Raw genomic sequence first — 57671 nt, forward strand, 5'->3', positions numbered from 1 at the left:
ATGGAAAATATTTTGGATCTGTGGAATAAAGCACTTCAAAAAATAGAGACAAAGTTGAGCAAGCCCAGTTTTGAGACATGGATGAAATCGACAAAAGCCCATTCTCTTCAAGGTGATACGCTTACAATTACCGCACCAAATGAATTTGCTAGAGACTGGCTGGAATCAAGATATCTTCACTTAATTGCTGATACCATCTACGAACTGACAGGTGAAGAGCTCAGTATTAAATTTATTATTCCTCAAAATCAGGATGAAGTGGAAGCTATGCCAAAGTCTCCAATTAAAAAAATGTCTAAAGAAGATCCCGTCGATATTCCACAAAATATGCTGAATCCAAAATATACATTTGATACTTTTGTTATTGGTTCAGGCAACCGATTTGCGCATGCCGCTTCACTTGCAGTTGCGGAAGCACCAGCAAAAGCATATAATCCGCTCTTTATTTATGGGGGCGTTGGTTTAGGAAAGACTCACTTGATGCATGCGATTGGTCATTATGTCATCGACCATAATCCATCAGCCAAAGTGGTCTATCTATCATCTGAAAAATTTACAAATGAATTTATCAACTCAATCCGAGACAACAAAGCTGTCGATTTCCGTAATCGCTATCGGAATGTCGATGTGCTTTTGATAGATGATATTCAATTTTTAGCAGGAAAAGAACAAACACAAGAAGAATTTTTCCATACATTCAACACACTTCACGAAGAAAGTAAGCAAATCGTCATTTCTAGTGATCGGCCGCCGAAAGAAATTCCGACACTTGAAGACAGATTACGCTCTCGATTCGAATGGGGCTTAATCACAGACATTACCCCGCCAGATTTAGAAACGCGTATTGCGATTTTACGAAAAAAGGCAAAAGCAGAGGGATTAGACATTCCGAATGAAGTCATGCTTTATATTGCCAATCAAATCGACAGCAACATTCGTGAACTGGAGGGTGCTTTGATTCGTGTCGTTGCTTATTCTTCTTTAATTAATAAAGATATCAATGCGGATCTAGCAGCTGAGGCGCTAAAGGACATCATTCCTTCATCGAAGCCAAGGATCATTACAATTAAAGATATTCAAAGAATTGTAGGGCAGCAATTTAATATTCGCTTAGAGGATTTCAAAGCGAAGAAACGTACGAAGTCAGTTGCTTATCCAAGACAAATTGCCATGTATCTCTCTAGAGAAATGACTGATTCCTCTCTGCCTAAAATAGGAGAAGAATTTGGAGGTCGTGATCATACGACTGTCATTCATGCTCATGAGAAGATTTCGAAATTAATCGTTGAAGATGAACAGCTTCAGCAGCATGTGAAAGAAATCAAAGAACAATTAAAATAACCTAGCTGATATAATAAGTACGGGAAAATGTGAATAACTAGAGCATAGTCATACACAGTCTGTCCACATGTGGATAGGCTGTCTTTCCTTTCTTATTACCGACTTATCCACATATTCACAAGCCCTACTATTACTTCTACGATTTTTATTAATAAAATATATATACATGTCATTAAGAAAATTTAGGAGGACCACTATGAAATTCACGATTCAAAAAGATCGTCTTGTCGAAAGTGTCCAAGATGTATTAAAGGCCGTATCCTCTAGAACAACGATACCTATTTTGACAGGGATAAAAATTGTTGCATCTGATGAGGGGGTTTCTCTCACAGGAAGCGACTCTGATATCTCAATTGAATCCTTTATTTCTCAAAGAGATGGAGATTTAGAAGTGATCACGATTGATCGTCCAGGGAGTATTGTGCTTCAGGCCCGCTTCTTTAGTGAAATTGTGAAGAAACTGCCAATGACTACTGTCGAAATTGAAGTAGAACAAAATCACCTCACCATCATCCGTTCTGGTTCAGCGGAATTTAACTTAAACGGCTTAGATGCTGAGGAATATCCGCATCTTCCGCAAATTGAAGAGCATCATGCATTTCAAATTCCGACAGACCTGCTTAAAAACTTAATTCGTCAAACTGTTTTTGCAGTGTCCACCTCAGAAACACGACCTATCTTGACAGGTGTAAACTGGAGGGTAGAAAAAGGTGAATTAATATGCACAGCGACGGATAGCCACCGTCTTGCTTTAAGAAAAGCGAAGTTGGATATTGACGAGGAAAGCTCATACAATGTCGTGATTCCAGGGAAAAGTTTAACAGAGCTAAGTAGAATCCTTGATGATGGACAAGATCTTGTGAGCATCGTAATTACAGAAACACAAGTTCTCTTTAAAGCACAAAACGTGTTGTTCTTCTCAAGATTGCTGGATGGTAATTATCCAGATACAGCTCGTCTGATCCCGCAGGAAAGTAAAACGGATGTCGTGGTCAACACGAAGGAATTCCTTCAAGCTATTGATCGTGCATCACTTTTGGCAAGAGAAGGACGCAATAACGTCGTAAAGCTGTCAGCTGATCCTGAACAAAGCCTTGAGATTTCTTCTAATTCACCTGAGATCGGTAAAGTAGTCGAAACGGTTCAAGCAGATGACATTAAAGGGGAGGACCTTAAAATCTCCTTCAGTCCAAAATATATGCTGGATGCGTTAAAAGTATTAGAGGGAACTGAAATTCATGTAAGCTTTACTGGCGCCATGAGACCTTTCCTGTTGCGCACACCAAATGATGATTCAATATTGCAGTTGATTCTTCCAGTCAGAACATATTAATTCAACTAAAATAGCTGCTGTGAGAGTGCACAGCAGCTTTTCTTCTCGTTTACCATGCTTTCTTTCATCCCAGTTCGCTTTCCCCCTTTCCTTCTTGTCTTGTTTTTTAGTACAATTAGATATTAGTGATATTGAAAGAGGTCGATACAATGCCTAATCTTATAACCATTGAGAAAGAAATGATTACATTAGGGCAGTTTTTGAAATTAGCCGAAGTCATCCAATCTGGCGGAATGGCGAAATGGTTTTTAAGTGAACATGAGGTGTTCATTAATCAAGAGCCAGATAATAGACGGGGACGCAAACTATACCCAGGAGATGTTGTCGAGATAGAAGGTTATGGCACATTTCAAGTTGTGAATTAGAAACGGGTGACAATACATGTACATTCAAAGTCTGGCGTTAACTTCATACCGAAACTATGAACACACCGAGCTTCAATTCGACAACAAGGTGAATGTCATGATCGGTGAGAATGCCCAAGGTAAAACGAACTTGATGGAAGCGATCTATGTATTGTCGATGGCAAAGTCGCATCGTACGTCAAATGATAAAGAACTTATCCGATGGGACCAAGACTATGCTAAAATAGAAGGTAGAGTCATCAAAAAAAATGGTCCACTCCCAATGCAGCTCGTGATCTCAAAAAAAGGGAAAAAGGGCAAGGTCAATCACATTGAACAACAGAAGCTCAGTCATTATGTTGGTGCGTTAAACACCATCATGTTTGCACCAGAGGACTTAAGTCTTGTGAAGGGCAGCCCGCAAATCCGCAGAAGATTTCTCGATATGGAGATTGGACAAGTTTCTGCTGTCTACTTGCATGATTTATCGCTCTATCAAAAAATTCTCTCTCAGCGGAATCATTACTTGAAACAATTGCAGACAAGAAAGCAAAAGGATCAAGCGATGCTGGAGGTTTTAACAGAGCAGTTGATTGATGCGGCAGCGAAAGTTGTCAAAAGACGACTGACTTTTACGAAACAGCTCGAGAAATGGGCGCAGCCGTTGCATTTTGGCATTTCTAGAGAGCTAGAAACACTCACGCTCCAATACCACACGGCGATAGAGGTATCAGAAGCGTCAGACTTGTCGAAAATAAAGAATAGCTATGAAGAATCGTTTCAGAAACTAAGAGACAGAGAAATAGACCGAGGAGTGACGCTGTGGGGACCTCACAGAGATGACCTTCTTTTCTTTGTGAATGGTCGGGATGTTCAGACATATGGCTCTCAAGGGCAGCAAAGAACAACAGCTCTTTCACTAAAGCTGGCAGAAATCGACTTGATACACGAAGAGATTGGAGAATATCCCATTCTTCTACTCGATGATGTTTTATCTGAACTTGATGATTACAGACAGTCTCATTTGCTCCATACCATTCAGGGACGTGTACAGACCTTCGTCACCACAACAAGTGTTGAAGGCATCGATCACGCCACCTTGAAAGAAGCGGAAATTTTCAGAGTAGCCAGTGGAAAAGTAATTGACTGATAAATGAGGTGTGGGTCTTGTATATTCATTTAGGTGATGATTGTGTTGTTTCTACACGAGAGATTGTCGCAATTGTTGATTACAAAATGAGGTCGTCTTCTGTTGTGGAAGAGTTTCTCCTAAAACACGAAAGACAAATCATTTCGTTATCACAAGGGACACCCAAATCCATCGTCGTCACAACTAAATCTGTTTATTACTCTCCTCTTTCCTCAAGCACGCTCAAAAAACGTGCTTCATTTGTGATTGAAATTGAAGTCTAAAAGCTCAATTCATATAAATATATCGTTTAAGAAAAGTGTAGGTGAATGTACGTGGCAATGGAACAGCAACATAATAGTTATGATGAAAATCAGATACAGGTGCTTGAAGGACTAGAAGCTGTTAGAAAACGTCCAGGAATGTACATTGGGTCAACCAGTGCAAAAGGACTTCACCATCTTGTATGGGAAATTGTCGACAACAGTATTGATGAGGCTTTAGCTGGATATTGCACAGATATTACGGTGCAAATTGAAAAGGATAATAGCATTACAGTGAAAGATAATGGCCGCGGAATTCCTGTTGGGATTCATGAGAAAATGGGACGTCCTGCTGTAGAGGTTATTATGACTGTTCTTCACGCTGGCGGTAAATTTGACGGCAGCGGTTATAAAGTATCTGGCGGTCTGCATGGCGTAGGGGCATCTGTTGTTAATGCGTTATCTACGACCTTAGACGTGACCGTATATCGTGATGGGAAAATTCATTATCAACAATTCAAACGTGGTGTTCCAGTTGGAGATTTAGAGATCATTGGTGAAACAGATGTTACAGGGACAACCACTCATTTTGTGCCAGATACAGAAATTTTTACTGAAACCATTGAATTTGATTACGACACACTTGCCAACCGTGTACGTGAGTTAGCTTTCTTAACAAAAGGTGTCAACATCGTTATTGAAGATTTACGCGAGGGGAAAGAACGACGAAATGAATACTGCTATGAAGGCGGTATTAAGAGCTATGTAGAACATTTAAATCGCTCAAAAGAAGTCGTTCATGAAGAACCCGTTTACATCGAAGGTGAAAAAGATGGAATCACGGTTGAAGTGGCATTACAATATAACGATTCCTATACAAGCAACATCTATTCCTTCGCCAACAATATCAACACGTATGAAGGCGGAACACACGAAGCAGGCTTTAAAACAGGTCTGACGCGTGTCATCAATGATTATGCTCGTAAAAATGGCGTATTCAAAGATGGAGACTCGAATTTGAGCGGTGAAGATGTGCGAGAAGGCTTAACAGCCATTATTTCCATCAAACATCCAGATCCTCAATTCGAAGGACAAACGAAGACAAAGCTCGGTAACTCAGAAGCAAGAACCATTACCGACTCCCTTTTCTCTGAAGCACTTGAGAAATTCCTCTTAGAGAACCCTGATGCTGCAAAGAAAATTGTGGAGAAAGGCGTGATGGCAGCTCGTGCAAGAATGGCTGCCAAAAAGGCACGTGAGCTGACAAGACGTAAAAGTGCACTGGAAGTCTCCAGCTTACCGGGGAAACTGGCGGATTGTTCTTCTAAAGACCCTTCCATCTCTGAACTTTATATCGTAGAGGGAGATTCTGCGGGTGGATCTGCTAAGCAAGGTCGTGATCGTCACTTCCAAGCAATCTTACCGTTAAGAGGGAAGATCCTAAACGTAGAAAAAGCGCGACTAGATAAAATTCTATCGAACAACGAGGTTCGGTCAATGATTACAGCGTTAGGGACTGGAATCGGAGAAGACTTTAATTTAGAGAAAGCTCGCTATCACAAAGTTGTGATCATGACGGATGCGGATGTCGATGGAGCGCACATTCGAACGCTGCTTTTAACATTCTTCTATCGCTACATGCGTGAAATCATTGAAAACGGTTATGTGTATATTGCGCAGCCACCTTTATTTAAAGTGCAGCAAGGTAAACGTGTTGAGTATGTGTATAACGATAAACAGCTAGATGAGCTGCTAAAGACATTGCCTCAAACACCAAAACCTGGACTTCAGCGCTATAAAGGTCTTGGAGAAATGAACGCAACTCAGCTTTGGGAAACAACAATGGACCCTGATGCGAGAACACTTCTTCAAGTCACACTTGAGGATGCGATCGATGCTGATGAGACATTTGAAATGCTCATGGGAGATAAAGTAGAGCCGAGAAGAAACTTTATCGAAGAAAATGCGCAATACGTGAAAAACCTCGATATTTAGATAGATCCCTACTGAGAACAACCTTATTTCTTGTTTGGAATAAGGTTGTTTTTCAAGAAATAGGGGCGTGTAACCAATGTCCTGTTTTTCCGTGTTTTCGCTGATTTTCTAGTAAATAAATGTGTATAAAGACGAGATTATTGATATAATGGAGAATAGTCTTGTGAAGATAAATACATATTTTACTCCCACATAATTTATTTCATGTGATACGTAAAGGGAGGTTCTTATAGTGAGTGAACAACATACACCAAATGTACGCGAAGTGAATATTAGTCAGGAAATGCGTACGTCTTTTTTAGATTATGCAATGAGTGTGATTGTGTCGCGTGCATTACCAGATGTGCGTGACGGATTAAAGCCCGTGCATCGAAGAATTTTGTATGCGATGAATGACCTAGGTATGACAAGTGATAAACCATTTAAGAAATCTGCACGTATCGTCGGGGAAGTTATCGGTAAGTATCACCCTCATGGTGACAGTGCTGTATACGAAGCGATGGTTCGTATGGCGCAAGACTTCAACTATCGTTATATGTTAGTAGATGGTCATGGAAACTTTGGTTCAGTCGATGGAGACGGAGCAGCGGCGATGCGTTACACCGAGGCACGTCTATCGAAGATTTCTATGGAAATCCTCCGTGATATCACTAAGGATACCATTGATTATCAGGATAACTATGACGGCAGTGAAAGAGAGCCAATGGTGATGCCTGCAAGGTTCCCGAACTTATTGGTCAACGGAGCGACAGGAATTGCTGTAGGAATGGCGACCAATATTCCGCCACACCAATTAGGTGAAGTGATTGATGGAGTATTGGCTATCAGTCAAAACCCTGAAATGACCACACAGGAACTTATGGACATCATCCCAGGCCCAGATTTCCCAACAGCAGGTCAAATCATTGGCCGAAGTGGTATTCGGAAGGCGTATGAGACAGGGCGCGGCTCTATTACATTAAGAGCAAAATCGGATATTGAGGAAACATCTAGTGGTAAACAGCGCATTGTTATCAATGAGATCCCTTACCAAGTCAACAAAGCCCGTTTAATTGAAAAAATTGCTGATCTTGTGCGTGATAAAAAGATTGATGGCATTACAGACTTGCGTGATGAATCAGATCGTAATGGTATGCGTATTGTCATTGAACTGCGTAGAGATGCAAACGTTCATGTTCTATTAAACAATCTTTATAAACAAACGACACTTCAAACGTCTTTTGGTATCAACTTATTAGCACTTGTTGATGGACAGCCGAAAGTCTTGTCCCTCAAACAATGTCTAGAGTACTATCTAGAGCATCAAAAAGTGATCATTCGCAGAAGAACAGCGTATGAGCTACGTAAAGCAGAAGCAAGAGCACACATTTTAGAAGGTCTGAGAATTGCACTTGATCACTTAGATGAAGTCATTGCTTTAATTAGAGGCTCTCAAACTGCGGAAATTGCGAGAAATGGTTTGATGGAGAACTATAGCTTGTCTGAAAAACAGGCACAGGCCATTCTTGATATGCGACTTCAGCGTTTGACTGGTCTAGAACGAGAAAAGATAGAAGATGAATATAAAGGACTTGTTGATTTGATTGCTGAATTAAAAGCCATTTTAGCAGACAATGAGAAAGTACTTGAAATCATTAGAGAAGAATTAATAGAAATTAAAGAACGCTTCAATGATACGCGCCGTACTGAAATTGTGACAGCGGGTATTGAAACAATTGAAGACGAAGATTTGATTCCTGTTGAGAACATCGTGATTACGCTGACGCATAATGGTTATATCAAGCGTCTCCCTGCATCAACATACCGCAGTCAAAAAAGAGGCGGTAAAGGTGTCCAAGGAATGGGAACCAACGAAGATGATTTCGTTGAACAGTTGATTTCAACATCGACCCACGATACGATTCTTTTCTTCTCTAATAAAGGGAAGGTATATCGTGCGAAAGGGTATGAGATTCCTGAATTCGGACGGACAGCGAAAGGGATTCCGATCATTAACCTTCTTGAAGTAGAAAAGGGAGAATGGATTAACGCCATTATTCCAGTAAGCGAATTTGATGAAAATTCGTACCTCTTCTTTACAACAAGACACGGTGTATCAAAACGGACGACATTGTCTCAGTTCGCTAACATTCGAAACAACGGTCTTATTGCACTTAGCCTTCGTGACGAAGATGAACTGATGGCTGTTCGTTTAACCAATGGAGAAAAACAAATCATCATTGGAACGAAAAAGGGGATGCTGATTCGTTTCGCCGAGACAGATGTTCGTGAAATGGGACGTACGGCAGCTGGGGTCAAAGGGATTACACTTTCTGAGGATGACATCGTCGTTGGAATGGAAATCCTTGAGCCAGATGCAAACGTATTGATCGTAACCGAAAGAGGTTATGGTAAATTAACGCCTGAAAAAGAATACCGTGTTCAAACTCGAGGCGGTAAAGGTCTTAAAACATGCAAGATCACTGACAACAATGGTCCGCTTGTCACAGTGAAGGCGACCAATGCTGAAGCTGAAGAAGACTTGATGATTATTACAGGGAGCGGTGTCATCATTCGTATGGCCGTTTCAGACATTTCGACAACAGGCCGTGTCACTCAAGGTGTCCGCCTAATCCGTCTTGGTGATGAGGAACATGTCGCAACAGTGGCATTAGTTGAACAATCACAAGAAGACGATGAAGATAATGAAGAGAACGTAGAGAATATAGAGTCAGATCAAGAGCAATCTGAGTAAAAATAAAGCCGGTTTTTCACCGGCTTTATTTTTTTTAAAAAACATCACTTTTTTTGAAATTTATAATGCTTTTTTCATAGATATGTGTTAATCTTTCAAAGGAGCAAAAAGAGGCTCTATTTTTTATCTCATTCCCCAGTAAAAACTTCTTAGAAAAACAAAATGTTTTTTAAGAAAAATGTTGACTGTTGATAGAGATATATGATATATTTAAGTGGTCGCTTTAAGAGAGTGACACACAAGTTCTTTGAAAACTAAACAAGACAAAACGTACCTGATAATTCGAGTTTTTATAAAAAAATCCTATGTTATATCATAGGTAGTCAGTCAAACGCTGACGAAAAACAAAACTTCGGTTTTGTACTTTTTCGGAGAGTTTGATCCTGGCTCAGGACGAACGCTGGCGGCGTGCCTAATACATGCAAGTCGAGCGAACAGAAGGGAGCTTGCTCCCGGATGTTAGCGGCGGACGGGTGAGTAACACGTGGGTAACCTGCCTGTAAGACTGGGATAACTCCGGGAAACCGGAGCTAATACCGGATAGTTCCTTGAACCGCATGGTTCAAGGATGAAAGACGGTTTCGGCTGTCACTTACAGATGGACCCGCGGCGCATTAGCTAGTTGGTGGGGTAATGGCTCACCAAGGCGACGATGCGTAGCCGACCTGAGAGGGTGATCGGCCACACTGGGACTGAGACACGGCCCAGACTCCTACGGGAGGCAGCAGTAGGGAATCTTCCGCAATGGACGAAAGTCTGACGGAGCAACGCCGCGTGAGTGATGAAGGTTTTCGGATCGTAAAGCTCTGTTGTTAGGGAAGAACAAGTGCGAGAGTAACTGCTCGCACCTTGACGGTACCTAACCAGAAAGCCACGGCTAACTACGTGCCAGCAGCCGCGGTAATACGTAGGTGGCAAGCGTTGTCCGGAATTATTGGGCGTAAAGGGCTCGCAGGCGGTTTCTTAAGTCTGATGTGAAAGCCCCCGGCTCAACCGGGGAGGGTCATTGGAAACTGGGAAACTTGAGTGCAGAAGAGGAGAGTGGAATTCCACGTGTAGCGGTGAAATGCGTAGAGATGTGGAGGAACACCAGTGGCGAAGGCGACTCTCTGGTCTGTAACTGACGCTGAGGAGCGAAAGCGTGGGGAGCGAACAGGATTAGATACCCTGGTAGTCCACGCCGTAAACGATGAGTGCTAAGTGTTAGGGGGTTTCCGCCCCTTAGTGCTGCAGCTAACGCATTAAGCACTCCGCCTGGGGAGTACGGTCGCAAGACTGAAACTCAAAGGAATTGACGGGGGCCCGCACAAGCGGTGGAGCATGTGGTTTAATTCGAAGCAACGCGAAGAACCTTACCAGGTCTTGACATCCTCTGACAACCCTAGAGATAGGGCTTTCCCTTCGGGGACAGAGTGACAGGTGGTGCATGGTTGTCGTCAGCTCGTGTCGTGAGATGTTGGGTTAAGTCCCGCAACGAGCGCAACCCTTGATCTTAGTTGCCAGCATTTAGTTGGGCACTCTAAGGTGACTGCCGGTGACAAACCGGAGGAAGGTGGGGATGACGTCAAATCATCATGCCCCTTATGACCTGGGCTACACACGTGCTACAATGGACAGAACAAAGGGCTGCGAGACCGCAAGGTTTAGCCAATCCCATAAATCTGTTCTCAGTTCGGATCGCAGTCTGCAACTCGACTGCGTGAAGCTGGAATCGCTAGTAATCGCGGATCAGCATGCCGCGGTGAATACGTTCCCGGGCCTTGTACACACCGCCCGTCACACCACGAGAGTTTGCAACACCCGAAGTCGGTGAGGTAACCTTTATGGAGCCAGCCGCCGAAGGTGGGGCAGATGATTGGGGTGAAGTCGTAACAAGGTAGCCGTATCGGAAGGTGCGGCTGGATCACCTCCTTTCTAAGGATATATGGAGCAGTGTGCGTTTTCGTCTTGTTTAGTTTTGAAGGAACTTGCAAAAGATCCTACAACATCATATCTTCGATATGAAAGATGGGCCTGTAGCTCAGCTGGTTAGAGCGCACGCCTGATAAGCGTGAGGTCGGTGGTTCGAGTCCACTCAGGCCCACCATCTTCTATTAAATCGGGGCCTTAGCTCAGCTGGGAGAGCGCCTGCCTTGCACGCAGGAGGTCAGCGGTTCGATCCCGCTAGGCTCCACCAACGTGTTCTTTGAAAACTAGATAACAATAAGTAATACATTCACATTGAATGCAATGCAAAGTTCATCACACATAGTGATTCTTTCTAAAGTAAGAAATGGTTAAGTTAGAAAGGGCGCACGGTGGATGCCTTGGCACTAGGAGCCGATGAAGGACGGGACGAACACCGATATGCTTCGGGGAGCTGTAAGCAAGCTTTGATCCGGAGATTTCCGAATGGGGAAACCCACTGCTCGTAATGGAGTAGTATCCATACTTGAATACATAGAGTATGAGAAGGCATACCCGGGGAACTGAAACATCTAAGTACCCGGAGGAAGAGAAAGCAAATGCGATTCCCTGAGTAGCGGCGAGCGAAACGGGAACAGCCCAAACCAAGAGGCTTGCCTCTTGGGGTTGTAGGACACTCTATACGGAGTTACAAAGGAACGATATAAGCGAAGAGGTCTGGAAAGGCCCGCCAAAGAAGGTAACAGCCCTGTAACTGAAATGTTGTTCTCTCCAGAGTGGATCCTGAGTACGGCGGAACACGTGAAATTCCGTCGGAATCCGGGAGGACCATCTCCCAAGGCTAAATACTCCCTAGTGACCGATAGTGAACCAGTACCGTGAGGGAAAGGTGAAAAGCACCCCGGAAGGGGAGTGAAATAGATCCTGAAACCGTGTGCCTACAAGTAGTCAGAGCCCGTTAAAGGGTGATGGCGTGCCTTTTGTAGAATGAACCGGCGAGTTACGATCCCGTGCAAGGTTAAGCAGAAGATGCGGAGCCGCAGCGAAAGCGAGTCTGAATAGGGCGCATGAGTACGTGGTCGTAGACCCGAAACCAGGTGATCTACCCATGTCCAGGGTGAAGTTCAGGTAACACTGAATGGAGGCCCGAACCCACGCACGTTGAAAAGTGCGGGGATGAGGTGTGGGTAGGGGTGAAATGCCAATCGAACCTGGAGATAGCTGGTTCTCTCCGAAATAGCTTTAGGGCTAGCCTCAAGGTAAGAGTCTCGGAGGTAGAGCACTGATTGGACTAGGGGCCCCTACCGGGTTACCGAATTCAGTCAAACTCCGAATGCCGATGACTTATCCTTGGGAGTCAGACTGCGAGTGATAAGATCCGTAGTCGAAAGGGAAACAGCCCAGACCGCCAGCTAAGGTCCCAAAGTATACGTTAAGTGGAAAAGGATGTGGAGTTGCTTAGACAACCAGGATGTTGGCTTAGAAGCAGCCACCATTTAAAGAGTGCGTAATAGCTCACTGGTCGAGTGACTCTGCGCCGAAAATGTACCGGGGCTAAACGTATCACCGAAGCTGCGGACTGTTCTTACGAACAGTGGTAGGAGAGCGTTCTAAGTGCTGTGAAGTCAGACCGGAAGGACTGGTGGAGCGCTTAGAAGTGAGAATGCCGGTATGAGTAGCGAAAGACGGGTGAGAATCCCGTCCACCGAATGCCTAAGGTTTCCTGAGGAAGGCTCGTCCGCTCAGGGTTAGTCGGGACCTAAGCCGAGGCCGAAAGGCGTAGGCGATGGACAACAGGTTGATATTCCTGTACCACCTCCTCACCATTTGAGCAATGGGGGGACGCAGGAGGATAGGGTAAGCGCGGTATTGGATATCCGCGTCCAAGCAGTTAGGCTGGGAAATAGGCAAATCCGTTTCCCGTAAAGGCTGAGCTGTGATGGCGAGCGAAATTTAGTAGCGAAGTTCCTGATTCCACACTGCCAAGAAAAGCCTCTAGCGAGGTGAGAGGTGCCCGTACCGCAAACCGACACAGGTAGGCGAGGAGAGAATCCTAAGGTGATCGAGAGAACTCTCGTTAAGGAACTCGGCAAAATGACCCCGTAACTTCGGGAGAAGGGGTGCTTCTTAGGGTGTTAAAGCCCCGAGAAGCCGCAGTGAATAGGCCCAGGCGACTGTTTAGCAAAAACACAGGTCTCTGCGAAGCCGTAAGGCGAAGTATAGGGGCTGACGCCTGCCCGGTGCTGGAAGGTTAAGAGGAGCGCTTAGCGTAAGCGAAGGTGCGAATTGAAGCCCCAGTAAACGGCGGCCGTAACTATAACGGTCCTAAGGTAGCGAAATTCCTTGTCGGGTAAGTTCCGACCCGCACGAAAGGCGCAACGATCTGGGCACTGTCTCAACGAGAGACTCGGTGAAATTATAGTACCTGTGAAGATGCAGGTTACCCGCGACAGGACGGAAAGACCCCGTGGAGCTTTACTGCAGCCTGATATTGAATGTTGGTACAGCTTGTACAGGATAGGTAGGAGCCTTGGAAACCGGAGCGCTAGCTTCGGTGGAGGCATCGGTGGGATACTACCCTGGCTGTATTGACCTTCTAACCCGCTGCCCTTATCGGGCAGGGAGACAGTGTCAGGTGGGCAGTTTGACTGGGGCGGTCGCCTCCTAAAATGTAACGGAGGCGCCCAAAGGTTCCCTCAGAATGGTTGGAAATCATTCGCAGAGTGTAAAGGCACAAGGGAGCTTGACTGCGAGACCTACAAGTCGAGCAGGGACGAAAGTCGGGCTTAGTGATCCGGTGGTTCCGCATGGAAGGGCCATCGCTCAACGGATAAAAGCTACCCCGGGGATAACAGGCTTATCTCCCCCAAGAGTCCACATCGACGGGGAGGTTTGGCACCTCGATGTCGGCTCATCGCATCCTGGGGCTGTAGTCGGTCCCAAGGGTTGGGCTGTTCGCCCATTAAAGCGGTACGCGAGCTGGGTTCAGAACGTCGTGAGACAGTTCGGTCCCTATCCGTCGCGGGCGCAGGAAATTTGAGAGGAGCTGTCCTTAGTACGAGAGGACCGGGATGGACGCACCGCTGGTGTACCAGTTGTTCTGCCAAGGGCATCGCTGGGTAGCTATGTGCGGACGGGATAAGTGCTGAAAGCATCTAAGCATGAAGCCCCCCTCAAGATGAGATTTCCCATTCCGCAAGGAAGTAAGATCCCTGAAAGATGATCAGGTTGATAGGTCTGAGGTGGAAGCGTGGTGACACGTGGAGCTGACAGATACTAATAGATCGAGGACTTAACCTATATTCTAATGTGAAGTTTGAACATTGTTATCTAGTTTTGAGAGAACATTCTCTCCATCAGGTTTGGTGGCGATAGCGAAGAGGTCACACCCGTTCCCATACCGAACACGGAAGTTAAGCTCTTCAGCGCCGATGGTAGTTGGGGGTCTCCCCCTGTGAGAGTAGGACGCCGCCAAGCTTGTATAAGGATCAGTTCCATACGGAACTGGTCTTTTTTGTTTTTTCTTCTAATAGCATCATGATATAAGCTGGGAACTTCTCTTCGGCAATCTCCATGTAGCGTTCAATCATGACGTAATCATCACTAATGTATTGAGACAGCAGCTCGTACCACCATTCAGTTTCGTAGCGGGCAATCATACTGAGGTTATACATTAATAAGTAATGACTGATGATCTCAGGAATCCCTAAAAAGGAATCACGCGTTGACGGAATATACCATTGATCCATTTCTAAATCATAATGAAGATGAGTAGCCAGCGCTGGGTTTTCTTCTAGAGATACATCAAACGTCAGCTTTTTCGCTGCTCTCTGTCTGAGTTTCCAACTTGTATGAAACTCAAAGTATTCAATAAAGCGTTCAGCAGACATGTTATAAAGCAATGGAATATGATCTTGAATCATCATCCCATTGGCCTTTTCCACTTTCACTAATGCTGAGGGCTGTTTTTGAAAATCTAGAATATGACTCATTTCCGGTATCTTTGAAAGGAGATGAATCATCGTAAATCGCTCATCTTCAAGTCCATTTAAATGAAATAGATGCTTTAACACATGCATGCATAGTCCATTTCGTTGAATTTTCACCTCATCTTCACTAAAACGGTAGTGCTGCTTCTTTCTCTTTCTCGATGTTACGCCATGGGCCAAAACAGAGGTTTGAGAAGGATAGTGAGGATCAACTGTCAGTAAACAGGCCTTTAGTAACTGAGCCATTCCATAAAACAATAAAATGGGCTTCAGTTCGAGTGGAGCGATAGCTGCCTGTTCATAGAACGTATGGCCATGCTTTAAAAAATAAATAAACCGTTCACAGTTTTTAAAGGCTTGCTGGTTTGCATCTTGAATGTTCCGTTTCTCATATTGTTGATATAGAAACTTTTGGGAAGTTTCGAGTGAGTAAAAACGTTTTAAATCCTTCCATCCTGAACTTTTCATCTTCTTCCTCAACTCTCTTTATATTTTCTAAAAATTGCAACTGTTTGTTGCTTCCTTGACATGCTGTTTGCTAGTTGATAATCTACATATAATATTTTGCCGAAAAGAGGGGGATTTACTAATGTGGGAAAGTAAATTTTCAAAAGAAGGTTTGACGTTTGACGATGTTTTGCTTGTTCCAGCTAAGTCTGAAGTACTTCCGCGAGATGTCGATTTATCAGTTGAGTTAACAAGCACATTAAAACTAAACATTCCAATTATCAGTGCAGGAATGGACACGGTGACTGAATCACAAATGGCGATTGCAATGGCACGTCAAGGTGGTCTTGGTATCATTCATAAGAACATGTCTATTGAGCAACAAGCAGAGCAAGTGGATAAAGTAAAACGTTCAGAGCGCGGCGTTATTACAAATCCATTCTTCTTAACACCTGAGCATCAAGTCTTTGATGCAGAGCACTTAATGGGTAAATACCGTATTTCAGGTGTACCGATTGTAAATAACATAGAAGATCAAAAGCTTGTCGGTATTATTACGAACCGTGACCTTCGATTTATTTCGGATTATTCAATGAAGATTAGCGATGTGATGACAAAAGAGGAACTTGTGACAGCTTCTGTCGGTACGACGTTAGAAGAAGCTGAAAAAATCCTACAGCAATACAAAATTGAAAAATTACCTCTTTTAGATGACGAAGGAACGTTAAAAGGTCTCATCACCATCAAAGATATTGAAAAAGTGATCGAATTCCCTAACTCCTCTAAAGATGCACATGGTCGTTTAATTGTTGGTGCCGCTGTTGGTGTCACTGGCGATACAATGACTCGTGTAAGAAAATTAGTCGAAGCCAATGTGGATGTCGTTGTCATTGATACGGCACATGGTCATTCACAAGGTGTTCTAAACACTGTATCGAAAATCCGCGAAACATATCCTTCTCTTAATATCATTGCTGGTAATGTTGCAACAGCCGAAGCAACTAAAGCATTGTTTGAAGCAGGAGCCGATATTGTGAAAGTCGGTATCGGACCAGGATCTATTTGTACAACACGTGTTGTTGCAGGCGTTGGTGTACCACAAATCACAGCGATCTATGATTGTGCAACAGAAGCAAGAAAACATGGTAAAGCTATTATTGCAGATGGTGGAATTAAATATTCAGGTGATATCGTAAAAGCTCTAGCATCTGGTGGACATGCTGTAATGCTTGGAAGCCTTCTAGCTGGTACATCTGAAAGCCCAGGAGACACAGAAATTTTCCAAGGTAGACGCTTCAAAGTTTATCGCGGTATGGGTTCAGTCGCTGCAATGGAAAAAGGAAGTAAAGATCGTTACTTCCAAGAAGATAATAAAAAATTCGTTCCAGAAGGTATTGAAGGCCGTACACCATACAAAGGACCAGTCGTTGATACAGTGTATCAACTCGTTGGCGGTATCCGTTCTGGTATGGGCTATTGTGGAACACAGGACTTACGCTCTCTTAGAGAAGATGCACAGTTCATTCGCATGACTGGTGCAGGACTTCGTGAGAGTCATCCACATGATGTACAAATTACAAAAGAATCACCAAACTACACAATTTCTTGATAAATTGTGACAGTTAAATTACATTTGACAGGGTCTATGACTCTGTCTATTTTTTTTGTCTTTATTGTGATAAAATTTATACTGTTGTGTTGAAATAAGCCCTTGTGGATTAAATATATATGAAATATGTCGAAAAAAGATGATAACGGAGGTATGACGATTGAACAGCAAGATATTGAAACAGCTTATGGTCTCTATCCTTGCACTGGCATTGATTGTGACAGCATTTACACCAATGTCCAAAGCAAAAGCAGCTGAAGAGCCATTCAATGTGAATGCGAAAGCAGCGATCCTAATTGAAGCTTCTACAGGTAAGATCCTTTATAGTAAAAACGCAGAGCAAAGACTGCCTATTGCAAGTATGGCAAAGATGATGACAGAGTATCTTTTACTAGAAGCGATTGCTGAAGGCAAAGTGAAATGGGATCAAACGTATACGCCAGATGATTATGTATACGAAATTTCTCAGGACCGCAGTTTATCAAACGTTCCTTTGAGAAAAGATGGATCGTATACAGTGAAAGAACTTTATCAAGCAACGGCTATTTATTCGGCAAATGCAGCAGCAATTGGCTTAGCAGAAGTGATTGCTGGATCAGAATCGAAGTTCGTTGAAAAAATGAACGCAAAAGCAAAAGAATTAGGTTTAACAAACTACAAATTCGTGAATGCAACTGGACTAGAAAATAAAGACTTACATGGCAAACAGCCAAAAGGTACAGGTCCTGATGAAGAAAGTGAAGTATCTGCGAAAGATATGGCATTGCTTGCACAGCATCTCATCAAAGACCACCCAGAAATTCTTGAAACATCAAGTATTGCGAAAACAAAGTTCAGAGAAGGCACAGACGATGAAATGGACATGCCTAACTGGAACTTCATGCTTAAAGGACTTGTGAAGGAATACAAAGGTGTAGACGGTCTGAAAACAGGTTCTACAGATTCAGCTGGTTCTAGCTTCACAGGTACCGCTAAGCAAGGTGACATGCGTGTCATCGCAGTGATCTTGAATGCAAAAGGTAATCTTCATACAGCACGTTTTGACGTGGCGAAAAAACTGTTCGATTATGCGTTTAAAAACTTCACGATGAAAGAAATGTACAAAAAAGGTCAACAGATCAAAGGACATGAAAACATCGAAGTCGACAAAGGCAAAGACAAAGAAGTACCTGTCGTTACGAAAGAAGCTTTCTCTGTGCCGGTAAAAAATGGCGACGAAAAGAGCTTTAAAGCAAAAGTAAATATCGAGAAAACAAAACTCGAAGCTCCTATTAAAAAAGGAACGAAGGTAGGCATGCTGACGACTTCTTATTCTGGTGATGAGAAGGATTACGGCTATTTGAATAAAGATCAATCAGGTGTTGAGCTTATAACGAAAACAGGCGATGAAAAAGCAAACTGGTTCATCCTTGCAATGCGTGGTGTAGGTGGATTCTTCGCTGGCATTTGGGGCGGAATCGTTGACACAGTAAAAGGTTGGTTCTAATAAAAAACTGCTCTCTATGCATGAGAGCAGTTTTTTTATCGTTAAAAGAAAAGCGATTGTTTGTGATTTTGAGGAGTGGACAAGGCTTGCTGAAAAATACCACATAACTTTTCCACTCCCTCGGTCAGTGCCTTTTCATTCACATAAGAAAAGCTGAGGCGGATATAGTTTTGTTTCGGCTCTCCAGGATAGCACACAGAGCCAGGCAGAAAGGTGATTTGCTGTTTACGTGCCTCATGCAGCAGTGCACGTGTATCAACCCAGGAAGGAAAGCTAAGCCACAAATTGAGCCCACCCTGAGGAATTTGCCACGTCACATCTTTTGGTGCGTGCTTCGTTAACACATCTATCATTAAATCACGTCTGACCTTCAAGGCGGTTCTCAGCTTTTTCGTATGATCAATCATTTTCTTTGAAGTCAGAAACGGCAGAATGGCTTTTTGTGTGAGAAGAGGGCTGCCTAAATCATTATTGGCCTTTGCAGCTAATAAACGATTAAATATCGAGCCTGAAGCAGTGATAATCCCAATTCTGCATCCAGGAGCAAGTGTTTTACTTAAACCTCGTAAATAAATGACGTGTCCATCATGATCCAGACTTTTGATAGGTGCAGGCGGCTTCTTTTCGAAATATAGCTCACGATAAGGATCATCCTCTACAATCAGACAATCAATACTTTGAGCCAGTAAGAGAAGTTGTTTTCTGCGTTTCATTGACATACTGGCGCCTGTCGGACTGTGAAAAGTAGGAATCGTGTAGATGAGCTTTGGTTTATATTTATCACAAATGCTTTGAAGCTGCTTCATGTTCATTCCTTCATGATCAACAGGGACTGTAATAATTCTTGCCCCTCTGCCCATAAAGACATCAATGGCGCCTGGATAGGTTGGTGCTTCCATGACAACTACATCATCAGGACCGATAAACGCACGTGCGACCAGATCAAGCCCTTGCTGAGAACCACTAGTTACTAGGATATTCTCAGGAGTTGAAGGCACATCCAGTTTTTCTAAAAAAGACTGAATGACCTGCCGAAGCTGAAGATCCCCTTGAATTTCCCCATACTTTGACATGATTTGAGGATGTCTGGCTAGGACATGCTGCATTTCTTTTTCTAAATAACGGTTTGGCAAAAGCCCAGGATCGATCATAGAGGAAGAAAGGTTGATCGCTTCTTCGACATAGTGATACTGAGCAAATTGAGATCGTGGTAAATAATCCGGAATGGATAACTGCCAATCAAAAGTGGTAGATGACGGAACCGGAATCTCTGACTGCTTTTGAAGCTCATCCACAAACGTTCCTTTTCCTTGCACAGTCGTTAAATATCCGTCGTCCTTCAGCCGAGTGTATGCCTTTGCTGCCGTGACAAGACTCACATTCAACTGCTTTGCCAAATCACGTACAGTTGGCAGCTTATCTCCCTGTTGAAGCAAACCCGATTGGATATGATCAATGATTGAAAAGTAAATCTGATTTGAAAGCGATGTATCAGAATGTCGATGGATATCAATATGCATGAGAAACCTCCATTGAGTGCAAAATTGTTATACATGAATTTGAATTGTTATAGTTGCATTATAGCATGTAAATGACACTTCAAAGAAAGAATGACATATTTTTAGCAGGTAATCGTTTATATACAAGGGTTTAAGCTATTTTTTCGGCTGATTGAATTGTTATACTATTCTCTTTATTGTTATACTGTCTCGCTTGTATGATAAAGGGGTAAATCAATCGAATTGACAAATGGGAGGAAACTATTGTGAGCAATAAGGGAACTGAACGAGTGAAACGTGGAATGGCAGAAATGCAAAAGGGTGGCGTCATTATGGATGTCGTCAATGCTGAACAGGCGAAGATCGCAGAAGAAGCAGGTGCGGTGGCAGTTATGGCACTAGAACGAGTACCAGCTGATATCCGTGCAGCCGGCGGTGTTGCCCGTATGGCAGACCCAAGAATCGTAGAAGAAGTACAAAATGCAGTAACGATTCCAGTCATGGCAAAAGCACGTATCGGCCATATCGTCGAGGCTCGTGTTCTTGAAGCACTTGGTGTTGATTATATCGATGAGAGTGAAGTGCTGACGCCCGCAGATGAGGAATTCCATTTAAATAAAAATGAATACACAGTACCTTTTGTCTGTGGTTGCCGTGATTTAGGTGAAGCAACCCGTCGTATCGCAGAAGGCGCTTCTATGCTTCGTACAAAAGGGGAGCCTGGAACAGGCAACATTGTAGAAGCTGTCCGTCATATGAGAAAGGTCAATGCTCAGATTCGTAAAGTAGCATCAATGAATGAAGATGAACTGATGACAGAAGCGAAGAACCTAGGAGCACCGTATGAATTATTGCTTCAAATCAAAAAAGATGGCAAGCTCCCAGTTGTTAACTTTGCAGCGGGAGGCGTTGCGACACCAGCAGATGCTGCGTTAATGATGCAGCTTGGAGCAGACGGTGTATTTGTTGGATCGGGTATTTTTAAATCAGACAATCCAGCGAAATTTGCAAAAGCAATTGTTGAAGCAACGACTCACTTCACAGATTACCGTCTCATTGCAGAGCTTTCAAAAGAGCTTGGAACAGCCATGAAAGGAATTGAAATCTCAAATCTACTGCCAGAAGAGCGTATGCAAGAGCGTGGCTGGTAATTAAGGGAGCGCAAACGAACATGCTAACAATTGGTGTACTAGGGCTTCAAGGAGCCGTGAGAGAGCATATTCAATCGATTGAAGCTTGCGCTGCAGAAGGGAAGATCATCAAACGAGCAGAAGAGCTAGCATCTGTGGACGGTCTTATTATCCCTGGTGGAGAAAGCACGACGATGAGAAGACTCATGGATACGTACCAATTCATTGAACCGATCAAAGCGTTCGCTGCAGAAGGGAAACCGATTTTCGGAACATGTGCCGGTTTGATTATGCTGGCAAAGCATATAGAAGATCGAGACGATGCTCATCTTGGACTGTTAAATGTATCTGTTGCACGGAATTCATTTGGCAGACAGGTAGACAGCTTTGAAGCAGATTTAGAAGTAAAAGGACTGGATGCGCCGTTTACAGGAGTGTTCATCCGTGCGCCTCATATCATCAGCGCAGATGAGAGCGTAGACATCATGGCTGAATATGATGGCAGGATTGTGATGGCGAAGGAAAACAATATCTTAGGCTGTTCTTTTCATCCGGAGCTGACAGACGATCACCGGTTAACACAGCTGTTTGTTGAAATGGTGAAGTCCTATAAAACGAAGCTCGCTGTATAAAACGGTTGAAAAGAGATAAAACTTATAGTACATTAAAATCACAATCAAAGATCGAAAAAGCGTTGACGGGAAATAGTAAGAAGCCCCTCTTTCTCAGAGAGCCGATGGTTGGTGCGAATCGGTGAAAGATGCAGTCTGAATCCATCCTTGAGCGAAATGCTGAAACACGTGAAGTAAGCATTTACGGTGATACCGTTACAGAGGAAAGAGGAAAGCATGCTTCTGCATGTTTTCAATCAGGGTGGCAACGCGAGAGCTCTCGTCCCTTTCATGGGATGAGGGCTCTTTTTATTTTTCGATAAAAAAAGGAGTGTTATACATGCTGGATATTAAACAACTGCGCACGGACTTTGATCAAATCAAAGAAAAATTAGCACACCGAGGCGAAGATTTAGCGGATTTTGATAAGTTTGGTGAGCTGGATCAAAAAAGAAGAGAACTAATCGGAAAAACAGAAGAATTAAAGAGCCGAAGAAATGAAGTATCACAGCAAGTGGCTGTTCTAAAAAGAGAAAAGAAAGACGCCGATCACATTATTCAAGAAATGCGTGAGGTAGGAGATGAGATTAAGAAGCTGGATGATGAGCTACGAACAGTAGAAGAAAGCTTGCAGCACATCCTATTCTCTATTCCGAATATCCCTCATGACACTGTACCAGTTGGGGAAACAGAAGATGACAACGTGGAAGTGAGAAAATGGGGCGAACAGCCGGCATTCTCATTTGAGCCAAAGCCACATTGGGACGTAGCGGATGAACTAAACATTCTCGATTTTGAACGTGCAGGAAAAGTCACAGGAAGCCGTTTCGTTTTTTATAAAGGGCTTGGCGCACGCTTAGAGCGCGCACTATATAACTTTATGCTCGATTTGCACGTAGATGAGTTTGGTTTTACTGAAGTGCTTCCACCTTACATGGTCAATAGAGCGAGCATGACAGGAACTGGACAGCTTCCAAAATTCGAAGAGGATGCTTTTAAAATCCGTGAAGAAGATTATTTCCTCATTCCAACAGCTGAAGTACCTATTACCAACATGCACCGTGATGAAATAATTGAAGGGGAACAGCTGCCAATCAATTATGCAGCGTTCAGTGCTTGCTTTAGATCAGAGGCTGGATCTGCCGGCAGAGATACACGCGGACTCATCCGTCAGCATCAATTTAATAAGGTAGAGCTTGTGAAATTTGTAAGACCTGAAGATTCTTATGAAGAATTAGAGAAACTAACAAATCAAGCAGAAAAAGTCCTACAGCTATTAAACCTGCCATACCGTGTCATGAGCATGTGTACGGGAGATTTAGGATTCACGGCTGCGAAGAAATACGACATCGAAGTATGGATTCCGAGCCAAGATACGTATCGTGAAATTTCTTCTTGCAGTAACTTTGAAGCATTCCAAGCAAGACGTGCAAACATTCGATTCCGTCCAGAGCCTAAAGCCAAGCTAGAGCATGTGCACACATTAAATGGATCTGGTTTAGCAGTAGGAAGAACCGTGGCGGCCATTTTAGAAAACTATCAACAAGAGGACGGCACTGTGATCATCCCTGAAGTACTGCGTCCTTATATGGGAAATAAAGAAGTCATGAAATAAGATGCCGCTATGGCATCTTATTTCTTTTTCCCAAAAGTCCTACAGTTTTCCTAAATTTAGCCGATAGAAATACTAAAAGCTTCTAGGAAAGAAGGAATAACCTTGAATAGGCTTGACTATTATGTTGAAATGGCTCAATTAATTAGAAAAGTTCTAGATGAAAGTATCCTTTTCGGCATCACTGATACAGAGAAGGTGCTTTGTTACTATCCGTCTAAAACAATAGATTTTGGCATGAAGGTTGGGGATCCATTGAACCCAGAAGACCAAAACGTGGCGACGACATTAAGAGGACAAGAATATGACGGTCATTTACCAGAGTCTTTATATGGTTATGAAATTGCAGTAAAAGGTTACCCGATTTTTGATGAAAATAGAAAAGTAATTGGCTCTTTTTTAGTGGCATTTTCACATCATCGTGAAAAGAAATTAAGTGGTTACATGGAGCATATCAATGATGTAGCGAAAGAACTTCAAAGTGGAATTGAGCAAATTGCTGCGCATTCACAAGAGCTGGCTGCCACAAGTTTAGAAATAAGCGAACAGGCAGGAAGAGCGGAAGAGAAATCTGCAAATATTGAAGAAGTCGTCAAAACCATTGGCGGGATTGCTAGACAAACCAATTTGCTAGGCCTAAATGCTGCAATTGAAGCAGCAAGAGCAGGAGAGAATGGAAAAGGGTTTGCTGTAGTAGCTGATGAAGTTCGTAAATTATCAGATGGCTCAAAGGAAGCGGCTGAAACCATTAATACCTTCTTAAAAGAGATCCAAGACAGCATTGGCACTTTGTCTGAAAACATCTCACAAATCAGCAGTTCAACAAATGAACAAGCAAAACAAGTGACAGACTTTACGAAAATTATTGAATCATTAAATGAGTTTAAAGAAGAGATGAATCATTTTATTGAAGAGATTAGACAGGATACAAAATAGATCAAGAGCAGCCGTCGATGGCTGCTTTTTTATGGGCAGATTCTCATGCCAAAATAACTTATTGAAATTTTTTTCGAAAAGATGTTGACTTGAAATAAATCGATATGGTATATTAATTCTTGTCGATACGGAGGAATACCCAAGTCCGGCTGAAGGGATCGGTCTTGAAAACCGACAGGGGTGTCAAAGCCCGCGGGGGTTCGAATCCCTCTTCCTCCGCCATATTGATTTTTTACCTTAGTTGAATTGAAACGCAAGCATAAAAATTGGAATTGTCAAACCGCTGCATTCGCGAAATGCAGCGGTTTTTTTTATTTTGTTTTAGAGCGATTTTTTTGAATAACAGAAGCAATTTCATGAAGAATTGGATCAAGTGAGCTTTCATCATGAAGTAAGTCGTAATCTTCAATGTTAATTTTAATCACTGGACATAAATCGAATTGTTCGATCCATTGCGTGTATCGAGTGTACATTTCTTCCCAATAGGCTCGATCTGTTTGAGTTTCCATCTCTCTGCCGCGTTCCTCAATACGATGTAAAATATGATTTAAATCCCCGTGCAAATAGATGAGAACATCAGGGTGAGGGAAGTAAGGTGTCATCACCATTGCCTCGAATAGACTCGTATACGTTTCATAATCTACTTCAGACATCGTACCTTTGTCCGCATGCATTTTTGCGAAAATGCCAGTGTCCTCATAAATTGAACGATCTTGCACATACCCTCCACCAGATTCAAAAATCCGCTTTTGCTCCTTAAAACGCTCAGCTAGGAAATAGACCTGTAAATGGAAGCTCCATCTTTGGAAATCTGAATAAAAGGGCTCTAAGTATGGGTTATCATCTACTTTTTCAAGAGAGGTTTGAAAGCCTAGCTTGTCCGCTATTGTTTTAGTCATAGTTGATTTTCCGACACCAACAGTCCCGGCGATTGTGATCACTGCATCCCTTGGTATTTCGATATTGTTCATAGCACTTGCTCCTTTATGTTCTGTACAATTTGCTGGTAATCTTGCTGTGAGGAAACGAAGTCTGTATGATCTCCTTCAATTGTAATGATAGGAAGCCCTGGGTCAGTCTGTTTTAAATGTTCAATGGCCAGCTCATAATCTTCAATGAGTGTTTTTAAATAAGCCGGTTCAATGTCTTCTTCAAAAGAGCGTCCTCTCATCTGTATTCTTTCAAGTAAGGTAGGAAGGCTGGCTTTTATATAGATGATGGCATTTGGTTTAGGAAGATCATCTGTTAGCAGGTGATAGATCTTTCTATATTTGTCCATGTGCTTTTTTGATAATGTTCTTTCTGCAAATATCATATTTTTATAGACATGATAATCAGTGACAATCGGCTGCTGTTGATTCACATAGTTTTCTTGAATAGATTCTAATTGTTTGAACCGATTGCATAAAAAGAACATCTCAAGCTGAAAGCTCCATTGTTCCATATCTTCATAAAATTTATCTAAGAATGGATTTTCTTCTACAATCTCTTTTACTAAAGGAAATTGAAATTCCTTCGCAAGCATTGTAGCCAAAGTTGTTTTTCCGGCTCCAATTGGGCCTTCCACTGCAATAAAAGGGGCAGGATACATAGGCGTTCTCCTCTATCTATAAAGTTGTCAAACCAATGTATATTGTACCATACCCCTGCCGAGAGATAGAGCGAACGGATTACGATGTCGTTCTTTTTTCAATATTGAATTGATCTGATAATAAGAGCCAATTTTGAGGGAAGGATAGACCTAATTTCCAATAAGCAATTCCGTTCAAGTTTAACTCTTTGATGAGGTTGAACTTTGCTTGAATTGATCTAGCGTCTTCGAACCATACCTCATGCTCTTTATTATTGGCATCTGTATAACGAAAATAAGGTGCTTGTGCTGTTTCGTCATATAGAATGGAGGCATTATTATTTCTAGCAATTGCAATCGCTTGTTGGGGACTGACAGCTTTAGCAATAGGGCCGCCTTGAACGTAAGGAAGCGTCCAATCATAGCCGTATAAGTTCTGGCCCATAACAATTTTATTTGCTGGAATAACGGTCAGTGCATATTCAATGACTTGGCGGACAGGTCCAATGGGAGAGACTGCTTGCGCAGGGCCGCCGCTGTATCCCCATTCGTAGGTCATTAATACAACATGATCGACGATCTTCCCAATGGCTTCATAGTCATGAGCTTCATACCATTTTCCCTTTTGCTGACTACTTGTTTTAGGGGCAAGTGCAACAGATATTGTCCATCCTTCTTGATGGAAGCGGGTTGTTGCCTCTCTTAAAAATTGAATGTAGGCATCTTTATCAGCGGGACGTAAATATTCAAAATCAAAATGGATTTCTTTTAATTGATACTTTTTTGCAACACGAACGATTTCATTTAAAAATGTGGCTTTGACAGATTGGTTATTCAAAAGAATTTGCCCAAGTTCATCACTGAATTTATCATTCTCTAGGTTAGTCACCACCATGGATAAAACGGTTCTGCTCTGAGCGGCTATTTGAGGTAGCTGATCTAACGGTGGTTCTTTCAGTGTTCCATCTCTTTGCGCTTGAAAACTAAAGGCGCCTAAATGCGTTAAATATGGAGAGGCCTCTCTAGCTGCTTGTTTTAAGTTTTCACTGACTTGATTTCCCCGTGGTTCAATGTAAGCATTCGAGTTAATGTTCCTTTTCGGTCTTTGAGGAATATAGAGCAAGAAGCGAATAGGAAGTATCGCTTCAGGCCGTATTCTATTCACACGTGCCAACTCTTCCACTGAAATTCGAAATCGTCTTCCAATTTGATAAAGTGTGTCATTCTGTTTGACCTCATAAAATTGACCTCTAATTGGAATGACAATTGTTTGTCCAATGACGAGTTGATTTGGTGTTTCAATATCGTTGGTACGGATGATTTCATTGACTGTTGTTTTAAAACGCATGGCAATTTCGTTTAAAGTATCTCCTCTTTTGACAACATAAATTTGAATAGTCAACGCCCCCTTTGTTATTGCTAACAATTTATGAGGGTTATGGATAAATCATGTTTGATTTTCATTCGTGATCTCTTTAGCAGTGGTGATTTTTGCTAGTAGAACGTTCTCCATCATCGTTAAAGCATATTCGTTGTCTCTGTCGTCATTTGATGCGATACAATCTTCAGGTACAATTAAGTTGTATTCTCGCATGTATGCGTCATTTGCAGTGAACAGAACGCAAATGTTTCCTGCAATTCCGGTCAAAATGATGTCTTGTACACCTAATTCATTTAAGAGTGTCTCTAATGCAGTTCCATAGAAGGCAGAATGCTTCGGTTTAATTAAGAAGTAATCATCTTTAGATGGTGCCATTTTCTCTAAAATAGGGGCGCTTCTTTCATTTTTGCATGTTTCCATCACAGCTTGAATATCAGCCTTCCAGAGACCATAGTGGTCGTTGATATAGATGATCGGCCAATTTACCTTGAAAGCATGATCTTTAAGAGCTAAAATCTTATTGGTCATTTGCTCTGTTTTATCAGCGAGCACATGTCCCATTTCAAAATCAAAATTATTAATCATGTCGATAATAAGCAGTGCCTTTTGGTGCTTTGACAAAGTAAGCCCCCCTTTAAAAGATTGTGCTAATATGTTAACCTCAATATCCTTTTAAAAAACATGAAAAGAGAGCCGTGCTATGACGAGAGATGAACAGTTTATGCAAGAAGCTATTTCTGAAGCCTTAAAAGCAGAACAAATAGGAGAAGTACCAATCGGTGCCATCATCGTTGTTGATGACCAAATTGTGAGCCGAGCTCATAATTTAAGGGAAACAGAGCAGCGTTCAATTGCACATGCAGAATTACTTGCCATTGATGAAGCGTGTAAAACGACTGGAAGCTGGCGTTTAGAGGATGCTGTACTTTATGTGACGCTTGAACCATGTCCTATGTGTGCGGGAGCGATTGTCCTTTCTAGAGTGAAAAAGGTCGTTTTTGGTGCGTACGATCCAAAAGGTGGATGTGCAGGTACTTTAATGAATTTACTGGATGATGAACGGTTCAATCATCAGTCTGAAGTCATTGGTGGTGTACTTGAAAATGAGTGTGGTGAGCTGTTAAGTCAGTTCTTCCGAAATCTCCGTCAGCGAAAGAAACAAGCCAAAAGTAAATGAATGGATGTCGTTTGCAATTTCGGCTATAAGAAGGTATACTTATGTCTGCGTCACTAACAATTTAATATTCATTTTGCCGTGCTAAGCGGGGAGGTAGCGGTGCCCTGTACTCGCAATCCGCTCTAGCGAGGCCGAATCCCTTCTCAAGGTTCGTTTACTTCAAGGTCTGCCTTAAATAAGTGGTGTTGACGTCTGGGTCCTGCGCAATGGGAATTCATGAACCATGTCAGGTCCGGAAGGAAGCAGCATTAAGTGAAACCTCTCATGTGCCGCAGGGTTGCCTGGGCCGAGCTAACTGTTTAAGTAACGCTTGGGGTAGCGAATCGACAGAAGGTGCACGGTAAATCAATATTAAATGTAACTCATCTAGTTAATCTAGGTGAGTTTTTTGTTGCTGTTTAAAGAATAGTTCAGCTGCTTTGTTTATACAAATAGCCAAAAAATCTTTTTAGAGTTTTTTTGTTTTTTATTAATCGCAGCGGGAACTAGTGTTCCTCGTGGTGTGGCAGATCAATTCGAAAATCTAGAAAACAGGTTTTTGGTTCATAGAAGTAGAAAAACTATAGTTGAAATCATCATTTTCGTTTATTAGAAAATAAAGGTGTGCTTTTGAATTGATCGGTGCATCATGTATAATAAAAAAGATGATAAATGGAGGAGGGCGTATTTGTGAGTTATCAAGCTTTGTATCGAGTGTTCAGACCTCAAGTTTTTGAGGATGTTGTTGGACAAGAACACATCACAAAAACGTTGCAAAATGCCCTTTTGCAGAAGAAGTTTTCTCATGCTTACTTATTTTCAGGTCCTAGAGGAACAGGTAAAACAAGCGCTGCTAAAATCTTTGCGAAGGCAGTGAACTGTGAAAAGTCACCTGTGAGTGAACCTTGTAATGAATGTGATGCCTGTAAAGGGATTACAAACGGCTCGATTTCAGATGTGATCGAAATAGATGCTGCCTCAAACAACGGAGTAGATGAAATCCGTGATATACGTGATAAAGTGAAATTTGCTCCTTCGGCGGTTACATATAAGGTTTATATTATAGATGAAGTACATATGCTCTCTATCGGGGCGTTTAATGCCCTCCTTAAAACGTTAGAGGAGCCGCCCGCTCATTGTATCTTTATTTTGGCTACCACAGAGCCTCATAAGATTCCTCTTACCATCATATCTCGTTGTCAGAGATTTGATTTTAAACGGATCACGACAAAAGATATTGTTGGAAGAATGCAGAAAATTGTAGATGCAGAAAGCCTAAATGTCCAAGAGGGCTCGCTCGAGATTATCGCTAGTGCAGCTGATGGTGGTATGCGTGATGCACTAAGCCTCTTAGATCAAGCAATTTCATTTAGTGGTGAGCAACTGACAATTGATGATGCGCTGCTCATTACAGGAGCTGTTTCTCAGCAATTCATTAGTCAGCTAGCCGAAGCAATTTTTGATCAAAATATTGCCGTGGCGTTAGATACCTTAAATGAATTACTTCAGCAGGGGAAAGATGCTGCTAAATTAATAGAGGACATGATTTTTTACTTTAGAGATATGCTGCTTTATAAAACAGCACCAGATCTGGAAGGGGTCCTTGAAAAGGTAAAGGTCGATGAAAATTTCGTGACGCTTTCGGATCGTGTGACACCTCAATTTCTATATGAAACAATTGAAGTGCTGAATAAAAGTCACCAAGAAATGAAATGGACGAATCATCCAAGGATTTTCTTTGAGGTAGCTGTTGTTAAGCTATGTCAGTCAACGGCTGGAATACCACAAGCTCATGCTAACGCTGATTTAACGACGCTAACGGATAAAATAGACAGGTTGGAACAGGAGCTATCTAGGATAAGAGCTGAGGGTGTGCCAATGTCTCATTCTCATCATCCTCAAGAAAAAAAGGAAGCACCTCGACCACAAACAAGTAACAAAAATGGATACCGTGCACCTGTCGGTCGAATTCACGAAATTCTAAAAGAGGCAAAACGTCCAGAGCTAGAAAAAATTAAAGGTAAGTGGGGAGAACTCCTTGCCCACTTGAAACAGCAGAATAAGGTGTCTCACGCTGCACTATTAACGGATAGTGAACCAGTTGCTGCTGCTACTCATGCCTTTGTTTTAAAATTCAAGTTTGAAATACACTGTAAAATGGTTGCTGAAGATAAAAGTGGTGTTCGAACCAACCTTGAGCAGCTATTAGAGTCTATGTTAGGGAAAAGAGTGGAATTAGTTGGCGTTCCTGACGCTCAATGGGGTAAAATAAGAGAAGAATTTTTAAGAGATCATCAGCCGGATGAACAGGCAGATGGTCAGGGGACTTCTGCTGAAGAGGATCCATTGATTGCAGAAGCAAAGAAGTTAGTAGGAACCGATTTAATAGAAATTAAAGATTAATAAAAATGAAAGAGAGTGGTGTTCATATGCGCGGTGGAATGGGAAATATGCAAAAAATGATGAAACAAATGCAAAAAATGCAAAAGGATATGGCTAAGGCTCAAGAAGAGCTTGCAGAAAAAGTCCTTGAAGGTACAGCAGGTGGCGGTATGGTCACTGTAAAAGTAAATGGACAAAAAGAAGTTGTTGATGTAGCAATCAATGAAGAAGTTGTTGATCCAGAAGATATCGATATGCTTCAAGATCTTGTACTTGCAGCGACAAACGATGCATTGAAAAAAGTTGATGAGCTAACAAATGAAACAATGGGTCAATTCACAAAAGGAATGAACATGCCAGGTTTATTCTAGGAGGAATAACTGAAGATGCAATATCCTGAACCAATATCAAAGCTGATAGACAGCTTTATGAAATTGCCAGGAATCGGACCGAAAACCGCGGTCCGTCTGGCTTTTTTTGTTCTTAGTATGCAGGAAGATGTCGTACTAGATTTCGCGAAGGCGCTTGTTAACGCAAAGCGTAATTTAACTAATTGCTCGGTATGCGGCCATATCACAGATCAAGATCCTTGCTATATTTGTGAAGATACAAGAAGAGATCAATCTGTTATCTGTGTAGTACAAGATCCAAAAGATGTGATCGCAATGGAAAAGATGAAAGAATACAACGGCTTATATCATGTGCTTCATGGTGCCATTTCGCCAATGGATGGCATTGGCCCAGAGGACATTAAAATTCCTGACCTGTTAAAAAGATTGCAAGACGATCAAGTGACAGAGGTAATCCTTGCAACGAATCCAAACATTGAAGGAGAGGCTACAGCCATGTATATCTCTAGATTGTTGAAACCATCAGGAATTAAACTCTCTCGTATTGCTCACGGACTACCAGTAGGTGGAGACTTAGAGTATGCGGATGAAGTCACACTGTCTAAAGCTCTAGAGGGCAGACGTGAGATGTAGGAAGGAGAAGTACGGTACATGGGTTTTCTTCGCAGAAAATCAATTCGAAAAGAATTCGATGAGAAATTAATTCAACAGCTTTTTAAGCAAAAGGAAGAATGGAACAGACAAAAAAAGCTTGTCGCAAATAGCGTTGATCCTTCACCGGACATTCTATTCGAATTAAAGCTTGCTCAAGCGAAGTACTTTTTCTATCTAAGAGAAGCGAAAAAGAGGAATTTACGTTTAAACAACTGGAGATAGCAGGTCTATTTTACATAGTCCTCTCATATGCTTGTACTATTCATATGAAGAGGAGATGAGAGGATTATGGAACCTGTTATTGTGATCGGGTCAATTTTGCTTGCTGTATTATTGTTGTTTATGTCAGGTGTTCAAGCGAACCCCATCAAATGGTTAGGGCTGATCGGAATAAAGTTTGTGGCAGGTGCTCTTTTTTTATTTTGCCTCAATCTATTTGGTGAGAGTCTAGGATTACATGTCTCTATTAACCCTGTAACAAGTGGAATCAGTGGTCTATTGGGCATCCCAGGCGTAGCAGCTTTAGTCGTAATTGAAAAATTTATTATTTAATGAGAAATATTGTTGACTTTGATCCCTTATGGTGGTAAATTAATATACGTCGCTGATGACGAAGAAACGAAATAACATGATAACAAAAAAGTTGTTGACATCAACAATTTAAATATGGTATGATGTTCTAGTCGCTTCTGAAGCGGTAAACAAGTTCTTTGAAAACTAAACAAGACAAAACGTACCTGTTAATTCGAGTTTTTATAAAAAATCCTATGTTATATCATAGGTAGTCAGTCAAACGCTGACGAAAAACAAAACTTCGGTTTTGTACTTTTTCGGAGAGTTTGATCCTGGCTCAGGACGAACGCTGGCGGCGTGCCTAATACATGCAAGTCGAGCGAACAGAAGGGAGCTTGCTCCCGGATGTTAGCGGCGGACGGGTGAGTAACACGTGGGTAACCTGCCTGTAAGACTGGGATAACTCCGGGAAACCGGAGCTAATACCGGATAGTTCCTTGAACCGCATGGTTCAAGGATGAAAGACGGTTTCGGCTGTCACTTACAGATGGACCCGCGGCGCATTAGCTAGTTGGTGGGGTAATGGCTCACCAAGGCGACGATGCGTAGCCGACCTGAGAGGGTGATCGGCCACACTGGGACTGAGACACGGCCCAGACTCCTACGGGAGGCAGCAGTAGGGAATCTTCCGCAATGGACGAAAGTCTGACGGAGCAACGCCGCGTGAGTGATGAAGGTTTTCGGATCGTAAAGCTCTGTTGTTAGGGAAGAACAAGTGCGAGAGTAACTGCTCGCACCTTGACGGTACCTAACCAGAAAGCCACGGCTAACTACGTGCCAGCAGCCGCGGTAATACGTAGGTGGCAAGCGTTGTCCGGAATTATTGGGCGTAAAGGGCTCGCAGGCGGTTTCTTAAGTCTGATGTGAAAGCCCCCGGCTCAACCGGGGAGGGTCATTGGAAACTGGGAAACTTGAGTGCAGAAGAGGAGAGTGGAATTCCACGTGTAGCGGTGAAATGCGTAGAGATGTGGAGGAACACCAGTGGCGAAGGCGACTCTCTGGTCTGTAACTGACGCTGAGGAGCGAAAGCGTGGGGAGCGAACAGGATTAGATACCCTGGTAGTCCACGCCGTAAACGATGAGTGCTAAGTGTTAGGGGGTTTCCGCCCCTTAGTGCTGCAGCTAACGCATTAAGCACTCCGCCTGGGGAGTACGGTCGCAAGACTGAAACTCAAAGGAATTGACGGGGGCCCGCACAAGCGGTGGAGCATGTGGTTTAATTCGAAGCAACGCGAAGAACCTTACCAGGTCTTGACATCCTCTGACAACCCTAGAGATAGGGCTTTCCCTTCGGGGACAGAGTGACAGGTGGTGCATGGTTGTCGTCAGCTCGTGTCGTGAGATGTTGGGTTAAGTCCCGCAACGAGCGCAACCCTTGATCTTAGTTGCCAGCATTTAGTTGGGCACTCTAAGGTGACTGCCGGTGACAAACCGGAGGAAGGTGGGGATGACGTCAAATCATCATGCCCCTTATGACCTGGGCTACACACGTGCTACAATGGACAGAACAAAGGGCTGCGAGACCGCAAGGTTTAGCCAATCCCATAAATCTGTTCTCAGTTCGGATCGCAGTCTGCAACTCGACTGCGTGAAGCTGGAATCGCTAGTAATCGCGGATCAGCATGCCGCGGTGAATACGTTCCCGGGCCTTGTACACACCGCCCGTCACACCACGAGAGTTTGCAACACCCGAAGTCGGTGAGGTAACCTTTATGGAGCCAGCCGCCGAAGGTGGGGCAGATGATTGGGGTGAAGTCGTAACAAGGTAGCCGTATCGGAAGGTGCGGCTGGATCACCTCCTTTCTAAGGATATATGGAGCAGTGTGCGTTTTCGTCTTGTTTAGTTTTGAAGGAACTTGCAAAAGATCCTACAACATCATATCTTCGATATGAAAGATGGGCCTGTAGCTCAGCTGGTTAGAGCGCACGCCTGATAAGCGTGAGGTCGGTGGTTCGAGTCCACTCAGGCCCACCATCTTCTATTAAATCGGGGCCTTAGCTCAGCTGGGAGAGCGCCTGCCTTGCACGCAGGAGGTCAGCGGTTCGATCCCGCTAGGCTCCACCAACGTGTTCTTTGAAAACTAGATAACAATAAGTAATACATTCACATTGAATGCAATGCAAAGTTCATCACACATAGTGATTCTTTCTAAAGTAAGAAATGGTTAAGTTAGAAAGGGCGCACGGTGGATGCCTTGGCACTAGGAGCCGATGAAGGACGGGACGAACACCGATATGCTTCGGGGAGCTGTAAGCAAGCTTTGATCCGGAGATTTCCGAATGGGGAAACCCACTGCTCGTAATGGAGTAGTATCCATACTTGAATACATAGAGTATGAGAAGGCATACCCGGGGAACTGAAACATCTAAGTACCCGGAGGAAGAGAAAGCAAATGCGATTCCCTGAGTAGCGGCGAGCGAAACGGGAACAGCCCAAACCAAGAGGCTTGCCTCTTGGGGTTGTAGGACACTCTATACGGAGTTACAAAGGAACGATATAAGCGAAGAGGTCTGGAAAGGCCCGCCAAAGAAGGTAACAGCCCTGTAACTGAAATGTTGTTCTCTCCAGAGTGGATCCTGAGTACGGCGGAACACGTGAAATTCCGTCGGAATCCGGGAGGACCATCTCCCAAGGCTAAATACTCCCTAGTGACCGATAGTGAACCAGTACCGTGAGGGAAAGGTGAAAAGCACCCCGGAAGGGGAGTGAAATAGATCCTGAAACCGTGTGCCTACAAGTAGTCAGAGCCCGTTAAAGGGTGATGGCGTGCCTTTTGTAGAATGAACCGGCGAGTTACGATCCCGTGCAAGGTTAAGCAGAAGATGCGGAGCCGCAGCGAAAGCGAGTCTGAATAGGGCGCATGAGTACGTGGTCGTAGACCCGAAACCAGGTGATCTACCCATGTCCAGGGTGAAGTTCAGGTAACACTGAATGGAGGCCCGAACCCACGCACGTTGAAAAGTGCGGGGATGAGGTGTGGGTAGGGGTGAAATGCCAATCGAACCTGGAGATAGCTGGTTCTCTCCGAAATAGCTTTAGGGCTAGCCTCAAGGTAAGAGTCTCGGAGGTAGAGCACTGATTGGACTAGGGGCCCCTACCGGGTTACCGAATTCAGTCAAACTCCGAATGCCGATGACTTATCCTTGGGAGTCAGACTGCGAGTGATAAGATCCGTAGTCGAAAGGGAAACAGCCCAGACCGCCAGCTAAGGTCCCAAAGTATACGTTAAGTGGAAAAGGATGTGGAGTTGCTTAGACAACCAGGATGTTGGCTTAGAAGCAGCCACCATTTAAAGAGTGCGTAATAGCTCACTGGTCGAGTGACTCTGCGCCGAAAATGTACCGGGGCTAAACGTATCACCGAAGCTGCGGACTGTTCTTACGAACAGTGGTAGGAGAGCGTTCTAAGTGCTGTGAAGTCAGACCGGAAGGACTGGTGGAGCGCTTAGAAGTGAGAATGCCGGTATGAGTAGCGAAAGACGGGTGAGAATCCCGTCCACCGAATGCCTAAGGTTTCCTGAGGAAGGCTCGTCCGCTCAGGGTTAGTCGGGACCTAAGCCGAGGCCGAAAGGCGTAGGCGATGGACAACAGGTTGATATTCCTGTACCACCTCCTCACCATTTGAGCAATGGGGGGACGCAGGAGGATAGGGTAAGCGCGGTATTGGATATCCGCGTCCAAGCAGTTAGGCTGGGAAATAGGCAAATCCGTTTCCCGTAAAGGCTGAGCTGTGATGGCGAGCGAAATTTAGTAGCGAAGTTCCTGATTCCACACTGCCAAGAAAAGCCTCTAGCGAGGTGAGAGGTGCCCGTACCGCAAACCGACACAGGTAGGCGAGGAGAGAATCCTAAGGTGATCGAGAGAACTCTCGTTAAGGAACTCGGCAAAATGACCCCGTAACTTCGGGAGAAGGGGTGCTTCTTAGGGTGTTAAAGCCCCGAGAAGCCGCAGTGAATAGGCCCAGGCGACTGTTTAGCAAAAACACAGGTCTCTGCGAAGCCGTAAGGCGAAGTATAGGGGCTGACGCCTGCCCGGTGCTGGAAGGTTAAGAGGAGCGCTTAGCGTAAGCGAAGGTGCGAATTGAAGCCCCAGTAAACGGCGGCCGTAACTATAACGGTCCTAAGGTAGCGAAATTCCTTGTCGGGTAAGTTCCGACCCGCACGAAAGGCGCAACGATCTGGGCACTGTCTCAACGAGAGACTCGGTGAAATTATAGTACCTGTGAAGATGCAGGTTACCCGCGACAGGACGGAAAGACCCCGTGGAGCTTTACTGCAGCCTGATATTGAATGTTGGTACAGCTTGTACAGGATAGGTAGGAGCCTTGGAAACCGGAGCGCTAGCTTCGGTGGAGGCATCGGTGGGATACTACCCTGGCTGTATTGACCTTCTAACCCGCTGCCCTTATCGGGCAGGGAGACAGTGTCAGGTGGGCAGTTTGACTGGGGCGGTCGCCTCCTAAAATGTAACGGAGGCGCCCAAAGGTTCCCTCAGAATGGTTGGAAATCATTCGCAGAGTGTAAAGGCACAAGGGAGCTTGACTGCGAGACCTACAAGTCGAGCAGGGACGAAAGTCGGGCTTAGTGATCCGGTGGTTCCGCATGGAAGGGCCATCGCTCAACGGATAAAAGCTACCCCGGGGATAACAGGCTTATCTCCCCCAAGAGTCCACATCGACGGGGAGGTTTGGCACCTCGATGTCGGCTCATCGCATCCTGGGGCTGTAGTCGGTCCCAAGGGTTGGGCTGTTCGCCCATTAAAGCGGTACGCGAGCTGGGTTCAGAACGTCGTGAGACAGTTCGGTCCCTATCCGTCGCGGGCGCAGGAAATTTGAGAGGAGCTGTCCTTAGTACGAGAGGACCGGGATGGACGCACCGCTGGTGTACCAGTTGTTCTGCCAAGGGCATCGCTGGGTAGCTATGTGCGGACGGGATAAGTGCTGAAAGCATCTAAGCATGAAGCCCCCCTCAAGATGAGATTTCCCATTCCGCAAGGAAGTAAGATCCCTGAAAGATGATCAGGTTGATAGGTCTGAGGTGGAAGCGTGGTGACACGTGGAGCTGACAGATACTAATAGATCGAGGACTTAACCTATATTCTAATGTGAAGCTTGAACATTGTTATCTAGTTTTGAGAGAACATTCTCTCCATCAGGTTTGGTGGCGATAGCGAAGAGGTCACACCCGTTCCCATACCGAACACGGAAGTTAAGCTCTTCAGCGCCGATGGTAGTTGGGGGTCTCCCCCTGTGAGAGTAGGACGCCGCCAAGCTTGTATAAGGATCAGTTCCATACGGAACTGGTCTTTTTTGTTTTTTAAGAAAAGGAACAAACACCCGATCTGACATGGATACATATACTAAACTACCATCTGAAACATTCTTAATTTTGTATACAATTGAAAGCGCTAGGGCATACTGAAGCTATAAGTGGAGGTGTCACAATGAGCAAAAAAGAGCGAGAAGCGATTTGTTTGATTTGTGAAGAGAAAAAGACAAAGGGAATTTATTTATATCATCAGTTTTTGTGCCGCGACTGTGAGCGAAAGTTAATTTCTACATCGACCTCGGATCCTAGCTATTCCGATTATGTGAGAAAGCTTAAAAATCTTCATACGCCGCCTTTGTATTCATAGACCACTAGATGGTCTTTTTTTATGAGCAATGAAGGATTGGGCTTGTTTTTTGGAACTTAGTTTGGACATCATCCGTAATTCATAATAAGATAAACAGAGAGCCTGATTATTCATAGGAGTCGATGAACATGAAATCAATCTTTTATACATTTATATGGGCCATCCTCTCTACTTTTTTTTCGCTTGTGATTTTAACCGTCAGTATAGGGGTTTTCCATCATCATGCTGGATTATCGATACTGTATGCGATGATTGGGTGGGGCGTGATGTTTGTGGGGAGCAGATGGACTGCTTTCCAATTGTTTTTAAAGAAACATGGACTGTCTCGTAGTGATTATGTATATATCAAACAGCATTTAAAAGAAGCAGGACAAAAGCTTGTGCGTTTAAAAAAAGCTTTATTTGCTGTGAAAAACGTACAAACGATCAAACATAATTATGAAGTTTTTCGGCTTGCACGACGAATCTATACAATAACAAAAAAAGAGCCTAATCGCTTTTATGATGCACAGCGTTTTTATTTTGAAAGCTTAGATTCTGTCGTTGAACTAACTGAGAAATATGCACTCTTGTATAATCAGCCTAATCGTAGTCATGAGCTGGAAATGACATTGAGCCAAACCCGAGTGACATTGACAGAGCTGCAAAAGCAATTGACGAATGATTTGCAGCAAGCGTTAGGAAGAGATATAGAAGCTCTTCATATTGAGCTTGAAGTAGCTGATAAAATGATGAAGAAATAGATGAAAGGAGTCAAACTCGATGAAACCGGAAGATCGCGCCACAACATCACCTGCCTCCAATATAGATCTTCAGTTTCGGGTGTTTGATACCTTATCTGATGAAGAGAAAAAAGAAGCTGTGCAGCGAGCTCAGCAGATCCCTGAAAATCCGCAAAAGCTCCTTTTCTATGGTACACGTGTGCAGGAACGACTATTGGAACAATCACAACAGATGATGAAATATGTTGAGAAAAAAGATATCGATCAAATAGGAGACGTGCTTGAAGCCTTTTTGCAGCAGCTGCAAGTAGTGGAGCCTGAGGATTTAGTGCCAAAGAAACAGGGCTTTTTTTTGAAATGGTTTCAACGGGATAAGCGATCTATTCAGGAGATCATATCACGATTTCAACATGCAAAATCACAGATCGAGAGATTGTCCGCAAGGCTTCGTTATGCAAGAGGTGTATTAATCTCGGATCATATATTATTAGAGCGTTTATTTGAAGAAAATCAAACATATTTTCAAGAGATGACGATGCAGGTTGCCGCAGTTGAAGCGAAAATGACAACGTTAGAGCAGCAGCCTCTTTCAGAAACGCAACTTTCTGTTGAACGGACGTTAGAGGAGCAATTGATGAGTCAAGAAGTCAATGAAGAAGAGTATGTGGAGAGACTAAAGGAACGAAAGTATGATTTGCTGTTAAGCCGGCAAATTGCATTGCAATGTAATGCTCAAATTCGGATGATCCAGCATACGAATCATACATTGGCCAATCACATTCAATCAACTGTTTCAGCATCTATTCCTCTATGGATCAACCAAATGTCGATTGCATTAACACATATTCAGCAGCGGGCCAATTCAGCTCTTGAGAACCGAATCCAAAAAACATATGAAAATGTATCGAAACAGCAGGGGCAGATTCTTGAAGAGGCAACTTTAGCCCCTATAGATACGTTGAAAAAGGTTCAACGTCAATTAGCTGAAACATTACAGGAAACATTACAGGTGAAAGAGCATGGAAGCCAAGAGCGAGCTCAATTGAAAAGCAGTATGTATGAGGCAGAGCAGCAGTTGGCGAATCCAATAAAGGAATGAGAAACCATCTTTCGGTTCACTTGTTTGAACGTTATAATAGACTTAAGATATCGTTAAAGTGAAAAGGGTCGATTTGTTTGAGAACACCTTTATATACAGCATTAGCACAGCATGCGGAAAAGAAGCCTTATTCTTTTCACGTTCCAGGACATCACAATGGAGATGTCTTTTTTGATGAGGCACGGTCTCACTATGCTTCAATCCTTCAATTGGATGTGACGGAGCTTGAAGGCCTAGATGATCTTCATCACCCGACTGGGGTCATCCAAGAGGCAGAACATTTATTGACTAAGCTATATGGTTCAGGTCAAAGCTTCTTCCTTGTGAATGGCACAACAGTCGGAAATTTGGCGATGGTGATGACAGCATGCCGCATGGGAGACGAGATTTTTGTCCAGCGTAATTGCCATAAGTCTGTCTTTCATGCGATCGAGCTTGCAGGGGCAACGCCTATTTTGATAGACGCTGAGATAGACGCACACTTGCACGTTCCAACACATGTGACGGATGATACAGTGAGAAAAGCCATAGCGAGACATCCTCATTGCCGGGCAATCGTTTTGACTTATCCGAACTACTACGGACACGCAGCTGATTTATCAAAGCTGATTCACATGTGTCATGAAGCAGGTATGGTTGTTTTGGTTGATGAGGCACATGGTGCGCATTTTGTCTTAGCCGGTGCCTTTCCTCCATCTGCTCTTTCCTATGGAGCGGACGTGGTGGTACAATCAGCACATAAAACCCTTCCGGCAATGACGATGGGTTCCTATCTTCATCTTCAAGGGGACCGAATCGATGCGAAGCGTTTGAAAACCTTGCTCACGATGCTTCAAAGTAGTTCGCCCTCTTATCCAATTATGGCCTCATTAGATGTAGCAAGAGCTTATGTCGAGGAGATCAAAGGAAAAGGGACATTGGATGTAATCATGAAAGAACTGACAGAGCTGAAAGATCAGTTCAACCGTCTGACCCATCTTGAAGTGGTTGAACCTGACTCGCTACATTCCGATCCTTTAAAATGCGTCATTCGATCAACAAAAGGACTGACTGGTTACGAACTAAAGCAGGTGCTTGAATCAGTGGATGTTCATCCAGAGCTTGCGGACGAACATCAGGTTTTACTTGTACTTAGCTTAGAACAGAGGCAGAACGTTCCTTTCAAGCGGATTGAGCAGGCTCTTAAGCAAAGTGATTCATTGCTCAAAGGAAAAAAACATATCCAAAATGAGACGATATCTATTGAGACTGATGTACAAAATCAAGACATAGAGGCTGTCCCATTTGAACATGCAGCAGGCCGGATGAGTGCAGAATCCATTATTCCCTATCCACCTGGAATTCCTTTGATGATTAAGGGAGAGCGTATTGAAAAAGAACAAATTGAGGCGTTAAGCCGTTTGCTTGGTCACGAGGTTCATATTCAAGCAAGTCAGGTCATTCATCAGAGAAAATTATATGTTTATATAGAAGAGGAGACACTATGAGTGGTATGTTTATTACGTTTGAAGGGCCAGAGGGTGCCGGAAAAACGACAGTGATACGAAAAGTGTACGAAGAAATGGAACGTCAAGGATATGCAGTGATGGCGACACGCGAGCCGGGTGGCATTGACATTGCTGAGCAGATCCGTGAAGTCATTTTAAATGAAAAAAATACAAAAATGGACGCGAAAACAGAGGCATTGCTGTATGCAGCAGCAAGAAGGCAGCATTTGGCTGAAAAGGTAGAACCGGCATTGCAGCGCGGAGAGACAGTCTTGTGTGATCGTTTTGTTGATAGCTCTCTTGCTTATCAAGGCTATGCGAGAGGGCTTGGAATTGACCAAGTCAGATCAATTAACGACTTTGCTATTGATGGCACGATGCCGCAAATGACGATTTACTTTTCCATTACACCTGAGGAAGGACTAAAGCGAATTCACGCCAATCAAGGAAGAGAAAAGAATCGATTAGACATGGAGACGCTGAATTTCCACCAGTTGGTCAGAGAAGGCTATGAACTACTTATTGCGCAATCACCAGAACGATTCCATGTAGTGGATGCTTCTCAGCCGATGCAAAATGTTTATGAAGAAGTACTTCGAGTGATTCAGGACACATTAAAGAAAAATCAAAAATGACCTCATTCCCAATCGTTGTTATAATATAGAGGAAGACATCGGCATGTCACCTGTGCCTAAAACAAAGGAGGCCAATCAAATGAAATTAATTGTTGCCGTTGTACAGGACCAAGATAGCAGCAAGTTGTTGAAAATATTGACTGAACATCAATTCGGCGTGACAAAATTAGCTTCAACTGGTGGGTTTTTAAAGTCTGGGAATACGACTTTTATCATTGGTTGTGATGATGTCCGAGTGGATAAAGCGTTACAGCTTATAAAAGAAAATTGCCGTAAACGTGATCAAATGATTGCACCTGTATCTCCAATGGGTGGTAACGCAGATTCATATGTACCATACCCTGTTGAGGTTGAAGTTGGTGGAGCTACTGTCTTTATTCTGCCAGTTGAACAATTTCATCAATTCTAAGGATGGGTTGCTGTGAAAATTAATCAAGATATGCGGCTGCTTTTAGAAAAGCGTGAACTCCAAGGCATGAAAGGAAGCCAGACATCTGCCTCTTTTAAAGCATCGATGGAGACGCAAAGCGGCAAAATGCGCTTAGAGCAGCTGACGGTTATGCTGAGTGATATCGAAGTGTTCGGTAAAAAGCTGACAAAGTCACGAAACTTAAAGGACTTGGCTAGGTTTAAAGGTCTTGTGAAGCGCTTTGTGAAAGAGACAGTCGATAATGGGTTAAATATAGAAACATCAAGAAGCTTTGACATTTATGGCAACACGCGTACACTCGCTTTAGTCAAAGCATTAGATGAAAAGCTGATTGAATTAACAGAGGATATGATGGACCAAGAGAAGCCATCTATTGATTTGCTTGAACGTATTGGAGAAATAAAAGGTTTATTGATTAACCTTTACACATAGAGAGTGATAACATGGCAATTAGCTGGGATGACATGAATGATTTGCAGCCGCGCGTCATGCGGCTGATTTTTAATAGTATTGATAAAGATCGACTTGCGCATGCCTACTTATTTGAAGGAAAAAAGGGTACTGGTAAGCGGGAAGCTGCGATGCTTTTGGCTAAGAGTTTTTTTTGCTTGGAATCAGGAGTGAAACCGTGTGAATCCTGTCAAAACTGCAAGAGGATTGAGTCAGGTAACCATCCCGATTTACATCTCGTGCAGCCTGATGGTCAATCAATTAAGAAAGCGCAAGTACAGGCATTGCAAGAGGAATTTACAAAAGCAGGTGTGGAATCTCACCGAAAAATGTATATCATTCTTCATGCGGACAAAATGACGGTTAATGCTGCGAACAGTTTATTAAAGTTCCTAGAGGAGCCTAACCGGGAAACGATGGCAATTTTAATCACTGAGCAATCGCATAAAATGTTGGATACGATTATTTCAAGATGTCAGATGCTCAGCTTTCAGCCGCTGCAGCCACAATCCTTGGAGCAGCAGCTATTACAAGAAGGCGTATCTCAGCATCTTGCAAGGCTTTTGTCGAATTTAACCAACAATTTAGCAGAAGCACTCGAATTAAGTCGAAATGATCAGTTTGCAGAGTCTAGAGCGAAAGTGATAAAATTGTATGAAGTCTTACACCAGCGAAAAGAACATGCATTTTTTTATATACAAGATCAATGGATGCCTTTTTTCAAAGAGAAAGACCTTCAAGAAACAGGTCTGGATATGCTTTTATTTATATATCGTGATGTATTGTCGATTCAAATAGGAAATGAAGATAAAGTCATTTATCAAGACTTATTCCAGACAATGAAGCAGCACGCGCTGCATTCCACACAGCAGATGGTGACGAACCAGATCCTTGCTGTATTAGAAGCGAAAAAGAGACTTCAATCCAACGTGAATGCCCAAGGGCTGATGGAGCAATTGGTGTTGATGTTGCAGGAGGGATAAGCTTGTACAACGTAATTGGTGTTCGCTTTAAAAAAGCGGGCAAAATCTATTATTTCGATCCTAATGGATTTCATATAGAAAATGATAGTTGTGTCATTGTAGAGACGGTCAGAGGAGTTGAGTACGGACAAGTGGTCATCGCTAATAAAAAAGTAGATGAACACGATGTCGTTCTTCCTCTGCGTAAGGTGATTCGTGTAGCAGACGAACGAGACCGACTCATCGTTGAGGAAAACAAAGAAGCAGCGATGACAGCCTTTGATACATGTCTTCAGAAGGTAAGTGAACACGGTCTTGAAATGAAGCTGGTTGATGTTGAATTTACATTTGACCGAAACAAGGTCATTTTCTACTTCACAGCGGATGGCAGAGTAGATTTCCGTGAGCTAGTGAAGGATCTTGCATCGATCTTCAAAACGAGAATTGAACTTCGCCAGATTGGTGTAAGAGACGAGGCAAAAATGCTGGGTGGCATAGGACCTTGCGGGCGAATGCTTTGCTGTTCGACATTCTTAGGAGACTTTGAACCAGTATCCATTAAGATGGCAAAAGATCAAAACCTGTCGCTAAATCCTACAAAAATTTCAGGGCTTTGCGGTCGTTTGATGTGTTGCTTGAAATATGAGAATGATGAGTATGAAACAGCGAAAGAACAATTGCCGGATATCGGTGAAACGATTCAAACATCTAGTGGCTCTGCAAAGGTAGTAGGGCTCAACATTTTAGAACGAATTTTGCAAGTTGAATTAACCGGGCAAGAAAAAGTGGTAGAATATACTTGGGAAGAATTATTACAAGAAGGCGTTGTATCTGCACAAACAACTGAGTAACGAGGTGTGCCACCTTGGATAAAAAGGAACTATTTGATACGGTGATCAATTTAGAAGAACAAATTGGTTCTCTTTATCGCCAGTTAGGTGATTTGAAAAATCATATCGGTGAAGTGATTGAAGAAAATCATCAGCTGCAGATGGAGAATCAGCACTTGCGTGAACGTCTGGATCAGTCCGATCGGGACAAATCGTCTGAGACAGAGAATGATTCTGCTCAGAAACCAGGTCATTCTGATATAGGAGAAGGTCATGATAACCTGGCTCGGTTATATCAGGAGGGCTTCCATATTTGCAATGTACATTATGGAAGCATACGTAAAGAGGGAGACTGTTTGTTCTGTCTGTCATTTTTAAATAAAAAATGAGAAAAGGCTTCCGCTGAATCGGAAGCCTTTTTCACAGGAAAAGAAAGGATACATCATGGTTTCGTTAAGAGAAGATGAACGATTAGATTATTTGCTCGCCGAAGATATGAAAATTATTCAAAGTAAAACGGTTTTCGCCTTTTCATTGGACGCAGTGTTATTAGCAAAATTTGCGTATGTGCCCATCCAAAAAGGAGAGATCATTGATCTTTGTACGGGGAATGGCATTGTGCCATTGCTGCTTTCGACTCGATCTAAAGCCTCCATTACTGGGGTCGAAATTCAAGAACGGCTGTTTGATATGGCAAAAAGAAGTGTGGCGTATAATCAACTTGAAAAGCAGATAGAACTGATTCATGGCGATCTGAATGATATGCCAGCACGCTACGGCAATCACAAAGTAGATGTCATCACATGTAATCCACCATATTTTAAGACACCTTCTAAAGAAGAAATCAATGAGAATGAATACTTGGCCATTGCTCGGCATGAAATTCATTGTACATTAGAAGATGTCATTCGCGTTTCTTCCACGCTGCTGAAGCAAGGAGGGAAACTGGCGATGGTTCATCGGCCTGGCCGGCTACTTGAGATTGTGGAATTGATGAAGAAGTACCGAATTGAGCCAAAACGAATTCAATTTGTTTATCCAAAACAGGGTAAGGAAGCCAATACCATCTTAGTAGAGGGGATAAAAGATGGAAAACCAGACCTGAAAATTCTCCCGCCTCTTTTTGTTTATGGAGATGATCAAGAGTATACTGAGGAAATCAGGACGATACTGTATGGAGAAGCATAATCATTATTTCTATGTATTGAAATGTGCAGACGGCAGCCTATATGCAGGTTATACAAATGATTTACAAAAAAGACTGACGACCCACAATAGTGGAAAGGGAGCAAAGTATACAAGAGCAAGACGGCCAGTTGAGCTGTATTATCATGAATGTTTTGCAACCAAGAGAGAAGCCATGCAGCAAGAATATCGTTTCAAAACGTGGACACGGAAAAAGAAAGATCTTTATATAGAAGAAATGCGTATTGAAAAGGAGGCGGCACATGAAAACACAGAAAAGCTTTGATGGTCAATCAGATATGGGCATTCTATATCTCGTCCCAACCCCAATTGGCAATTTAGAAGATATGACGTTTCGAGCCATACAAACATTAAAAGATGTAGACTATATTGCCGCAGAGGATACAAGACAAACGAAAAAACTTTGTCATGTCTATGAAATTGATACGCCATTAACGAGTTATCATGAGCATAACAAAGACAGCAGCGGTCACAAGTTGATCGAATGGTTAAAAGAAGGAAAAAACATCGCACTCGTGAGTGATGCTGGTTTACCGACAATTTCTGATCCAGGTGCTGAAGTGGTCCGAGACTTTACGAATATCGGCGGTTATGTCGTTCCGTTACCTGGAGCAAATGCTGCACTTACAGCACTCATTGCCTCAGGGATCACGCCACAGCCATTTTTCTTTTATGGATTTCTTGACCGACAAAAAAAGGAAAAGAAAAAACAGCTCGAAGCTTTGAAGAAGCGTCAAGAAACAATCATTTTCTATGAAGCGCCTCATCGGTTAAAAGAAACGCTGACTTTGATGAAGGAAGTGTGGGGCAACCGGAATATCGCCATTACGAGAGAACTAACGAAAAAATTTGAAGAGTTTATTCGTGGAGATTTAGAGTCTGTGCTGACATGGGCGGTAGAGAATCAAATCCGAGGTGAATTCTGTCTAGTCGTACAAGGTAACGATCAAGATGAAGAAGAGCTAAATGAAGATGTCTGGTGGAAGTCCTTATCTGAAAAGGAACACGTAATCCATTACATAGGGGAAGGATTAACGTCGAAGGAAGCCATTAAACATGCAGCCGTCGAACGCGGTGTACCAAAGCGCACCATATACGATGCCTATCATATTGAACAATAAAGAAAGGTTCTTGCAAACGGTGCAAGAACCTTTTTTATATCAAACTTATTTTTGTGATTGAAGTTGGTTTTGGATTTCGTTAATGATTTGCTCTGCACCTTCACGGCTAAGAACTAATTTACCATTAGCAAGTTTAAGGTTATCGTCTGATACTTCACCTGTAACTTGGCAAGTCATGTTTGGTTTATATTTTTTTAGGATAATTTTTTCATCATCAACATAAATTTCCAAAGCGTCTTTTTCAGCGATTCCTAGAGTACGGCGAAGTTCGATTGGAATCACCACGCGCCCTAATTCGTCAACTTTACGTACAATACCTGTAGATTTCATCTTCATTCTCCTCCCAAAGAGTTCTTATTCTTAATATAATATTATCTTCGTCATTATTCGACAAATTCCTTACATTCATAGCATAACAAGGTTTCCATAAATCGTCAATCATTTTGTTTACTATTGTTTGTAAAATATGACTCTTAAAGTCAAAAGACCTTGAAACTACTGATTTATAAGGATTTTGCGGCTTTTTTCTATGAAAATATGAGAAATGACGAGTTCAGATTAACAAGACTTTTGCCCTAAATTAGCCAATTGTAAATCTGGAGATAGATTTCATACGACAATATTCGACAAAATGTCGACAGGTTTGTCGTTTTTTTCGAAAAACTCATCTTTTTCGATCATTTCATCTTGTTCTATGTATATATGCTTGATCTTAAAGGCTAAGATGGTATCATAGAGAAAGCACAAGTGCAAAATTTAATAAATGGATCTAACACATTTTCATGTAATGATGATAACCGCTCTCGTCCATTGGGCGGGAGTTTTTGACATTTACACACACGCAGGAGGTTCCAACATGCCGGAAAAGAAAAAAACGTTCTATCTGACAACACCTATTTACTATCCGAGCGGAAAATTACATATTGGACATGCTTATACGACAGTAGCAGGGGATGCTATGGCTCGTTATAAACGTCTTCAAGGCTATGATGTGATGTATTTAACGGGTACAGATGAGCACGGACAAAAAATTCAGCAAAAAGCTGAAGAACAAAACATCACACCGATCGAGTATTTAGATCCTGTCGTAGCAGACATTCAATCACTATGGAAGAAACTCGACATTTCCAATGATGATTTCATCCGTACAACAGAAAAAAGACATACGAAAATCATTGAGCAAGTGTTTCAAAAGCTGCTTGATCAAGGCGATATTTATTTAGACCAATATGAAGGCTGGTACAGTATTCCTGATGAGACATTCTATACGGAAACACAGCTTGTGGATGTTGAGCGGAATGAAAAAGGAGAAGTCACTGGCGGGAAAAGCCCTGACAGCGGACATCCTGTCGAATTAATTAAAGAGGAATCATATTTCTTCCGTATGAGTAAGTATGCGGATCGTTTACTAGACTATTACGAAAAGAATCCAACGTTCATTCAGCCTGAATCAAGAAAGAATGAAATGATCAATAACTTCATCAAACCAGGTTTAGAGGATCTAGCTGTATCAAGAACAACCTTTGACTGGGGAATTAAAGTTCCAAACAATCCAAAGCACGTCATCTATGTATGGATTGATGCGTTGTTCAACTATTTAACTGCGATTGGTTACGGAACTGATCAGGATGAAAAATATAAAAAATATTGGCCTGCCAACGTGCACCTCGTAGGGAAAGAAATTGTTCGTTTTCATACGATTTATTGGCCAATTATGCTGATGGCACTCGATCTGCCGCTGCCGAAACAAATTTTCGCACACGGCTGGCTGTTGATGAAGGATGGTAAGATGTCTAAATCAAAAGGGAACGTAGTAGATCCGGTCACATTAATAGATCGCTACGGTCTTGATGCCCTTCGTTATTACCTCCTTCGTGAAGTACCATTTGGTGCGGATGGTGTGTTTACACCAGAAGGATTCGTGGAACGTGTAAACTATGACCTTGCCAATGACTTAGGTAACTTGCTTAACCGTACAGTTGCGATGGTTCAAAAATATTTTGACGGTACATTAAGCAGCTATAAGGGTCCAGTTAATGAGTTTGATGAGGAGCTTAAAGCAGTAGCTGAGCAAACAGTCAAAGCCTATGAAGAAGCGATGGAAAACCTTGAATTCTCTGTGGCTCTTTCAAATGTTTGGACATTAATCAGCAGAACCAATAAATATATTGACCAGACAGCTCCTTGGGTGCTGGCAAAGGATGAAACAAAACGAAAAGAGCTGCATTCTGTGATGTATCATTTAGCAGAATCACTCCGCATCACAGCAGTGCTCTTAACGCCTTTCCTAACGAAAACACCTGAGAAAATTTTCTTCCAGCTTGGCATTGAAGAAGAGAAGCTTAAAAGCTGGGATAGCATTCTATCTTTCGGTGCGATTCAACAAGCGACGGTACAAAAAGGCGAGCCTTTGTTCCCGCGTTTAGAGGTTGAAGAAGAAGTAGCATATATTAAAGAGAAAATGCAGGGAAGTGCACCAAAGGTAGAAGAAGAGAAAGTAGAAACAGAATTACCTGAGCTAGGAGCAGAAATTGCTTTTGATGATTTCTCAAAAGTTGATCTTCGAGTCGCACAGGTACTGGAAGCAGCCCCAGTGAAAAAAGCAGATCGTCTCTTAAAGCTGCAGCTTGATTTTGGATTTGAAAAGAGACAAATTGTTTCAGGGATAGCCAAGCATTATCAACCTGAGGAATTAGTAGGGAAGAAGCTCGTCTGTGTAGCAAATCTCACACCAGTTAAACTCAGAGGGGAAATTTCCCAGGGAATGATTTTAACTGGAGAAACTAGCGGGAAATTGCAGGTTCTTGAAGTGGATCAATCTCTAGCAAATGGAACAAAAATTTTATAAATCAACAAAGGTGTTCCACGTGTAACATTTCGTCGAACACCTTTTGTTTTTTAGAAGAATTGTCGAAAGGAGCAATCAACGATGTTATTTGATACACATGCCCACTTAAATGCGGAACAATATAATGAAGACTTAGAGCAGGTGATCGAAAGAGCGAAGAGTGAAAAAGTCGAAAAAATCGTAGTGGTAGGGTTTGACCGCCCGACAATTACGAGAGCAATGGAATTAATTGAAGAGTATGATTTCATCTATGCAGCCATTGGCTGGCACCCAGTCGACGCCATCGATATGACAGATGAAGATTTGCTGTGGATCAAAGAATTATCTCAACATGAAAAAGTCGTTGCAATTGGAGAAATGGGTCTCGATTACTATTGGGACAAGTCGCCAAAAGATGTGCAAAAAGAAGTCTTTAGACGTCAAATTGCTCTTGCGAAGGAAGTGAATCTTCCGATCATTATTCATAATCGTGACGCAACGGAAGATGTCGTGACGATCTTAAAGGAAGAGGGAGCGGCTGAAGTTGGAGGGATTATGCATTGCTTTACTGGCAGCCTAGAAATCGCAAAAGCGTGTATGGATATGAACTTTTATATTTCATTCGGTGGACCCGTGACATTTAAAAATGCCAAAAAACCGAAGGAAGTTGTCAAAGACATACCAAGTGACCGACTTTTGATTGAAACAGACTGCCCATACTTAACACCAGCGCCATTTAGAGGAAAACGCAACGAGCCAAGTTATGTGAAATATATCGCAGAACAAATTGCGGAGTTACGAGAAATAAGCTTTGAAGAGCTTGCTGAATTGACCACAAAAAATGCGAAAAAAGTTTTCGGTATAAACTGACAGTATATGATGTCAATCCTTGTTTAAGCTTGTCCATTTGTGAAACATAACGAAAATGTTCTACACGTTTACGCCTCTTCATAGGATAAGTTGTCGATAAGTCTTTCTTCCCTTCCTTCCATTAATCTCCCATAATAGGGTTACAATCGAGCATTTTTGTACAGTGGGTGGAAGGGTTGACAGGTTTTGAGATACTCTATATAATCTCTCCGAGGAGAAGGAGGCGTTTTTCATCGTACAAAAAATGAAAAATCTGTTTTCTGTTAAGCTAGGAAAAGGCAAGGTTTTATTACTAGTTGTTTGCTTGCTTTTAGCTGGAACTGGGACGGCTTACGGTGCGCATGAGCTCACTAAGCAGTCTATTACCATTTCAATCAATGGTAAAGAGAAGACAATTCGTACACATGAAGAGACAGTAGCACAGCTGTTTTCAGACCTTGGAATAAAGACCAAGGCGGAGGATCATATCTCTCCAAGTCTAAATACAAAGATTGAAGACAACATGAACATTGTGTATGATGCGGCTATACCGGTTCATCTGACCCTAGATGGGAAAGAGAAAACGATATGGACAACAGATCAGACGGTTGGAGCATTATTGAAGAATGAGAAGATAGATATTGGGAAGCACGATCAAGTAACTCCAGGAAAGAATAACAAGATTAAAAAGGATATGGATCTTGTGGTTCAGCAGGCCTTCCAGGTCAGCGTAAATGATGGAGGAAAAGAGAAAAAAGTGTGGACCACTTCGACTACGGTCGCTGACTTTTTAAAGCAACAAGAGCTGAAGCTCAAGAAGCACGATAAGATCAAACCTGCGTTACATAGTCACATTTCTAATAAAAGCGTAGATATCCAGATCACTCGGGTGGAAAAAGTCACCGATGTAGTGGAAGAGAAAATTGCTTTTGATACCAAACATAAAAAGGATCGTTCTCTTGAAAAAGGAAAAGAGAAGGTGCTTAAAAAAGGTGAAGAAGGTAAATTGAAGAAGCACTATGCCATTGTGAAAGAAAACGGCAAAGTGGTGTCTAAAGAATTGGTTAAAGAAGTGACTGAAAAAGATAGCAAGGATCGTTTAGTGGCCATTGGTACACAAGAGTCCCAAAAAGAGCCTAAAGCGACACCTGCCGTTTCAAGAAGCAATGAATCGTCAGGAAAAGAATTTTATGTGGCGTCGACAGCCTATACAGCGAGCTGTGCTGGATGTACGGGCAGAACGTCAACTGGCTATAATTTAAAATCAAATCCAGGTGCAAAGGTCATAGCAGTTGATCCGAGTGTCATTCCGCTAGGCTCTAAAGTGTATGTGGAAGGCTATGGATATGCCGTTGCATCAGACACTGGATCTGCTATAAAAGGGAATAAAATTGATGTGTTCGTCCCAAATAAGTCGGCAGCTTATCAATGGGGAAATAAACGAGTGAAAATTAGAGTACTCAAATAAACACATCAAATCATTTATATGAACAGAGGGCTTTGCGCACCCTCTGTTTTTTTGGTTATAATAGAAGCACTGTTTTCTAATTAATTAGACGCAAAAACAGCAAGAAAGGTTTCATTTTTTAACCAAAAATTGTTTATTGTTTTTGCAAGCGGAGGAATACATGAAAATCAAAGAAATCATTGTGGTGGAAGGTCGTGACGACACTGCGAGAGTGAAGATGGCAGTTGATGCAGATACGATCGAAACAAACGGATCAGCCATTGGCGATACAGTTATTCAACAAGTGCGTCTTGCTCAGGAGACGAGAGGGGTCATTATTTTAACTGATCCTGATTTCCCTGGGGAAAAGATCCGGAAAACCATCGCAGAAGCGGTTCCTGGCTGTAAGCACGCATTTTTGCCAAAACATCTCGCGAAGGCGAAGCGGGACAAAGGAATTGGTGTCGAGCATGCTTCCTTGGACAGTATTCGGGAATGCCTTGCCCATGTCCATGAGGAAATGGAAGTAACGGAAAGTGACATTACATTAGATGACTTATTTGACGCAGGCCTAATCGGAGGCGAATCATCGAAACGCCGCAGAGAACGACTAGGTGTGCTATTAAATATAGGATATACCAATGCGAAGCAGCTGCATAAGCGCCTTCACATGTTCCAAATAACCAAACATGATTTTATTGCGGCCTTAAAGACCGTCATGCAGGAGGAAGCCGATGAATAAAGATATAGCGACACCCATCAGAACGAAGGAAATACTGAAGAAATACGGTTTCTCTTTTAAAAAGAGCTTAGGGCAGAACTTTTTAATTGATACAAATATACTCGATCGTATTGTCGATCACGCAGAGGTGACGGATGAAACCGGCGTGATTGAGATTGGGCCTGGTATCGGTGCATTGACCGAGCAGCTCGCTAAGCGTGCAAAGAAAGTCACCGCGTTTGAAATCGATCAGCGGTTATTGCCCATTTTAAACGATACACTTTCTCCATATGATAATGTTACGATCATTCATCAAGACGTATTAAAGGCAGATGTGGGAAAGGTCATCGAGGAAAACTTTGCTGACTGTAAAGAAGTGATGGTTGTCGCCAACCTTCCATATTACGTGACGACACCGATTATTATGAAGCTGCTTGAAGAAAATCTTCCATTGAAAGGGATTGTAGTCATGCTGCAAAAAGAAGTAGCAGATCGTATGGCCGCTGTCCCTTCATCAAAGGAATACAATTCGCTGTCTATCGCAGTTCAATACTATACGGAAGCGAAAACGGTGATGGTTGTGCCTAAAACGGTTTTCGTTCCACAGCCAAATGTCGATTCGGCTGTGATCAAGCTGACCGTTCGTGAAACGCCTGCTGTCTCAGTAGAAAATGATGAGTTTTTCTTTCAATTGATCCGTGCGAGCTTTGGTCAGCGCCGAAAAACATTGATGAATAATCTCATGAACAACTTACCTGATGGAAAGCAACATAAAGCGATCATTGAAGAAGCACTTCAAACAGCAGACATTGATGGAAAGCGCCGCGGCGAGTCATTATCCATTGAGGAATTTGCCCGTTTGGCGAATGTTTTACAAAAAGCCCTGTCTTAAGGGCTTTTTTCTTTTGTTTTTCACCACTTCGTTTGTTCGGGCATAGGCTAGAAAGAACAGCACCATGAAAGACGAACATATTTAGCGCAAGACGATACCAACAGGATATGAGCCTGATTGTGGAGTGAAAAGCATGCAATTTCAAATAGGAGATATGGTGACAAGGGCATCCTATCAAATGGATATTTTGTTTCGAATTATTCGAATTGATGAGACCGATCAGCACGAAGCCACCGCCATATTGCATGGGAATGAAGTGAGGCTGATTGCTGATGCCAAGTTGTCAGATCTCGTCAAGGTTCAAAAAGAGGAACAGCTGACTAGAGAGAAAAATGACGAAAGAAAAATCAATGAATCGCTCGATTTACTAAGACAGGATTATCAGCTGCTGCGGGAAAAACAAGAGTATTATACTTCTGGACAATATCAGCATCAGGAGCAGTATTTTCACATGCCTGGAAAGGTCCTTCATTTAGATGGAGATGCTTCATACTTAAAGAAATGCTTAGATGTATATGAACGAATTGGTGTACCTGTGTATGGGGTGCATTGCCATGAGAAGAAAATGCCAAGCATGATTGACTCGTTAATTGATCAATATCGGCCAGATATATTGGTTATCACAGGACATGATGCGTATTCCAAGCAAAAGGGCGGCGTACATGATATCAGTGCATATCGTCATTCTCGGCATTTCGTTGAAACGGTTCAAAAAGCCAGACGGAAAATCCCTCATTTAGATCAGCTTGTGATCTTTGCTGGTGCCTGTCAATCTCATTTCGAATCATTGATCCAAGCAGGTGCCAATTTTGCGAGCTCGCCTTCCCGTGTGAATATCCATGCGCTCGACCCCGTCTATATCGTTGCGAAGATCAGCTTCACTCCATTTGTAGATCGAATCAACGTGTGGGATGTGCTCCGAAATACATTAACAAGAGAAAAAGGGCTCGGAGGCATCGAGACGAAGGGTGTTCTAAGGGTAGGTATGCCATATAAAAGAGATCATGAATCGACATAACCCGACTGATTTCAGTCTGGTTTTTTTTATGTTCAAAAAGAAATTGCAAAAGGATACATAATTCACCGGAAATTGAGAAAAATAGGGAGGAGAAAAGGTAGAAGTTTGTCAAAATTATTTTGTTGACAATGGCTCGTGTTCGTTGATATAATTTAATTTTTATTTGACAAAAACGGGCCGTTGTTGTATAATTATCTCAGTGAGGTGGATGCAATGGCGAAGACTTTGTCCGACATCAAAAGATCGCTTGATGGTAACTTAGGTAAACGTTTGACGTTAAAGGCTAACGGGGGCCGCCGTAAAACAATTGAGCGTTCGGGCATTTTAGCTGAAACGTACCCTTCTGTATTTGTGATTCAATTAGATCAAGATGAGAATTCGTTTGAAAGAGTTTCTTATAGTTATGCAGATATACTGACTGAGACGGTCGAATTAACGTTCGATGATACCGCTAGCTCAGTCGCCTATTAATGGGCAGTGAACTTTTTGTTTACTGCTTTTTGTTTTGCCTTTTTTTCTGAATGGGAGTCTGTCCATTTTTTGAAAGGGGTAAAAGAAAGGATTCGATACAAAATAAGAAAGCCACACAAGCGGTGGCACTGATTCGAATTCTCGACTAAAGGGGCTGTTTCGTTTGGGTAGACGCCGAGGCATTATGTCAGATGAGTTCAAATACGAGCTGGCGAAGGATCTTGGATTTTATGATACCGTCAAAAATGGAGGCTGGGGAGAGATTCGTGCGCGTGACGCAGGTAATATGGTCAAACGTGCTATTGAATTAGCTCAACAGCACATGGCTCAGGATGAGAATCAACGATAGAAAAACGGTCAGGGATACCTCGGGTGTCTCTGGCTTTTTTTGATGAAAAAGTCAGTGTGCTCAGCGTAAAAGCCTATATTCATCAGATCCATCAAATGTGATACAATATTGATACTTATGTTTAGATGGAGAAGTAGGTGAAATGTTTGCGTATTTTAGAAAAAGCACCGGCGAAAATTAATCTCTCACTTGATGTTCATGGAAAAAGACCGGATGGATATCACGAAGTGGAGATGGTGATGACAACAATAGACCTTGCAGATCGACTTGAGCTGACGGAGCTGGACAAGGATGAAATCCGTGTATCATCTCATAATCGATTTGTGCCAGATGATCAGCGTAATTTGGCTTATCAGGCGGCTAAATTACTTAAAACAAGGTTCGGTATTCAAAAAGGTGTATCCATTGTCATCACAAAAACAATTCCAGTCGCAGCAGGGTTAGCTGGAGGCAGCAGTGATGCAGCAGCAGCACTTCGCGGCTTAAATCGTTTGTGGAAGCTGAACCTCACGTTAGATGAACTAGCTGAGCTTGGAGCGGAGATCGGCTCAGATGTGTCCTTTTGTGTACACGGAGGCACAGCACTAGCGACAGGACGTGGAGAAAAGCTGCAGCATATTGCGACACCGCCGCATTGCTGGGTGATTTTAGCGAAGCCGGTGATTGGGGTATCTACAGCTGAAGTCTATAGACAATATGACGCAAGCAAAGTAGAACACCCGAATGTAAAGCGTATGATTGAAGCGATTGAAGCGAAAGATTATAAAGAGATGTGCGGCTCACTCGGAAATGTTCTAGAGTCTGTGACATTAAAGATGTATCCAGAAGTAGATATGATCAAAAGACAGATGAAGCGTTTCGGTGCTGACGCTGTTTTAATGAGTGGAAGCGGCCCTACAGTATTTGGCTTGATTCAATATGAATCGAAGGTACAAAGAATATATAACGGACTGAGAGGATTTTGTGATCAAGTATACGCTGTCCGCATGATCGGCGAACAAAATGCCCTTGATTAAATCCGTATATTAAGTTATATTTATCATAAATTATTCGGGTTCTGGGGGTAAGTTCATGAAGTTTCGTCGAAGCGGCAGATTGGTGGACTTAACAAATTATTTGTTAGCCCACCCGCACGTACTAGTACCGTTAACTTTTTTTGCAGAAAGATATCAATCTGCGAAGTCCTCCATTAGTGAAGACTTAACGATTATCAAACAGACCTTCGAACAGCAGGGAATAGGCACATTGCTTACTGTACCTGGTGCTGCTGGCGGAGTGAAATATATTCCGAAGATTCACCTAAAAGAAGCAGACGACGTGGTAAACGATATCGGAGAAGCTCTATCGACTCCTGAACGTGTACTTCCTGGCGGTTATTTATATTTAACCGATGTTTTAGGGAATCCTTCAATCCTTGCGAAAATCGGTAAGCTATTTGCGACCATCTTTGCAGATCGTGCGATTGATGTCGTCATGACTGTTGCGACAAAGGGTATTCCTATTGCCTATTCTGTTGCGGGTTATTTAAATGTGCCGGTTGTGATCGTTAGAAAAGATAATAAAGTAACTGAGGGATCAACTGTAAGTATTAACTACGCGTCAGGTTCGTCTAATCGAATTCAAACCATGTCACTTGCAAAGCGGAGCTTAGATAAAGGATCCAATGTCCTGATCATTGATGACTTTATGAAAGCTGGCGGAACCATTAACGGCATGGTGAATTTGCTTGAGGAATTTAATGCAAATGTTGCAGGGATCGGTGTTCTTTTAGAAGATGAAGGCGTAGATGAACGTCTCGTTGATGAGTATGTATCGCTTTTAAAGCTTTCAACCATTGATATGAAGCAGAAGATCATTGAGATCAATGAAGGCAATTTCCACGAGTTTTTTCATTCGAAAGCTTAAGCATTGATAAACATGTAGTTGAATGGGAGAGATTGATATGACAAAAGTTGTTCAAACCAAACATGCACCAGCAGCCATTGGACCTTACTCTCAAGGGATTATTGTCAATAACATGTTTTACAGCTCCGGGCAGATTCCATTAACGGCAGCTGGAGACTTTGTAAATGGAGATATTAAAGAACAAACT

Annotated in this window: 50 protein-coding genes, 5 tRNA genes, 6 rRNA genes, 1 other RNA gene and 1 other annotated feature (1 of these 63 running past the window's edge); of the genes, 55 read left to right on the top strand and 7 right to left on the bottom strand. The window is 42.7% G+C overall.

The features are described 5' to 3' along the window. The 12 genes from dnaA to rrf (MKZ05_RS00060) all read left to right on the top strand — a co-directional run bounded on the left by dnaA (position 1) and on the right by rrf (MKZ05_RS00060) (position 14521). Complete coding sequence (gene dnaA, locus MKZ05_RS00005; RefSeq protein WP_003214781.1) at positions 1 to 1341, top strand: chromosomal replication initiator protein DnaA; 1341 nt, start codon at positions 1 to 3, stop codon at positions 1339 to 1341. Positions 1342 to 1537: 196 nt separating this feature from the next. After that, positions 1538 to 2674, top strand: coding sequence for a DNA polymerase III subunit beta (dnaN, locus tag MKZ05_RS00010; RefSeq protein WP_106033057.1), 1137 nt, complete (start codon positions 1538 to 1540; stop codon positions 2672 to 2674). 149 nt (positions 2675 to 2823) lie between these two features. Further along, on the top strand, positions 2824 to 3039 hold the full coding sequence (gene yaaA, locus MKZ05_RS00015) for a S4 domain-containing protein YaaA (RefSeq protein ID WP_003215257.1): 216 nt from the start codon (positions 2824 to 2826) through the stop codon (positions 3037 to 3039). Between the two features lie 16 nt (positions 3040 to 3055). Then, positions 3056 to 4168, top strand: a complete 1113-nt coding sequence (recF, locus tag MKZ05_RS00020; RefSeq protein WP_003215341.1) for a DNA replication/repair protein RecF — start codon at positions 3056 to 3058, stop codon at positions 4166 to 4168. Positions 4169 to 4185: 17 nt separating this feature from the next. Further along, the gene (locus MKZ05_RS00025) at positions 4186 to 4431 is read left to right on the top strand and encodes an extracellular matrix/biofilm biosynthesis regulator RemA family protein (protein ID WP_212046499.1); all 246 of its coding nucleotides are present in this window, start codon (positions 4186 to 4188) and stop codon (positions 4429 to 4431) included. A gap of 57 nt (positions 4432 to 4488) precedes the next feature. Continuing rightward, the gene (gyrB, locus tag MKZ05_RS00030; protein ID WP_034620352.1) at positions 4489 to 6405 is read left to right on the top strand and encodes a DNA topoisomerase (ATP-hydrolyzing) subunit B; all 1917 of its coding nucleotides are present in this window, start codon (positions 4489 to 4491) and stop codon (positions 6403 to 6405) included. Between the two features lie 232 nt (positions 6406 to 6637). Further along, positions 6638 to 9139 carry a DNA gyrase subunit A gene (gene gyrA / locus MKZ05_RS00035; RefSeq protein WP_003214767.1) on the top strand — a complete coding sequence of 834 codons (2502 nt, stop codon included), beginning with the start codon at positions 6638 to 6640 and terminating at the stop codon, positions 9137 to 9139. Positions 9140 to 9504: 365 nt separating this feature from the next. Then, positions 9505 to 11053 (top strand): 16S ribosomal RNA (locus MKZ05_RS00040). 95 nt (positions 11054 to 11148) lie between these two features. Continuing rightward, positions 11149 to 11225, top strand: a tRNA-Ile gene (locus MKZ05_RS00045). Between the two features lie 14 nt (positions 11226 to 11239). Next, positions 11240 to 11315, top strand: a tRNA-Ala gene (locus tag MKZ05_RS00050). 98 nt (positions 11316 to 11413) lie between these two features. Next, a 23S ribosomal RNA gene (locus tag MKZ05_RS00055) occupies positions 11414 to 14344 on the top strand. Between the two features lie 61 nt (positions 14345 to 14405). Further along, positions 14406 to 14521 (top strand): 5S ribosomal RNA (rrf, locus tag MKZ05_RS00060). The 16S, 23S and 5S rRNA genes sit together here with 2 tRNA genes alongside, the layout of an rRNA operon. An 11-nt stretch (positions 14522 to 14532) precedes the next feature. Here rrf (MKZ05_RS00060) and MKZ05_RS00065 read toward each other — a convergent pair. After that, positions 14533 to 15501, bottom strand: coding sequence for a YaaC family protein (locus tag MKZ05_RS00065; RefSeq protein ID WP_339160899.1), 969 nt, complete (start codon positions 15499 to 15501; stop codon positions 14533 to 14535). Between the two features lie 121 nt (positions 15502 to 15622). Here MKZ05_RS00065 and guaB point away from each other — a divergent pair, with 121 nt between their 5' ends. Beyond that, complete coding sequence (gene guaB / locus MKZ05_RS00070) at positions 15623 to 17089, top strand: IMP dehydrogenase (protein ID WP_003218109.1); 1467 nt, start codon at positions 15623 to 15625, stop codon at positions 17087 to 17089. 160 nt (positions 17090 to 17249) lie between these two features. Then, a complete protein-coding gene (locus MKZ05_RS00075) occupies positions 17250 to 18575 on the top strand; it encodes a D-alanyl-D-alanine carboxypeptidase family protein (protein ID WP_284907820.1) in 1326 nt (441 codons plus the stop codon). 41 nt (positions 18576 to 18616) lie between these two features. Here MKZ05_RS00075 and MKZ05_RS00080 read toward each other — a convergent pair whose 3' ends face one another. Then, on the bottom strand, positions 18617 to 20095 hold the full coding sequence (locus MKZ05_RS00080; protein WP_327841056.1) for a PLP-dependent aminotransferase family protein: 1479 nt from the start codon (positions 20093 to 20095) through the stop codon (positions 18617 to 18619). Positions 20096 to 20340: 245 nt separating this feature from the next. Here MKZ05_RS00080 and pdxS point away from each other — a divergent pair, with 245 nt between their 5' ends. From pdxS to MKZ05_RS00105, 5 genes are all read left to right on the top strand, one after another. Then, complete coding sequence (pdxS, locus tag MKZ05_RS00085) at positions 20341 to 21225, top strand: pyridoxal 5'-phosphate synthase lyase subunit PdxS (RefSeq protein WP_003218112.1); 885 nt, start codon at positions 20341 to 20343, stop codon at positions 21223 to 21225. 20 nt (positions 21226 to 21245) lie between these two features. Continuing rightward, on the top strand, positions 21246 to 21836 hold the full coding sequence (pdxT, locus tag MKZ05_RS00090; protein WP_050945825.1) for a pyridoxal 5'-phosphate synthase glutaminase subunit PdxT: 591 nt from the start codon (positions 21246 to 21248) through the stop codon (positions 21834 to 21836). Between the two features lie 53 nt (positions 21837 to 21889). Beyond that, positions 21890 to 22106, top strand: a binding site (T-box leader). A 49-nt stretch (positions 22107 to 22155) separates the two neighbouring features. Then, positions 22156 to 23430 (top strand): serine--tRNA ligase, encoded by a 1275-nt coding sequence (gene serS, locus MKZ05_RS00095; protein ID WP_050945826.1) that lies wholly within the window; start codon positions 22156 to 22158, stop codon positions 23428 to 23430. Between the two features lie 102 nt (positions 23431 to 23532). Further along, positions 23533 to 24363 carry a methyl-accepting chemotaxis protein gene (locus tag MKZ05_RS00100; protein ID WP_003218096.1) on the top strand — a complete coding sequence of 277 codons (831 nt, stop codon included), beginning with the start codon at positions 23533 to 23535 and terminating at the stop codon, positions 24361 to 24363. A gap of 129 nt (positions 24364 to 24492) precedes the next feature. Continuing rightward, a tRNA-Ser gene (locus MKZ05_RS00105) sits at positions 24493 to 24585 on the top strand. Positions 24586 to 24674: 89 nt separating this feature from the next. Here the strand turns inward: MKZ05_RS00105 and MKZ05_RS00110 are convergent. From MKZ05_RS00110 to MKZ05_RS00125, 4 genes are all read right to left on the bottom strand, one after another. Beyond that, on the bottom strand, positions 24675 to 25334 hold the full coding sequence (locus tag MKZ05_RS00110; protein WP_335353127.1) for a deoxynucleoside kinase: 660 nt from the start codon (positions 25332 to 25334) through the stop codon (positions 24675 to 24677). Further along, positions 25331 to 25954, bottom strand: a complete 624-nt coding sequence (locus tag MKZ05_RS00115) for a deoxynucleoside kinase (RefSeq protein ID WP_003218080.1) — start codon at positions 25952 to 25954, stop codon at positions 25331 to 25333. The genes MKZ05_RS00110 and MKZ05_RS00115 overlap by 4 nt, the downstream gene beginning before the upstream one ends. 79 nt (positions 25955 to 26033) lie before the next feature. Next, positions 26034 to 27335 (bottom strand): glycoside hydrolase family 18 protein, encoded by a 1302-nt coding sequence (locus tag MKZ05_RS00120; protein ID WP_268498372.1) that lies wholly within the window; start codon positions 27333 to 27335, stop codon positions 26034 to 26036. Positions 27336 to 27380: 45 nt separating this feature from the next. Continuing rightward, on the bottom strand, positions 27381 to 27935 hold the full coding sequence (locus MKZ05_RS00125) for an isochorismatase family cysteine hydrolase (RefSeq protein WP_335353128.1): 555 nt from the start codon (positions 27933 to 27935) through the stop codon (positions 27381 to 27383). 79 nt (positions 27936 to 28014) lie between these two features. Here MKZ05_RS00125 and tadA point away from each other — a divergent pair, with 79 nt between their 5' ends. From tadA to rsmI, 25 genes are all read left to right on the top strand, one after another. Then, positions 28015 to 28491, top strand: coding sequence for a tRNA adenosine(34) deaminase TadA (tadA, locus tag MKZ05_RS00130; protein ID WP_003218102.1), 477 nt, complete (start codon positions 28015 to 28017; stop codon positions 28489 to 28491). Positions 28492 to 28567: 76 nt separating this feature from the next. Next, an RNA gene (gene ffs, locus MKZ05_RS00135) (signal recognition particle sRNA large type) lies at positions 28568 to 28832 on the top strand. Positions 28833 to 29160: 328 nt separating this feature from the next. Then, positions 29161 to 30873: a DNA polymerase III subunit gamma/tau gene (gene dnaX, locus MKZ05_RS00140; RefSeq protein WP_003218100.1), complete on the top strand. Its 1713-nt coding sequence runs from the start codon at positions 29161 to 29163 to the stop codon at positions 30871 to 30873. Between the two features lie 26 nt (positions 30874 to 30899). Continuing rightward, on the top strand, positions 30900 to 31223 hold the full coding sequence (locus MKZ05_RS00145) for a YbaB/EbfC family nucleoid-associated protein (protein WP_008342011.1): 324 nt from the start codon (positions 30900 to 30902) through the stop codon (positions 31221 to 31223). Between the two features lie 15 nt (positions 31224 to 31238). Next, positions 31239 to 31835: a recombination protein RecR gene (gene recR, locus MKZ05_RS00150; protein WP_050945828.1), complete on the top strand. Its 597-nt coding sequence runs from the start codon at positions 31239 to 31241 to the stop codon at positions 31833 to 31835. Between the two features lie 18 nt (positions 31836 to 31853). Next, entirely contained in the window at positions 31854 to 32078 is a 225-nt protein-coding gene (locus tag MKZ05_RS00155) for a YaaL family protein (RefSeq protein ID WP_050945829.1), read from the top strand. 66 nt (positions 32079 to 32144) lie between these two features. Beyond that, positions 32145 to 32408: a pro-sigmaK processing inhibitor BofA family protein gene (locus MKZ05_RS00160; protein WP_003218084.1), complete on the top strand. Its 264-nt coding sequence runs from the start codon at positions 32145 to 32147 to the stop codon at positions 32406 to 32408. 275 nt (positions 32409 to 32683) lie between these two features. Beyond that, positions 32684 to 34232: ribosomal RNA gene (locus tag MKZ05_RS00165) — 16S ribosomal RNA — on the top strand. A gap of 95 nt (positions 34233 to 34327) precedes the next feature. Then, positions 34328 to 34404: transfer RNA gene (locus MKZ05_RS00170), tRNA-Ile, on the top strand. A gap of 14 nt (positions 34405 to 34418) precedes the next feature. Next, positions 34419 to 34494 (top strand) — tRNA-Ala (locus MKZ05_RS00175). Between the two features lie 98 nt (positions 34495 to 34592). Then, positions 34593 to 37523, top strand: a 23S ribosomal RNA gene (locus MKZ05_RS00180). 61 nt (positions 37524 to 37584) lie between these two features. Next, a 5S ribosomal RNA gene (rrf, locus tag MKZ05_RS00185) occupies positions 37585 to 37700 on the top strand. A gap of 171 nt (positions 37701 to 37871) precedes the next feature. Next, positions 37872 to 38063 (top strand): sigma factor G inhibitor Gin, encoded by a 192-nt coding sequence (locus MKZ05_RS00190; protein ID WP_003217973.1) that lies wholly within the window; start codon positions 37872 to 37874, stop codon positions 38061 to 38063. Positions 38064 to 38191: 128 nt separating this feature from the next. Next, on the top strand, positions 38192 to 38806 hold the full coding sequence (locus MKZ05_RS00195) for a 5-bromo-4-chloroindolyl phosphate hydrolysis family protein (protein ID WP_327840468.1): 615 nt from the start codon (positions 38192 to 38194) through the stop codon (positions 38804 to 38806). Positions 38807 to 38825: 19 nt separating this feature from the next. Next, on the top strand, positions 38826 to 39884 hold the full coding sequence (locus tag MKZ05_RS00200) for a toxic anion resistance protein (protein ID WP_327840471.1): 1059 nt from the start codon (positions 38826 to 38828) through the stop codon (positions 39882 to 39884). Positions 39885 to 39961: 77 nt separating this feature from the next. Next, positions 39962 to 41371 (top strand): aminotransferase class I/II-fold pyridoxal phosphate-dependent enzyme, encoded by a 1410-nt coding sequence (locus MKZ05_RS00205; RefSeq protein WP_327840473.1) that lies wholly within the window; start codon positions 39962 to 39964, stop codon positions 41369 to 41371. Beyond that, on the top strand, positions 41368 to 42006 hold the full coding sequence (gene tmk / locus MKZ05_RS00210) for a dTMP kinase (RefSeq protein WP_044140387.1): 639 nt from the start codon (positions 41368 to 41370) through the stop codon (positions 42004 to 42006). The genes MKZ05_RS00205 and tmk overlap by 4 nt, the downstream gene beginning before the upstream one ends. A 79-nt stretch (positions 42007 to 42085) precedes the next feature. After that, positions 42086 to 42415 carry a cyclic-di-AMP receptor gene (locus MKZ05_RS00215; protein ID WP_012008640.1) on the top strand — a complete coding sequence of 110 codons (330 nt, stop codon included), beginning with the start codon at positions 42086 to 42088 and terminating at the stop codon, positions 42413 to 42415. 12 nt (positions 42416 to 42427) lie between these two features. Next, positions 42428 to 42868: a DUF327 family protein gene (locus tag MKZ05_RS00220; protein WP_044140388.1), complete on the top strand. Its 441-nt coding sequence runs from the start codon at positions 42428 to 42430 to the stop codon at positions 42866 to 42868. 11 nt (positions 42869 to 42879) lie between these two features. Next, positions 42880 to 43869: a DNA polymerase III subunit delta' gene (gene holB / locus MKZ05_RS00225; protein WP_327840476.1), complete on the top strand. Its 990-nt coding sequence runs from the start codon at positions 42880 to 42882 to the stop codon at positions 43867 to 43869. A gap of 2 nt (positions 43870 to 43871) precedes the next feature. Further along, positions 43872 to 44699, top strand: coding sequence for a stage 0 sporulation family protein (locus MKZ05_RS00230; RefSeq protein ID WP_003217932.1), 828 nt, complete (start codon positions 43872 to 43874; stop codon positions 44697 to 44699). A gap of 14 nt (positions 44700 to 44713) precedes the next feature. After that, positions 44714 to 45067 carry a DNA replication initiation control protein YabA gene (yabA, locus tag MKZ05_RS00235; RefSeq protein WP_003217957.1) on the top strand — a complete coding sequence of 118 codons (354 nt, stop codon included), beginning with the start codon at positions 44714 to 44716 and terminating at the stop codon, positions 45065 to 45067. 55 nt (positions 45068 to 45122) lie between these two features. Beyond that, positions 45123 to 45866, top strand: coding sequence for a tRNA1(Val) (adenine(37)-N6)-methyltransferase (locus tag MKZ05_RS00240; RefSeq protein WP_044140390.1), 744 nt, complete (start codon positions 45123 to 45125; stop codon positions 45864 to 45866). Further along, positions 45853 to 46149 carry a GIY-YIG nuclease family protein gene (locus MKZ05_RS00245; RefSeq protein WP_003217970.1) on the top strand — a complete coding sequence of 99 codons (297 nt, stop codon included), beginning with the start codon at positions 45853 to 45855 and terminating at the stop codon, positions 46147 to 46149. Before MKZ05_RS00240 ends, MKZ05_RS00245 begins: the two co-directional genes overlap by 14 nt. After that, complete coding sequence (gene rsmI / locus MKZ05_RS00250) at positions 46127 to 47005, top strand: 16S rRNA (cytidine(1402)-2'-O)-methyltransferase (RefSeq protein ID WP_106033207.1); 879 nt, start codon at positions 46127 to 46129, stop codon at positions 47003 to 47005. Before MKZ05_RS00245 ends, rsmI begins: the two co-directional genes overlap by 23 nt. Before the next feature lie 45 nt (positions 47006 to 47050). On the opposite strand, the gene MKZ05_RS00255 is transcribed toward rsmI, so the two are convergent. Then, complete coding sequence (locus tag MKZ05_RS00255) at positions 47051 to 47341, bottom strand: AbrB/MazE/SpoVT family DNA-binding domain-containing protein (RefSeq protein WP_087975202.1); 291 nt, start codon at positions 47339 to 47341, stop codon at positions 47051 to 47053. A gap of 520 nt (positions 47342 to 47861) precedes the next feature. Here MKZ05_RS00255 and metG point away from each other — a divergent pair. The 11 genes from metG to ridA form a co-directional block, all read left to right on the top strand. Beyond that, positions 47862 to 49853: a methionine--tRNA ligase gene (gene metG, locus MKZ05_RS00260; protein WP_284907844.1), complete on the top strand. Its 1992-nt coding sequence runs from the start codon at positions 47862 to 47864 to the stop codon at positions 49851 to 49853. A gap of 81 nt (positions 49854 to 49934) precedes the next feature. After that, entirely contained in the window at positions 49935 to 50702 is a 768-nt protein-coding gene (locus MKZ05_RS00265; RefSeq protein ID WP_050945797.1) for a TatD family hydrolase, read from the top strand. Between the two features lie 244 nt (positions 50703 to 50946). Then, on the top strand, positions 50947 to 52149 hold the full coding sequence (locus MKZ05_RS00270; protein WP_339160911.1) for a ubiquitin-like domain-containing protein: 1203 nt from the start codon (positions 50947 to 50949) through the stop codon (positions 52147 to 52149). A gap of 160 nt (positions 52150 to 52309) precedes the next feature. Beyond that, a complete protein-coding gene (rnmV, locus tag MKZ05_RS00275) occupies positions 52310 to 52870 on the top strand; it encodes a ribonuclease M5 (RefSeq protein WP_012008650.1) in 561 nt (186 codons plus the stop codon). Beyond that, positions 52863 to 53741, top strand: coding sequence for a 16S rRNA (adenine(1518)-N(6)/adenine(1519)-N(6))-dimethyltransferase RsmA (gene rsmA, locus MKZ05_RS00280; protein ID WP_251191533.1), 879 nt, complete (start codon positions 52863 to 52865; stop codon positions 53739 to 53741). Before rnmV ends, rsmA begins: the two co-directional genes overlap by 8 nt. A gap of 133 nt (positions 53742 to 53874) precedes the next feature. Further along, entirely contained in the window at positions 53875 to 54759 is an 885-nt protein-coding gene (gene yabG / locus MKZ05_RS00285) for a sporulation peptidase YabG (protein ID WP_034620903.1), read from the top strand. Positions 54760 to 54972: 213 nt separating this feature from the next. After that, the gene (locus tag MKZ05_RS00290) at positions 54973 to 55230 is read left to right on the top strand and encodes a Veg family protein (protein ID WP_003217979.1); all 258 of its coding nucleotides are present in this window, start codon (positions 54973 to 54975) and stop codon (positions 55228 to 55230) included. 163 nt (positions 55231 to 55393) lie between these two features. Continuing rightward, entirely contained in the window at positions 55394 to 55579 is a 186-nt protein-coding gene (locus MKZ05_RS00295) for a small, acid-soluble spore protein, alpha/beta type (protein ID WP_012008653.1), read from the top strand. A 146-nt stretch (positions 55580 to 55725) separates the two neighbouring features. After that, on the top strand, positions 55726 to 56595 hold the full coding sequence (gene ispE / locus MKZ05_RS00300; protein ID WP_034620899.1) for a 4-(cytidine 5'-diphospho)-2-C-methyl-D-erythritol kinase: 870 nt from the start codon (positions 55726 to 55728) through the stop codon (positions 56593 to 56595). A gap of 55 nt (positions 56596 to 56650) precedes the next feature. After that, the gene (purR, locus tag MKZ05_RS00305) at positions 56651 to 57484 is read left to right on the top strand and encodes a pur operon repressor (protein ID WP_003217919.1); all 834 of its coding nucleotides are present in this window, start codon (positions 56651 to 56653) and stop codon (positions 57482 to 57484) included. A gap of 37 nt (positions 57485 to 57521) precedes the next feature. Then, positions 57522 to 57671, top strand: partial view of a 2-iminobutanoate/2-iminopropanoate deaminase gene (ridA, locus tag MKZ05_RS00310; RefSeq protein WP_003217959.1) — the 5' end (the start) only. The gene runs 228 nt beyond the window's last position; only the first 150 of its 378 coding nucleotides appear in the window; the start codon lies at positions 57522 to 57524; its stop codon lies off the right edge, out of view.

Source organism: Bacillus sp. FSL M8-0277, assembly GCF_037975305.1.
GTDB lineage: Bacteria > Bacillota > Bacilli > Bacillales > Bacillaceae > Bacillus > Bacillus pumilus.

What these genes read in the sequence shown, in the direction of transcription:
- dnaA (WP_003214781.1), top strand. Translation starts at nt 1, where the DNA reads ATGGAAAATATTTTGGATCTGTGGAATAAAGCACTTCAAAAAATAGAG.
- dnaN (WP_106033057.1), top strand. Translation starts at nt 1,538, where the DNA reads ATGAAATTCACGATTCAAAAAGATCGTCTTGTCGAAAGTGTCCAAGAT.
- yaaA (WP_003215257.1), top strand. Translation starts at nt 2,824, where the DNA reads ATGCCTAATCTTATAACCATTGAGAAAGAAATGATTACATTAGGGCAG.
- recF (WP_003215341.1), top strand. Translation starts at nt 3,056, where the DNA reads ATGTACATTCAAAGTCTGGCGTTAACTTCATACCGAAACTATGAACAC.
- gyrB (WP_034620352.1), top strand. Translation starts at nt 4,489, where the DNA reads ATGGAACAGCAACATAATAGTTATGATGAAAATCAGATACAGGTGCTT.
- MKZ05_RS00065 (WP_339160899.1), bottom strand. Translation starts at nt 15,501, where the DNA reads ATGAAAAGTTCAGGATGGAAGGATTTAAAACGTTTTTACTCACTCGAA.
- guaB (WP_003218109.1), top strand. Translation starts at nt 15,623, where the DNA reads ATGTGGGAAAGTAAATTTTCAAAAGAAGGTTTGACGTTTGACGATGTT.
- MKZ05_RS00080 (WP_327841056.1), bottom strand. Translation starts at nt 20,095, where the DNA reads ATGCATATTGATATCCATCGACATTCTGATACATCGCTTTCAAATCAG.
- pdxT (WP_050945825.1), top strand. Translation starts at nt 21,246, where the DNA reads ATGCTAACAATTGGTGTACTAGGGCTTCAAGGAGCCGTGAGAGAGCAT.
- serS (WP_050945826.1), top strand. Translation starts at nt 22,156, where the DNA reads ATGCTGGATATTAAACAACTGCGCACGGACTTTGATCAAATCAAAGAA.
- MKZ05_RS00110 (WP_335353127.1), bottom strand. Translation starts at nt 25,334, where the DNA reads ATGAACAATATCGAAATACCAAGGGATGCAGTGATCACAATCGCCGGG.
- MKZ05_RS00115 (WP_003218080.1), bottom strand. Translation starts at nt 25,954, where the DNA reads ATGTATCCTGCCCCTTTTATTGCAGTGGAAGGCCCAATTGGAGCCGGA.
- tadA (WP_003218102.1), top strand. Translation starts at nt 28,015, where the DNA reads ATGACGAGAGATGAACAGTTTATGCAAGAAGCTATTTCTGAAGCCTTA.
- MKZ05_RS00145 (WP_008342011.1), top strand. Translation starts at nt 30,900, where the DNA reads ATGCGCGGTGGAATGGGAAATATGCAAAAAATGATGAAACAAATGCAA.
- recR (WP_050945828.1), top strand. Translation starts at nt 31,239, where the DNA reads ATGCAATATCCTGAACCAATATCAAAGCTGATAGACAGCTTTATGAAA.
- MKZ05_RS00155 (WP_050945829.1), top strand. Translation starts at nt 31,854, where the DNA reads ATGGGTTTTCTTCGCAGAAAATCAATTCGAAAAGAATTCGATGAGAAA.
- MKZ05_RS00160 (WP_003218084.1), top strand. Translation starts at nt 32,145, where the DNA reads ATGGAACCTGTTATTGTGATCGGGTCAATTTTGCTTGCTGTATTATTG.
- MKZ05_RS00190 (WP_003217973.1), top strand. Translation starts at nt 37,872, where the DNA reads ATGAGCAAAAAAGAGCGAGAAGCGATTTGTTTGATTTGTGAAGAGAAA.
- MKZ05_RS00195 (WP_327840468.1), top strand. Translation starts at nt 38,192, where the DNA reads ATGAAATCAATCTTTTATACATTTATATGGGCCATCCTCTCTACTTTT.
- MKZ05_RS00200 (WP_327840471.1), top strand. Translation starts at nt 38,826, where the DNA reads ATGAAACCGGAAGATCGCGCCACAACATCACCTGCCTCCAATATAGAT.
- tmk (WP_044140387.1), top strand. Translation starts at nt 41,368, where the DNA reads ATGAGTGGTATGTTTATTACGTTTGAAGGGCCAGAGGGTGCCGGAAAA.
- MKZ05_RS00215 (WP_012008640.1), top strand. Translation starts at nt 42,086, where the DNA reads ATGAAATTAATTGTTGCCGTTGTACAGGACCAAGATAGCAGCAAGTTG.
- holB (WP_327840476.1), top strand. Translation starts at nt 42,880, where the DNA reads ATGGCAATTAGCTGGGATGACATGAATGATTTGCAGCCGCGCGTCATG.
- MKZ05_RS00240 (WP_044140390.1), top strand. Translation starts at nt 45,123, where the DNA reads ATGGTTTCGTTAAGAGAAGATGAACGATTAGATTATTTGCTCGCCGAA.
- MKZ05_RS00245 (WP_003217970.1), top strand. Translation starts at nt 45,853, where the DNA reads ATGGAGAAGCATAATCATTATTTCTATGTATTGAAATGTGCAGACGGC.
- rsmI (WP_106033207.1), top strand. Translation starts at nt 46,127, where the DNA reads ATGAAAACACAGAAAAGCTTTGATGGTCAATCAGATATGGGCATTCTA.
- MKZ05_RS00255 (WP_087975202.1), bottom strand. Translation starts at nt 47,341, where the DNA reads ATGAAGATGAAATCTACAGGTATTGTACGTAAAGTTGACGAATTAGGG.
- metG (WP_284907844.1), top strand. Translation starts at nt 47,862, where the DNA reads ATGCCGGAAAAGAAAAAAACGTTCTATCTGACAACACCTATTTACTAT.
- MKZ05_RS00265 (WP_050945797.1), top strand. Translation starts at nt 49,935, where the DNA reads ATGTTATTTGATACACATGCCCACTTAAATGCGGAACAATATAATGAA.
- MKZ05_RS00270 (WP_339160911.1), top strand. Translation starts at nt 50,947, where the DNA reads ATGAAAAATCTGTTTTCTGTTAAGCTAGGAAAAGGCAAGGTTTTATTA.
- rnmV (WP_012008650.1), top strand. Translation starts at nt 52,310, where the DNA reads ATGAAAATCAAAGAAATCATTGTGGTGGAAGGTCGTGACGACACTGCG.
- rsmA (WP_251191533.1), top strand. Translation starts at nt 52,863, where the DNA reads ATGAATAAAGATATAGCGACACCCATCAGAACGAAGGAAATACTGAAG.
- yabG (WP_034620903.1), top strand. Translation starts at nt 53,875, where the DNA reads ATGCAATTTCAAATAGGAGATATGGTGACAAGGGCATCCTATCAAATG.
- MKZ05_RS00290 (WP_003217979.1), top strand. Translation starts at nt 54,973, where the DNA reads ATGGCGAAGACTTTGTCCGACATCAAAAGATCGCTTGATGGTAACTTA.
- purR (WP_003217919.1), top strand. Translation starts at nt 56,651, where the DNA reads ATGAAGTTTCGTCGAAGCGGCAGATTGGTGGACTTAACAAATTATTTG.